46 protein-coding genes (2 of these 46 cut by a window edge) are annotated in these 57,671 nt (G+C 45.7%); 17 read left to right on the forward strand and 29 right to left on the reverse strand.

Annotation, left to right across the window (positions count from 1 at the left end; translation table 11 throughout):
• A protein-coding gene (locus tag FEF09_RS16090; RefSeq protein WP_146306075.1) for a phosphatidylinositol-specific phospholipase C crosses the window boundary here: on the forward strand, nt 1-521 show its 3' portion. Its footprint begins 457 nt before the window's first position; the window shows 521 of its 978 coding nt (coding positions 458-978); its start codon lies off the left edge, out of view; it ends in the stop codon at nt 519-521.
• 401 nt (nt 522-922) lie between these two features.
• Here the strand turns inward: FEF09_RS16090 and FEF09_RS16095 are convergent, their stop codons facing one another.
• Nucleotides 923-1,789, reverse strand: a complete 867-nt coding sequence (locus tag FEF09_RS16095) for a hypothetical protein (RefSeq protein WP_146306076.1) — start codon at nt 1,787-1,789, stop codon at nt 923-925.
• Between the two features lie 433 nt (nt 1,790-2,222).
• On the opposite strand from FEF09_RS16095, the gene FEF09_RS16100 reads away from it, so the two are divergent.
• The 5 genes from FEF09_RS16100 (at nt 2,223) to FEF09_RS16120 (ending at nt 5,833) form a co-directional block, all read left to right on the forward strand.
• Entirely contained in the window at nt 2,223-2,630 is a 408-nt protein-coding gene (locus FEF09_RS16100; RefSeq protein ID WP_089813985.1) for a hypothetical protein, read from the forward strand.
• 27 nt (nt 2,631-2,657) lie between these two features.
• Nucleotides 2,658-3,326, forward strand: coding sequence for a hypothetical protein (locus tag FEF09_RS16105; protein WP_146306077.1), 669 nt, complete (start codon nt 2,658-2,660; stop codon nt 3,324-3,326).
• Nucleotides 3,323-4,126, forward strand: a complete 804-nt coding sequence (locus FEF09_RS16110) for a sensor histidine kinase (protein ID WP_146306078.1) — start codon at nt 3,323-3,325, stop codon at nt 4,124-4,126. Before FEF09_RS16105 ends, FEF09_RS16110 begins: the two co-directional genes overlap by 4 nt.
• Before the next feature lie 136 nt (nt 4,127-4,262).
• On the forward strand, nt 4,263-4,922 hold the full coding sequence (locus tag FEF09_RS16115; protein WP_146306079.1) for a response regulator transcription factor: 660 nt from the start codon (nt 4,263-4,265) through the stop codon (nt 4,920-4,922).
• A gap of 68 nt (nt 4,923-4,990) precedes the next feature.
• Nucleotides 4,991-5,833, forward strand: a complete 843-nt coding sequence (locus FEF09_RS16120) for a DUF2911 domain-containing protein (RefSeq protein ID WP_146306080.1) — start codon at nt 4,991-4,993, stop codon at nt 5,831-5,833.
• A 188-nt stretch (nt 5,834-6,021) separates the two neighbouring features.
• On the opposite strand, the gene FEF09_RS16125 is transcribed toward FEF09_RS16120, so the two are convergent.
• From FEF09_RS16125 to FEF09_RS16145, 6 genes are all read right to left on the reverse strand, one after another.
• Nucleotides 6,022-7,728 carry a sodium:solute symporter gene (locus FEF09_RS16125; protein ID WP_146306081.1) on the reverse strand — a complete coding sequence of 569 codons (1,707 nt, stop codon included), beginning with the start codon at nt 7,726-7,728 and terminating at the stop codon, nt 6,022-6,024.
• A gap of 271 nt (nt 7,729-7,999) precedes the next feature.
• A complete protein-coding gene (locus tag FEF09_RS30765) occupies nt 8,000-8,164 on the reverse strand; it encodes a hypothetical protein (protein ID WP_186774371.1) in 165 nt (54 codons plus the stop codon).
• Between the two features lie 8 nt (nt 8,165-8,172).
• A complete protein-coding gene (locus tag FEF09_RS16130; protein ID WP_146306082.1) occupies nt 8,173-10,650 on the reverse strand; it encodes a PIG-L family deacetylase in 2,478 nt (825 codons plus the stop codon).
• Between the two features lie 79 nt (nt 10,651-10,729).
• Nucleotides 10,730-11,059, reverse strand: coding sequence for a DMT family protein (locus FEF09_RS16135; protein WP_146306083.1), 330 nt, complete (start codon nt 11,057-11,059; stop codon nt 10,730-10,732).
• A 365-nt stretch (nt 11,060-11,424) separates the two neighbouring features.
• Nucleotides 11,425-11,688 carry a hypothetical protein gene (locus FEF09_RS16140; protein ID WP_146306084.1) on the reverse strand — a complete coding sequence of 88 codons (264 nt, stop codon included), beginning with the start codon at nt 11,686-11,688 and terminating at the stop codon, nt 11,425-11,427.
• Between the two features lie 226 nt (nt 11,689-11,914).
• Entirely contained in the window at nt 11,915-12,229 is a 315-nt protein-coding gene (locus FEF09_RS16145; protein WP_012793080.1) for a carboxypeptidase-like regulatory domain-containing protein, read from the reverse strand.
• Between the two features lie 383 nt (nt 12,230-12,612).
• Here FEF09_RS16145 and FEF09_RS16150 point away from each other — a divergent pair, with 383 nt between their 5' ends.
• The 3 genes from FEF09_RS16150 (at nt 12,613) to FEF09_RS16160 (ending at nt 17,773) form a co-directional block, all read left to right on the forward strand.
• Entirely contained in the window at nt 12,613-13,155 is a 543-nt protein-coding gene (locus FEF09_RS16150) for an RNA polymerase sigma-70 factor (protein WP_146306085.1), read from the forward strand.
• Between the two features lie 146 nt (nt 13,156-13,301).
• Complete coding sequence (locus FEF09_RS16155; protein WP_146306086.1) at nt 13,302-14,315, forward strand: FecR family protein; 1,014 nt, start codon at nt 13,302-13,304, stop codon at nt 14,313-14,315.
• Nucleotides 14,316-14,329: 14 nt separating this feature from the next.
• Nucleotides 14,330-17,773 (forward strand): SusC/RagA family TonB-linked outer membrane protein, encoded by a 3,444-nt coding sequence (locus FEF09_RS16160; protein WP_146306087.1) that lies wholly within the window; start codon nt 14,330-14,332, stop codon nt 17,771-17,773.
• A 78-nt stretch (nt 17,774-17,851) separates the two neighbouring features.
• Here FEF09_RS16160 and FEF09_RS16165 read toward each other — a convergent pair whose 3' ends face one another.
• Together FEF09_RS16165 and pyrR are read right to left on the reverse strand one after the other, a co-directional pair.
• Entirely contained in the window at nt 17,852-18,793 is a 942-nt protein-coding gene (locus FEF09_RS16165) for an aspartate carbamoyltransferase catalytic subunit (protein ID WP_146306088.1), read from the reverse strand.
• An 85-nt stretch (nt 18,794-18,878) separates the two neighbouring features.
• Nucleotides 18,879-19,400, reverse strand: a complete 522-nt coding sequence (pyrR, locus tag FEF09_RS16170; protein ID WP_146306089.1) for a bifunctional pyr operon transcriptional regulator/uracil phosphoribosyltransferase PyrR — start codon at nt 19,398-19,400, stop codon at nt 18,879-18,881.
• Between the two features lie 131 nt (nt 19,401-19,531).
• On the opposite strand from pyrR, the gene FEF09_RS16175 reads away from it, so the two are divergent.
• Nucleotides 19,532-20,011 (forward strand): peroxiredoxin, encoded by a 480-nt coding sequence (locus tag FEF09_RS16175; protein ID WP_146306090.1) that lies wholly within the window; start codon nt 19,532-19,534, stop codon nt 20,009-20,011.
• A 229-nt stretch (nt 20,012-20,240) separates the two neighbouring features.
• Here FEF09_RS16175 and pruA read toward each other — a convergent pair whose 3' ends face one another.
• From pruA to prfB, 3 genes are all read right to left on the reverse strand, one after another.
• Nucleotides 20,241-21,875, reverse strand: coding sequence for an L-glutamate gamma-semialdehyde dehydrogenase (pruA, locus tag FEF09_RS16180; protein WP_146306091.1), 1,635 nt, complete (start codon nt 21,873-21,875; stop codon nt 20,241-20,243).
• An 11-nt stretch (nt 21,876-21,886) separates the two neighbouring features.
• Entirely contained in the window at nt 21,887-22,141 is a 255-nt protein-coding gene (locus FEF09_RS16185) for a hypothetical protein (RefSeq protein ID WP_146306092.1), read from the reverse strand.
• Between the two features lie 39 nt (nt 22,142-22,180).
• Nucleotides 22,181-23,270, reverse strand: a protein-coding gene (gene prfB, locus FEF09_RS16190) for a peptide chain release factor 2 (RefSeq protein ID WP_186774372.1) whose coding sequence is annotated in 2 segments (ribosomal slippage) — nt 22,181-23,209 and nt 23,211-23,270 — 1,089 coding nt in all. Because the reading frame shifts where the segments join, the coding sequence is not laid out codon by codon here.
• A gap of 89 nt (nt 23,271-23,359) precedes the next feature.
• On the opposite strand from prfB, the gene FEF09_RS16195 reads away from it, so the two are divergent.
• On the forward strand, nt 23,360-24,163 hold the full coding sequence (locus FEF09_RS16195; RefSeq protein ID WP_146306094.1) for a hypothetical protein: 804 nt from the start codon (nt 23,360-23,362) through the stop codon (nt 24,161-24,163).
• 157 nt (nt 24,164-24,320) lie between these two features.
• Nucleotides 24,321-25,973, forward strand: coding sequence for a glucose-6-phosphate isomerase (gene pgi, locus FEF09_RS16200; protein ID WP_146306095.1), 1,653 nt, complete (start codon nt 24,321-24,323; stop codon nt 25,971-25,973).
• A 539-nt stretch (nt 25,974-26,512) separates the two neighbouring features.
• On the opposite strand, the gene FEF09_RS16205 is transcribed toward pgi, so the two are convergent.
• The 5 genes from FEF09_RS16205 to FEF09_RS16225 form a co-directional block, all read right to left on the reverse strand.
• Entirely contained in the window at nt 26,513-26,938 is a 426-nt protein-coding gene (locus tag FEF09_RS16205) for a DUF3276 family protein (protein ID WP_012793091.1), read from the reverse strand.
• 159 nt (nt 26,939-27,097) lie between these two features.
• Nucleotides 27,098-28,894 (reverse strand): ABC transporter ATP-binding protein, encoded by a 1,797-nt coding sequence (locus FEF09_RS16210; protein ID WP_146306096.1) that lies wholly within the window; start codon nt 28,892-28,894, stop codon nt 27,098-27,100.
• An 80-nt stretch (nt 28,895-28,974) separates the two neighbouring features.
• Nucleotides 28,975-29,904 (reverse strand): phosphoribosylaminoimidazolesuccinocarboxamide synthase, encoded by a 930-nt coding sequence (locus FEF09_RS16215; RefSeq protein WP_146306097.1) that lies wholly within the window; start codon nt 29,902-29,904, stop codon nt 28,975-28,977.
• A 135-nt stretch (nt 29,905-30,039) separates the two neighbouring features.
• Nucleotides 30,040-31,410, reverse strand: coding sequence for an exonuclease domain-containing protein (locus tag FEF09_RS16220; protein ID WP_146306098.1), 1,371 nt, complete (start codon nt 31,408-31,410; stop codon nt 30,040-30,042).
• Nucleotides 31,411-31,578: 168 nt separating this feature from the next.
• Nucleotides 31,579-32,154, reverse strand: coding sequence for a DUF4142 domain-containing protein (locus tag FEF09_RS16225; RefSeq protein WP_146306099.1), 576 nt, complete (start codon nt 32,152-32,154; stop codon nt 31,579-31,581).
• A gap of 309 nt (nt 32,155-32,463) precedes the next feature.
• Here FEF09_RS16225 and FEF09_RS16230 point away from each other — a divergent pair, with 309 nt between their 5' ends.
• Both FEF09_RS16230 and FEF09_RS16235 read left to right on the forward strand, forming a co-directional pair.
• Nucleotides 32,464-33,036 (forward strand): TetR/AcrR family transcriptional regulator, encoded by a 573-nt coding sequence (locus FEF09_RS16230; protein ID WP_012793096.1) that lies wholly within the window; start codon nt 32,464-32,466, stop codon nt 33,034-33,036.
• Nucleotides 33,037-33,092: 56 nt separating this feature from the next.
• A complete protein-coding gene (locus FEF09_RS16235; protein ID WP_146306100.1) occupies nt 33,093-34,124 on the forward strand; it encodes an alkene reductase in 1,032 nt (343 codons plus the stop codon).
• A gap of 340 nt (nt 34,125-34,464) precedes the next feature.
• Here the strand turns inward: FEF09_RS16235 and uxaC are convergent, their stop codons facing one another.
• From uxaC to FEF09_RS16275, 8 genes are all read right to left on the reverse strand, one after another.
• On the reverse strand, nt 34,465-35,898 hold the full coding sequence (gene uxaC / locus FEF09_RS16240; protein WP_146306101.1) for a glucuronate isomerase: 1,434 nt from the start codon (nt 35,896-35,898) through the stop codon (nt 34,465-34,467).
• Between the two features lie 29 nt (nt 35,899-35,927).
• Nucleotides 35,928-37,592 (reverse strand): UxaA family hydrolase, encoded by a 1,665-nt coding sequence (locus tag FEF09_RS16245; RefSeq protein WP_146306102.1) that lies wholly within the window; start codon nt 37,590-37,592, stop codon nt 35,928-35,930.
• Nucleotides 37,593-37,604: 12 nt separating this feature from the next.
• Nucleotides 37,605-39,050, reverse strand: coding sequence for a tagaturonate reductase (locus FEF09_RS16250; protein WP_146306103.1), 1,446 nt, complete (start codon nt 39,048-39,050; stop codon nt 37,605-37,607).
• Between the two features lie 51 nt (nt 39,051-39,101).
• On the reverse strand, nt 39,102-40,994 hold the full coding sequence (locus FEF09_RS16255; protein WP_146306104.1) for a DUF4350 domain-containing protein: 1,893 nt from the start codon (nt 40,992-40,994) through the stop codon (nt 39,102-39,104).
• Between the two features lie 17 nt (nt 40,995-41,011).
• Entirely contained in the window at nt 41,012-43,207 is a 2,196-nt protein-coding gene (locus FEF09_RS16260) for a glycosyl hydrolase family 28 protein (protein WP_146306105.1), read from the reverse strand.
• Between the two features lie 20 nt (nt 43,208-43,227).
• Nucleotides 43,228-44,877: a RagB/SusD family nutrient uptake outer membrane protein gene (locus FEF09_RS16265; protein WP_146306106.1), complete on the reverse strand. Its 1,650-nt coding sequence runs from the start codon at nt 44,875-44,877 to the stop codon at nt 43,228-43,230.
• A 26-nt stretch (nt 44,878-44,903) separates the two neighbouring features.
• Nucleotides 44,904-47,864 carry a SusC/RagA family TonB-linked outer membrane protein gene (locus FEF09_RS16270; RefSeq protein WP_146306107.1) on the reverse strand — a complete coding sequence of 987 codons (2,961 nt, stop codon included), beginning with the start codon at nt 47,862-47,864 and terminating at the stop codon, nt 44,904-44,906.
• Between the two features lie 234 nt (nt 47,865-48,098).
• Nucleotides 48,099-49,727, reverse strand: coding sequence for a glycoside hydrolase 43 family protein (locus tag FEF09_RS16275; protein WP_261387533.1), 1,629 nt, complete (start codon nt 49,725-49,727; stop codon nt 48,099-48,101).
• 62 nt (nt 49,728-49,789) lie between these two features.
• Here FEF09_RS16275 and FEF09_RS16280 point away from each other — a divergent pair, with 62 nt between their 5' ends.
• Nucleotides 49,790-50,812, forward strand: coding sequence for a LacI family DNA-binding transcriptional regulator (locus FEF09_RS16280; protein ID WP_012793108.1), 1,023 nt, complete (start codon nt 49,790-49,792; stop codon nt 50,810-50,812).
• 2 nt (nt 50,813-50,814) lie between these two features.
• Here FEF09_RS16280 and gap read toward each other — a convergent pair whose 3' ends face one another.
• Entirely contained in the window at nt 50,815-51,828 is a 1,014-nt protein-coding gene (gene gap, locus FEF09_RS16285; RefSeq protein WP_222596995.1) for a type I glyceraldehyde-3-phosphate dehydrogenase, read from the reverse strand.
• Nucleotides 51,829-51,842: 14 nt separating this feature from the next.
• Entirely contained in the window at nt 51,843-52,847 is a 1,005-nt protein-coding gene (locus tag FEF09_RS16290) for a GlxA family transcriptional regulator (RefSeq protein ID WP_186774373.1), read from the reverse strand.
• Between the two features lie 132 nt (nt 52,848-52,979).
• On the opposite strand from FEF09_RS16290, the gene FEF09_RS16295 reads away from it, so the two are divergent.
• Nucleotides 52,980-53,810 carry a helix-turn-helix domain-containing protein gene (locus FEF09_RS16295; protein ID WP_186774374.1) on the forward strand — a complete coding sequence of 277 codons (831 nt, stop codon included), beginning with the start codon at nt 52,980-52,982 and terminating at the stop codon, nt 53,808-53,810.
• 42 nt (nt 53,811-53,852) lie between these two features.
• Nucleotides 53,853-54,857: an NADP-dependent oxidoreductase gene (locus FEF09_RS16300; RefSeq protein ID WP_146306111.1), complete on the forward strand. Its 1,005-nt coding sequence runs from the start codon at nt 53,853-53,855 to the stop codon at nt 54,855-54,857.
• A 141-nt stretch (nt 54,858-54,998) separates the two neighbouring features.
• Here FEF09_RS16300 and FEF09_RS16305 read toward each other — a convergent pair whose 3' ends face one another.
• Both FEF09_RS16305 and FEF09_RS16310 read right to left on the reverse strand, forming a co-directional pair.
• Nucleotides 54,999-56,120, reverse strand: a complete 1,122-nt coding sequence (locus tag FEF09_RS16305; protein WP_261387534.1) for a glycoside hydrolase family 76 protein — start codon at nt 56,118-56,120, stop codon at nt 54,999-55,001.
• A 40-nt stretch (nt 56,121-56,160) separates the two neighbouring features.
• Nucleotides 56,161-57,671, reverse strand: partial view of a RagB/SusD family nutrient uptake outer membrane protein gene (locus tag FEF09_RS16310; protein WP_146306113.1) — the 3' portion only. 289 nt of this gene lie beyond the right edge of the window; the window shows 1,511 of its 1,800 coding nt (coding positions 290-1,800); the start codon falls outside the window, past its right edge; the stop codon is at nt 56,161-56,163.

Raw genomic sequence — 57,671 nt, forward strand, 5'->3', positions numbered from 1 at the left:
AGGAGTATGATGCTACCGACAATACCCGTTCATTCGAGCAGACTTTCGACACTTATGTACAGAAGTATTCCAGCTATTGGTCTACCGGTGCTACTATCCCAACACTGGGACAGGTAAGAGGAAAGATCGTATTGGTAAGAAGATTCGGTGCTACTGCTACACCAAAAGGTATCGAAGCTACCAGCTGGGCTGACAACACCACTTTTACTATCAGCAACAGCAATGCAACCCTGAAAGTACAGGATCAGTATGTAGTGCCTGACAATAACGCAAAGTGGACAAACGCAACGAACCTGTTCACCGAGTCCAGCACACAGAGCAACAACACCCTGTATATCAACTTCACCAGCGGTTACAAATCACTGATCTTTGGTATTCCAAGCATCACAACTGTATCCAACGCGATCAATCCGAAGATCAATACCTATTTCACAACCAATACACATGGCAGATATGGTATTATCCCAATGGACTTCGTAAATGCTGACAGAGCGTCTCTGATCGTCAATACAAACTTCTAAGAAGAAAATAATAAGGCATAAAAAAAGGCAGCGCTGGAGGATAAACCTTCGGCGCTGCCTTTTTTATGCCTTATATGAGATCAAATTAATGGAATAGTCAGGACAAAAAGTAATACTACCATACCTGCAATCAGGGAGCCAGCAATATGCTGGAACCAGTCTGCAGGCAGCCAAACCTTATAATGGCATCCGCAATAAAAGGACGGATAAAACGGCGCCCGGATACAGGCTGCTCATCTCCCAAATCATCATATAGATATAGGAGCAGAAAGATCAGGACAAAAAAAACAGCTACTCAGGTCCTGAGTAGCTGTATAATGTAATGAATGTGTATGTGTGGGTTACCAAACGAAGACTGGGGCTTGTAGTACAAAATATAGGTTAAATAGTACTCTAACACCTTAATGATTGACCAGTGACGACTTTCGTCTTGTCACCGCCCAGTTGTTCAACCAACCGGGTACATAACCTGATGCTTTTCTGCGTACAGTGTCCCTGATATTGATATTAATCGTGCTACAGGGTGGCACTGACTTTCGTCCCGGCATCATGCCTGTCTGGGCGTCTTCCTCCCAAAGCAATTGCTTGTCGCGGTAGACCTTAAAATAAATATCCGGCCCCTTTTGCTGACGGGGCTCACCGACCAAAATTAACCTGCTGGTTAGTTCCCTTTTGCTGAACCGGAGCTGATACCGACCATTTTCATCGGTACGCGCGCAGCCCAGCAGGCGATGGTTTCCGGCATTGTACGCTTCGACTCTGAGTTGTGCTTGTCCCTCTCTGGATTTCAATCGCTTTACTGTTCCCGCGATAATCCAGGTACCATAATTGGCCCTAATCTGGCTCCAGCATTCTACTGGAATAATATAGGCATAAGCAGCGACGTATCGCTGTCCTGAACGGGCCCAGTTTGGTACAACCGTACCGAGGTGATAATGGGTTTCGACTCCCCTGATATCTACCTGTTCCGGCATGTGTTGCAAACAGATGTCCAGTTCAAGTGGTTCCGTAAATAGATGTAGTTGTTCCCAGGTCAGCTTAAAATTTCCTCTCTCATCCAGTCCTGTCTCTGCCAGTAAGCGATCACGCTTTGCTTCAACCATTGCTTTTGTAAGCTGACCGGGCCCACTTAAAATATCCGTTTTGGGGCGGTTTTTCGTGGGGTAACGGCCTTCTGGTAAGTATACACGTAATTGCGCATTTACCAGAGGCTCTGTACAATCATCAGAGATCAATGCAGAAATGTTTCCGATTAACAGATAACACATAGCTCAAAGCTTTAAAAATTAAAAGAAGGGGTTAACATACTTAACCTCATTCTGGCCGATATGGTATAGCCGCTTTTTTCTCTGCATGTCTAAACAAGGAGGAACAAACATGGGTAGAAAGGCCCATTGCTATTGCTCGTATGAGTCAAAGAACTTAAACCATAACTCACCCTGCAAAGATTATGAAGTTCTTACCGTGAGACAAGCGTTATCCTACTGTTTTATAAGAATGCGTAGTTCTACGCATTTTTCATCGGTAATTACGCGGGCTCGGGCGTACATAAACGGGCCTTTTTTATCTTAAAATATTGATTATCAAATTAATTATACATTTTTACAACACTACATGGTACAAAGATGTTATATACGTATTCGCTTTGTCAAGTGATTATTTGTAATAATTTTACCATCAACTTAAAACCACAGCACAACCATGGACATTCCTAAACATTTCCCCCCAGACACGGGCGACTTCATTTCCAGAAAGGAAGCCGACAGATTAAGGGACAATTACTTCAAAAAGAAACACAAGAAGCATGGTAATGAATTTATCCAGGCTTACTTCTTTGGTAAGGAGAAATTGCTCGAATTACTTAGCTGTCAGGAAGATATCGCCGGCTTACGTATTTATTACGGTGATGATAGCGATCAGGACGGAAAAGACGACAAAAAAATGGTGATCTATGCCGTAGATAAAGCAGGAAAAAACATCCTGTATAAGAAGAAACAAAACACATCAGAGGTAAATTCATTCATGGCAACAGCAGCGAAAAAAGCGAGCGATGATGATGATGGTGGTGCACTGGATAACGGTCTGCCTTGCCCTGCTGATTGTCCGTGAGAGGTTCATCAATTAAACCCAAACTAAGTGTACATTCATCTGATTTTGTTTTACATTATGTGGGGGATCGAATGCTTGCTTTTGATCCCCTTTATCATTCACTTCGGCAGGCTTGATAAAAGTAGTAAGTGGATATTTTATTTCCTGATATCAAGTATCGTTTTTGCAGGCGGCTCAAAATTAATTGCGCAGATATGGGGGAATAATCTATGGTTCTACAATACCATGTATTTTCTGGCGTTCGTAATCTTATCTCTTTATTTTCATGCTGTGATCAAGTACAAAGCCGTGCGAGCGATCATTCTCGGAATGATCTTCCCGGTACTTGCCTTTGTCATACTGGATTATGTGAAGCTCGAGGGTCCCAATATCTTCAACTCATATGCAACATCACTGGAGACCTTCATCCTGATGGTTTATTGCGCAATTTTCTTTTACCAGCTGCTGAGAGACGATGAACTGGTCAAACAATCTGTTTTTATTAACTCTTTGCCCGACTTCTGGTATAATTCAGGAATTTTCGTTTATCACTGTGGTTATTTTCTTTTTTCCCTTGCTTATAGCTTAATGAATTTTGGATACCAGGGTGTGAAAGGCTCTACAAGACTGACATTGGCCGTAACTTTTGTTGCCGGTATAATTCAGCTGGTCCTTTTGTATATTGGTCTCACAAAAGTTAAAAAAGTCCGTTCATGATTTTTTCAGACCTGCTTATTATCGGAACCGCAGTGATGTTGTTACTTAGTATTCTGGTGATCGTATTAGTAATCTTTCAACAGAAACAGGTAATTCAGCACAAGCTGGCCATCCGTGATAAAGACCTCCAGTTACAAAAAGAGAGGTTAATGGCTATTCTACAAGGTCAGGAACAAGAACGAAAACGCATAGCAGAAGATCTGCATGATGAAGTGGGGGCGCAGTTGTCCGTACTTAAACTCAATCTAAACCAACTGCAACCATTATTGAAAACCGGAAATGGAGAGACAGAGCAGTTAAAGGAAACCAAAGACTTTACTGATACGATCATTCAGCATCTCCGCTTCATCTCTCAAAGCCTCCATCCCCAGGCACTTGAAAATCTGGGCCTTTCCAAAGCACTTGACTCATTCTGCAACCTGATGAATAAAAACAAACAGGTGAGAATATCTTTCAAGGACGAAGGAAGCCCGCTCCACGTCGATATTGAAAAAGCATTAAATATCTATCGCGTTGTACAGGAACTCATCAACAACATTCTGAAGCACGCCCAGGCTACCCATATAGAAATAACCTATCGTTGTAGCACAAACGCTCTGGTAATCAATGTAGTGGATAATGGCAACGGCCTTTTGCTCCGCTCACTGGATAATTCCCGTCAGAAAACCGGCAGCCTGGGTCTCAAGAATATTGAAAGCCGCCTCAACGTTATAGGCGGCACCATACATTACCTTCCCGGCATAGATAGTGGCACTAACGCTGAAATAAGAGTGGAAAATTATCAAAGCGCTGAGGAATAAGACGAATTTTTCTAGCTTTGTCCTGCTGAGCAGTCGATAATTGATGTCCGGGGAACTAATTCCACAGTCATCGGTCGCACTATCCTGTATCAGACAAAGGGACAAATCTATCAAAATACTTAAACAGCCTCCCCCTATGGTGAACAACATTAAGGTGGCTATTGCCGATGATCATAAGATCTTCCGCAGCGGTGTTATTAATACCCTCACCCCATACGAGAATATTACTGTGGTGTTTGAAGCTGAAGATGGGGCCCACCTGCTGGAGATAATGGAAGAGCAACAGCCTGATGTTATCCTGATGGACCTGAAAATGCCTAATATGGACGGCATTGAAGCCACTAAAAAAGTGCGTGAAAAATACGCCAATGTCAAAGTGATCGTACTAACCATGTATGAAGACGATAACTTCATTGTACACCTCATCGAAAACGGCGCTAACGCCTATCTGCTGAAAAACGCAGAACCTGATGAGATATACGAAGCGATCTGCACGACCTACGAAAAAGGGTTCTATTTCAACGAAAATGTGAACCTGGCCCTGCTCAAAAAAGTCATGCACAAAAACAAACAGCACTTCAAACCCACTTTCAGAAATGAAGTACAACTCACCGACCGTGAGCTGGAAGTACTGCGCCTTATCTGTAATGAATACACGACACAGGAAATATCCAAAGAAATATTCCTGAGCCCACGTACAGTAGAAGGCCTGCGCCAGAAACTACTGGAAAAAACCGGCGCCAAAAATATAGTCGGCCTGGTCATGCATGCTTTCAGAAACGGAATAATTGAATGATAAGTGGGTTGATGGTCTGACAAAGATACTTGATCTTTGCACCTCACTAAACCACCAAACAAACACATATGAAACCTTTATTCCGTTACCTGTCAGCTGGTTGCTCCCTGCTGCTGTGTGCTCAGTTATCTTTCGCTCAGGGCGTTAAAATGCCGGCTCCGAGCCCCGGACAGACTATCCACCAGGATTTCGCATTATCTTTTATTGAAGTAAATTATTCCCGCCCGGCTATCAAAGGCAGGAAAGTAATGGGTGACCTCGTTCCTTTCGATAAGGTATGGAGAACCGGTGCTAACGGCGCTACTGTTATCACTTTCGGCGATGATGTTAAATTCGGTGGTACCGATGTAAAAGCTGGTAAATATGGCCTGCTGACCATTCCGGGTAAATCTGAGTGGACTGTGATCCTGACAAAGAGCCTCGATGTAACCAGCCCTGCTGCTTACAAACCAGAGAATGACGTGGTACGCGTGAAAGTAAAACCAACTGCACTGCCTTTCGCAGTAGAAAACTTCATGATCACTTTTGATGATATTCAGTCATCTTCTGCAAACATGCTGCTGATCTGGGAAAATACCATGGTATCCGTTCCACTGACCGCAGAAGTTGATAGCAAAGTAGTAGCACAGCTGGATGCTGCAATGAAAGGTGATAAAAAACCTTACTTTCAGGCCGCTTCTTACTATTATGAAACTAACCGTGACCTGAAACAGGCACTGGCATGGGCTGAAGAAGCAGTAAAGGAAAATCCGACCGCTTTCTGGATCGCTACCCTGAAAGCACGTATTCAGGCTAAAGCTGGTGACAAGAAAGCAGCTAAAGCAACTGCTGAGAAAGCTATCGAACTGGCAAAAGCTGCAAAAAATGATGACTATGTGGTGATCAATCAGAAGATTATCGCTTCTTTATAAGTTATTCTTTTTCTATCAGTCGAAGCGGGTGTTCACCATATAGTGAACACCCGCTTTGCTTTTACAGCCGCCGATTGCTACAGGCGCAGCTACTTTGTTACCCGCTGTATCCGCTCAGATAATTCCGTAAAACAAAAAAAGGGAAGCAGTCCTGACCGCTCCCCTTTCAAATTTTATTTTGTTTGCTGTTATGATCGTACTTCAACCGTACGCTTCTTCCCCCCTATTAACTGGAACAGCGTAGCAATAATAATCACCAGAAAACATCCGATCGCATTCAACCACAGGAATGACACAATATTGAGCAGATAGATCACAATCACCCCTATCTCCGACACAATAGCCGCCCAGAAAGTAGCACTGCCTCCAATCCTCTTACAATAAAATGCCACAAGGAAAATACCAAGGATCACACCGTAAAACAAAGATCCCAGTATATTCACCGCCTCTATCAGACTCCCCAGCTGACTCGCAAACTGTGCCACCACAATACAGAAGAGGCCCCAGAATACCGTCCACCAACGGGATACCGATAAATAATGCGCATCCGTCTCCTCTTTCTTAAACATCCTTTGATAAATATCTATCACCGTTGTAGAAGCCAGCGAGTTCAAGGCAGCTGCAATACTGCCCCATGCCGCAAGGAATATAATCGCAATCAGCAATCCCACCAGCCCTTTCGGCAGATTGTTCACCACAAAATGCAGGAAAATATAGTTCGTATCATTCGTATCCGCCGCCGGATCTGCCTTTTTAATCAAAGCGATCGCTTCCTCACGGGTTGCCTGTGAACGGACATCTGTCTCTTTCAAAGCAGCCTTCTTTGCTGCAATCGCCCGTTCATCACCGGTTTTAATGGCAGCAGCCATCTCTTTTACCTGCTGTTCCTTCATCGTCGCAAGCTGCTTGTATTTGTCTTCCACCGCTTTGAAAGCAACCCCCTCTTCCGAGTTGTATACTTTCTTTATCTGCGCCTGATTAAAAAACACAGGCGCCCGGAAATACAGATAAAACACAAATACCATCGCACCTATCAACAGTATCAGGAATTGCATAGGCACTTTCACCAGACCATTCATCAATAAGCCCAGACGGCTTTCCGTTACTGAACGGGCCGTCAGGTAACGTCCTACCTGCGACTGGTCTGTACCGAAATAAGATAAGGCCAGAAAGAAGCCCCCGATCAATCCACTCCAGATATTATACCGGTCCTTCCAATCAAAATCTGTCACAATCACATTCAGTTTGTCCATCTTTCCGGACACCTGTAATGCTTCTTTAAACCCGATATCCTCCGGTAATAAATGCACCACCATCCAGCCTGCCAGAAACATTGCTGCGAATATGATCACCAGCTGGAAAGTCTGTGTGTAACTTACTGCTCTCGTTCCTCCGGAAACAGTGTAAATGATGAGCAGTCCGCCCATGATAATATTGGTCAGATAAATATTCCAGCCCAGCAAAGAAGACAGTATAATAGAAGGCGCATAAATACTAATCCCTGTAGAAAGCGCACGCTGCACCAGAAACAATGCAGACGTAAGCGTACGGGTCTTCAGATCAAAACGCTGTTCAAGATATTCGTAGGCCGTAAATACTTTCAGCTTATGAAAGATGGGTACAAATGTGATACACAACACCACCATAGCCAAAGGCAGACCAAAATAATATTGCACGAAGCGCATCCCGTCAGTATACGCCTGACCGGGCGCAGAAAGGAAGGTCACGGCACTCGCCTGTGTACCGATAATAGATAATAATACAATATACCAGGGCATGGACTGGTTGTCAAGAAAATATCCCTGCATGTCGCGTTGTCCGCGACTCTTCCAGATGCCATATAAAACAATTCCAACCAGTGTGACTACCAGTACAATCCAATCTGCTACGCTCATGAAAATACTTTAGTAAAAAAATAAAAACCTCCAATCAGCAGCGCCAGCCATATAATGACCAGTGCATACCAGAGGGGCCAGGAAGGCAGTAATGGTGGGCGATCCTCTTTCATAACAGGTTGTTTTGATGTAAAATGATAAAAATTAAGAATCAGGAATGGATAACAATTGTCGTCAGTATGAGTGATGACATTAACATACCTGATATCAGCAATACAGCCTCAAAGGTCTGTCACGACCAGTCTGATTCTTAATTTTTAATACTTAATGCTTAATTTCTTTTCTTTAGCATATTTCCGCTGAGCAGTCCTAACCCGAGACCAATCAGGAGTCCGATATGTACTCTCTTGATCTCAAATCCGATGACCAGTCCGATCACAATACATAGTATTGCCGTAATAGTGAGCCTTGATCCGTTTTCCCGTTTTTTGCTCATTGGTCAGTTTATTTCTTCTTTGAAATAAGATTTACAAATAAACGATATGCACCGGGCACGCCAGCTGGCAATTCACGGAAGAAGGCAAGCGAAGTATATACATATCTGCCTTTGCCATAATCCGCTACGAGTGTAGAACCCTGCAGGTCTTCCTCTCCTTTATCATGCATTGCGAAAAGCTTCTGGTAAGAAGCATCTGCCATCTGTGTAAAGTAAAGACCTCGCTCCTGTATCCATCCGTCAAAATCATGGTCAGTTATCTTATTAGGATAGTGCATGATTTCGTTCTGTGGTTGCAGGATGCTGACAGCAGCTGTTTCATCGGTTACACGGTCACGCGTAAGCGTAAACGGATACGGACCAATATCTGTGGTCACCAGTGGAGAACTGACATTATACTGTACCAGATAGGTACCGCCATTTTTGACATATTCCATCAGGCGTGACTGCCAGTACTTGATACGTGGATTAATATTATATACTCTTACACCAGCAATGATCGCATCATATTGCTGCAGATCACCGTTCATGATTTCTTTTTCATCCAGTATGGTCACTTCATAACCCACCTGTCTGAGAGAAGCAGCAACCATATCACCGGCACCGGAGATATATCCCAGTTTACGGCCATTGCGCTGCAGGTCAACTGTTACCAGTCTTGCAGTTGCTTCAGGGAAAATATTGATGTCCGGAATGTGATCGTATGCGATAGTGCGGATGCTCTGTGTATAGACTTTTCCTTCACTACGGATTTCTACGCGCAAAGTATCTGTACGGTTAATACCGGCTACTTTCTGCGGCGCAATATGGAAGGTCACGGCTGTTTCATCTCCTTTGGAAGACAGTTCATAAGATTGCTCAGCTTCCTGACTGGTAAAGCCGGCAGGCAGTTGCAGTCTTACTGTTCCTTTATTAGGAAGGCCCATTGCACGCAGTTTTACCTGTACCGGCTGAGATTGGGTCTGGGTGAAGATGAATACGCTGTTATTCAGTGTAGCCACGACAGGTGGAGCAACCACCAGCGGCTCATATAATTCTCCTTTTACAGGATCCGTAAATTTGTATTGTACAGGTCTGGTAACCGTCAGCTGTTCTCCATTGATACGCAGCTTAATAACAGCTTCCAGTGCCGGTTTATTCTCCGGATAACCCACCATCATCGGATCTTTAATTGTATAGATCCCGATCGGGTGTGCATCCTTCAACCAGTAAGGCTGAGACTCCGCCAGTCCGGCAGGCAGGGTCATAGATTCATTAATGGTACGCAGACGGTTAAACTCCAGCGGCAGTTTATTGAACAGGGTATCCTTTCCACCGAAAGAGATCTGATCAACCGTAACATTTGCATTACTATTGCACAGCAGCTGTACGCTACCCTGCATCGGCTGTCCCGGCACAACTACCTGCGCATTGCTATAAGCTTCCATCCAGAGACCAGCGCAAGCCAGCAACAGGTCTTCTGTCTCTTTCAGCTTCTGGTTACGCCAGTACCCTTCCGGCAGTGCCTGTATCGCTTTACGGATTTCCAGCAGAGCTGGTACAGAAGCCGCAGGATCTTCAATATTGAAGTTTGCCTGTGCCTTATCAACCATCTCCCCTATTGGCTTACCACCAGCGATACGCGTCCATGTGGAATTTACGCCATCCAGCAGGCTATATACTGGTTTACCACCTTTTATAGGCGAGAAATATTCGTAGGCGCTACCTCTTGTTGCAGCTACACCAAAACCCTGACTCTTGTGCTGTGAACGGCTTTCCGCCGCAATCTCACCATAACCACGACCCAGCAGATAATTGTAAGTACCCACGTTCAGTTCGTAGAGCAGTCCGGCGGAATTATCAATCGCACCGCCCCAGTTAAAGGTATTCCAGAGAATACGGTGCGCTTTCCATGGCTTCAGCTGTTTCAGCTGCTCCGGATAACGTTTAGGATCTGCGGCAGCTTCGAAGGCTTCTTCAGCCAGCATGGCAGAAGCGGTATGATGACCATGGCCGGCACGGCTATCCGGTGGGAAACGACATACGATAACGTCTGGCTGGAATTTACGGATCATCCATACCACATCCCCCAGGATCTTGTCTTTATCCCAGATGGTAAATGTCTCTGCCGGGTTCTTGGAGAAACCGAAATCCAGTGCGCGGGTGAAGAACTGTTCTGCACCATCTATACGACGGGCAGCCAGCAGCTCCTGCGTACGGATCAGGCCAAGTAATTCGCCCTGCTCGTCCCCTACGAGGTTCTGACCACCATCTCCTCTGGTAAGAGAGAGATAGCCGGTACGGTATAACTTTTCTTTCGCCAGATATCCCAGCAGACGGGTATTCTCATCATCAGGATGAGCGGCGATATATAATACGCTACCAAGCGTATCCAATTTTTTGAGTTGCAGTTTTATATCTGCCGCATTGACCAACGGAGAGCGTTGAGCCCATGCGGTAGCGGCGACCAGTCCTGAAATCAGTGTTAAACAGAATCCTTTTACCATTTCTTTTGCTTATTAAACAGTGGCCAAAAATAGCGATTAAATATAGCCGTAAAAGAAAATGTGATAAAAGGAAAAAAGATCACTTCTTAAACATGAAATAGACGGCGCCAAGGATGAACAGAAAAGAGACAAGATAGTTCCAGCGAAGCGGTTCTTTCAGGATAAAGATGGCGAAAAGGCTGAACACTGTAAGGGTGATCACTTCCTGAATGGTTTTCAGCTGAAAACCGGAAAAACCTTCCTGTGCGCCAAAACGGTTGGCCGGCACCATGAAGCAATATTCGAAGAAGGCGATTCCCCAGCTGATGAGGATCACTTTCCAAAGCGGAACATTTTCGTATTTTAGATGGCCATACCAGGCAAAAGTCATAAATGTGTTGGAAATCAGAAGAAGAATAACTGTGCGCATGTCGTATTAAAGTCTGAAGAGCGTAAAGATATGATTTGGGGCATTAGGAATTAACTATCAGGTCCCCTTTTTCTCCGGTATTACGTCATGAACAATCCCTGTATGCTGTAGCGATAATATGGAATAGATCCCTATCAAGTCCACCTTTTCTCCAGCAATACCCCATGTACAATCCCTGTATGCTGTAGTGATAATATGGAGCAGATCCCCATCAAGTCCACCTTTTCTCCGGCAATACCTCATGCACAATCCCTGTATGCTGTAGTGATATTAGGGAGCATATGCCTATCAAGTCCACCTTTTCTCCGGCAATACCTCATGAACAATCCCTGTATGCTGTAGTGATAATATGGAGCAGATCCCCATCAAGTCCACCTTTTCTCCGGCAATACCTCATGTACAATCCCTGTATGCTGTAGTGACAAGACGGAGCTATCCCCTGCATAAGATGATACCAGATGTTTTGTCACACCACTAAATAAGTCAATGAAAATGAGCCCTGACGGAGTAAAGAGGCAATTGATTTCCAATGCCTGAGCGCCGGATACGTCCACCTTTTGCAACAGCTTAGGTTCATTAGATACCTCATACCGCTTATTTAAAGCAACGATATCTACGTATAGAAACATGAAAACAGGAGAAAAAAATTGGAAATTAATCACTTAGACAATCTACGTGCTATACTTTAAACAGCACACCTGAAGATGTTGGCGGATCTGATGATCTCTGATCCTTTGTGCATAAACTGAGACTTTTAGAAAAAAAATAAACCGGCCCAGAAGAGCCGGCCGGTTGTTACAGGTCTCAACTTTCCTATCATGCTTAGGAGTTGTAAGTTTAAACGCTAAAGCGGTTTTAATCCAGCTTTATTTCACCCAGGTCTGTTACTTTGCCGTCTTCGACTTTCACGTCTTTCAGGGTGGCGTCTTTATAAGGATCTTTAGCGTCGATAATCACGGTATAGGAGCCTGCCTTAGCAGACTGTACAGAAAAAGCGCCGTCGGTTACAGGAGCTTTCAACGTATCCATGCCTGAAATAGCCCAGACTTCCGTTGCTCCGTCTACCGGCGTCACTTTACCACTGATGGTTCCCCCGTCAAAGGAATTGAAGGCCATTGCTCCAATTACCATGGCGACAAGTGCCGATAGGCCAAACTTTGTCGTTTTCATACAAATTGGTTTTAGGTTTTTTACAATATCGAAATGGTTATAAAAAACTTTTTAAACCGCACTTGTTTAGCAGGCGCCTGCAAAGTGCCGCTTTTGTTCACTGTCTACATATACAATACAACCGGTTTGAAGCTTACCATTAGTCATTTGGAAAAAAAAGTTGTCTTTTTTTTAGCATTTTGGGTATTTCGGCGGAAAGTGGCTACTGTAGCGGACTTCATTTTTAAACTTTCTGAAATCTCTGGTTCTGAACGCCGTTGGTCCGTCAATTAGCTAATTAATTGATATAATAAACTAATTTTGCCTTGTTCTGTTTTTGATAGCCGACTTTAGTCCGTTGCAAATAGCAAATACAAAAAAGATTAGAAAAGATAAGTTACAGGATGCTGCCGCTCAACAATACAGATATAGTTAATGGGGTCCGGAACAGGGATAAACAGGTTTTTGAAGTTATATTCAATCAGTTTTCACCCGCCATGTACAGTATCGCCCTGCGATACCTGCGTGATCAGGACGAAGCACAGGATGTTGTACAGGATGTGTTCCTGAATCTATGGCGCACAGCTGACAACCTGGACGAGCGTGCCCCCGTGCAACATTATCTGGCCCGGGCCACCGTCAATACTTGTCTTAACCGGATCAAAAAGGCACAAAGACAGCAACAGTATGCGAAAGAACAGCAATTCACTTCCACAGAATCTACGGTTGAACATCTGCTGCTCGAGCATAAGGAATTGGAAGCCCAGTATCTATCTATCCTTGAGAAATTGCCAGATCAATGCCGTCGGGTATTTGAAATGAGCCGGTTCAAGGGTCTGTCTCCTACCGAAATTTCCCAGCAACTGAATATTTCCATCAACACGGTCTATACACACCTGACCACCGCACTGAAAAAGATCAGACTCGGTTTGTTAAACCAACAGTAAGCGGGAACTTTACCTTTATATTATCTGTTTACTACCTATATATATTATTATATAGCAAAGACGACAGAAACAGATGACCGCCCTTAAAAGGTTTTTTTAAAAAAGACTAATGGTAAGGGTATTTTTGATTGTATTAATGTTAAGAGATGAAACAGCAACCTGATATCGATGTCGTTATCCGCTACCTGGAGGAACCAGGGAATGAGGAGCACAAACGTTCACTGGATGAATGGTTGCAGCTGGATGCTGCCAATCTGGATATCTTCCTGGAAACGAAAGCTTTGTGGCAAGGAGATGTATTGCCCACTGCTGCCTCCTACGATGTCGCTCATCAATGGCAGTTACTGGATACACAGCTGACCGCTGCTGCTATCCCTACCGTAACAGCTACCCTCCCTCCCGTACAACCGGTACAGACAGCTCCGGCTCCTGCCAAAGGAAAAGTGAGCTTCCTGTCTAACCGTACATGGTGGGCAGCCGCAGCTGCAGCTATCGTGATAGCAGCCGCCGTGATCATCTACCGCCAACCAATATATATAGCGCAACAAACCGCTCAGAATACAGACAGTCTTTTACTACCGGACGGCACCCGTTTATATCTGAATGCCCACACCAGTGTAAAATACCCCCGCAACTTCCAGAAAAACAGCAGGGACGTATTTGTACAGCAAGGTGAGGTCTTCGTAGATGTTAAACACATGCCGGAAAAACCTTTCTCCGTCCACCTGAAAAATGTTGACATTGAAGTACTGGGTACCTCTTTCGATGTAAAAGAGACCAAACAGGGTGTCAAAGTCTTCGTTCAAAGCGGAAAAGTGAAAGCGGTATATAAAAATGGTAAAAAATCTGTTATCCTTACGCCCGGCGAAGAAGCAGAAATGCTGCTGGCAGGAACGACTATCAGTACCCGCCATCACCGGAACAATAATCCAATCGCCTGGAAAACAGGACAGCTCACCTTCGTGGATGCGCCGCTCTCTGAAGTAGCTGGTGTACTGGAAGATTACTATAAAGTAAAGATTGTTGTTGCAGAAGGACTGACAGACAAAAAACTGTTGGCTACTTTCCATAAAGAATCTCTTTCAGAGGTTCTGGACATTCTATCCAAAACATTACAGGTAAAGGCCGTACAAAAAGATAGCCTTGTAGAAATTTATTAGTCGCCCGGAGGAAAATGCAGTTTAAGATACAGGCATTCCGTAAGGCGACTTACTATAGACGCTGGTGTATACTACTTTTTTTAGTATGCGCAGGGGTCTCATTATCCTATTTATCCCATGCCAACCCTCCTACCCTACAGCTGACCGGATTTCAGGATGGTGATTCCATCAAGGTTACACTCAAAGTAACCAGAGTCAGTCTCCGGCAAGTGATCAGACTCATAGAAAAACAAACCGGACTCACCTTCGCAGTCTCCTCTACCGTTCTCGATAATGCCCGATCCGTCTCCCTACAGGTACAACAACAACCACTGACAAGCGTATTGCGTCGCATATTCGCCGGTACTAACTACGTTTTTGAGATCCGTAACAAACAGATTATTGTCTATCCGGACACAGAAGTGCCCGTGGCAACTGGTGTCACACACCGCCCCACCAGCCCTGAACCGGAAAAATATGTCATCACAGGACTCATCACCGATGGAGAACGCCCACTCGCCGGGGTGTCCATCCGGGAGAGAGATACCCATAACGGCGCCAGTACCAACGAAAACGGTCGCTTTCGTATGCCCGTAGCCAACGGACAAGCAGTACTCCAGTTCTCCCTCATCGGCTATGAAACCCGGGAAATTACCCTGCGGGATCGTAAGACACTGGAAATTATCCTGCAAAGTGATACCAAAACCTTAAATGACCTCGTTATCATCGGTTATGGTCTGCATACAAAAGCCAATATCACCGGCGCCATCACGAAAGTAGAAGGCCGCCGCCTCAAAAGCCGTCCCGTAACCAACGTCATGGCCGCGTTACAAGGTACAGCCCCCGGTCTGCTCGTAACGCGCAATAACGGTCAGCCGGGTAAAGAAGGCTTTAACCTGCAGATCCGCGGTCTTTCCTCGGGCAACTACAGTGAGCCGCTCGTACTCGTGGACGGCGCGCCCGGATCCATTACCCTGCTCAATCCCAACGATATTGAATCCATTTCCGTACTCAAAGACGCCGCAGCGGCTTCTATTTATGGTCCTCTCGCAGCTGGTGGTGTCGTACTCGTGACCACCAAAAGAGGTAAACCGGGTAAAGTTGCCGTCGAATACAGCAGCCTGTTTGGTTTTGAAAGACCGATCTCCCTGCCCAAAAGAATGCATTCCTGGCAGGCGGCTCCCCTCGCCAATGAAGCAGCGGCAAATGCCGGTCTGCCACCCGTATGGACAGATCAGGATATCAGTCTGATGAAGAATCCGGCAGTCAATTTCTTGCCCAGATTCGACGGTACGCAGAACTTCAACTATTACGATGATTTCGATCCACTGAACAGCGTCACCCGTAATAACAGTACAACAGCAACTTATAATATCAATGCGAGAGGCGGGAATGCGGATCATCAATATCTGCTCTCCTTCGGACAATTCTCCCGTCAGGGTTTATTTAATACCGGCTCTGATAAGACCTCCCGCACCAACATACAGGCAAATCTCAACAACCGCTTCAGTGATGTACTCAGTCTGGAAACAAGTCTGCAGTATGCACAAAGTAATACGCTCTCTCCGGGATGGCGCGTGGATGGCAATTACGGTCTGCTGAATTATCTGTACCAGTCGCCCGCCAATGTACCGGTATACGTGCCCGGCACGCGTAATTACACGACAGGCTACAATGGATATGCGCTCTTAAAAGATGCCGGTAAACGTGATGAACAAAGTACCTATGCAGATGCCGTATTCACACTGAAAGCAGAAAATTTATATAAAGGCCTTACGCTGAAAGCGGTGTATAGTCCGCAGTTGACAACGACACACGACGGACTCGGAAAACGCACTGTTGACTTCTATAACGGAGACGGATACGTGAACAGTGTCAATGATCCGAATACATTGAAGAGAGGTTATCTGATGGAAGTGCAACACAGTCTGCAGCTGCTCGCAGACTATGATCTCTCCGCCGGCAAATCCAATACCGTACACATTCTCGGCGGATATGCCTATGAAAGTCATTATCAGCATCAACGTGTAAGAACAGGCGAACATTTAAGTGAAAACGAAATGTCGCAACTCTCCTTTAATGATCCTGCGCAGACAACACAGCTCCATTTCAAAGGCGCGGGTTCTTTGGCTTCTGTCTTTACGCGTATCAATTATAATTTTAAGGATCGCTATTTACTGGAAGCAAATCTTGTTGCTTCACAGTTAAGCTACAACAGCACACAGCAGAAAGAAATGCAACGGGAGCATCTGTTTCCCTCCTTCTCTGCCGGCTGGCGGATGAACAATGAAAAGTGGTTCGCAGCTGCCTTCCCATTCTTTGATGAATTTAAGCTGCGTGCTTCATGGGGCATGCTGGGCAACTTCAACTGGCGCAGCGGACTGAATGACTTCAACTACCGTGACCAGTTACTGCGTCCTGCCGCTTATCCGCTGATGTCTTTTGAACCCAATGACCGCTACATACCCGGCAATAATAACTGGGAAACTATTTCTACGACCAATGCCGGACTGGATCTGACGCTTTTCAAAGGCAGACTGAATATCAATGCAGACTATTTTGTGAAGCACAATGGCCGTATGCAGATTGCGGAACAGACCTTCCCGGAAGTGAACTGGCTGGCGCCGCGCTTCTTTAATGCCGTATTGCGTTCATGGGGATGGGAACTGAATCTCGGCTGGAGAGATAACCGGGGCCCTTTCAGTTATTGGGTGAATGCGAATGTTTTTGATGACCAGAATAAAATCTTACGCGCCAATGGTCCTACGGCTTGGCTAAATGGTAACAACCGGGGATTAACCGGATTACCTTACAATGCCATTATCGGCTATCAGGCGGCAGGCTATTTCCAGAATAATCAGGACGTTGCCGGTCATGCTTATCAGGGGAATGTTACCGCTCCCGGCGATATCAGATACGTAGACGTCAATAAAGATGGCAACATTGATGGTGGCAGTCATACAAAAGACGACCATGGCGACCTCATATATCTGGGTAGCTCCCAGCCACGCTACTCCTTTGGCTTTGATGCCGGCTTTTCCTCCAGGGGATTTGACTTTTCCATTTTCTTTCAGGGCATCGGCGCCAGAAAAATGCTGATACCCGGTAAATATGCCATGCCTTTTGTAGATGGCTGGCAGCAACCGTGGCTGATCCATTCTGATCACTGGACACCTGCCAATCAAAATGCAGACTTTCCAAGGCTATATGCAGGCGATAATCAGAATCTGACACCAAGTTCCTTCTGGGTCATGAACGCGGCCTATATCCGCCTGAAAAACCTGCAGGTGGGCTATACCTTCCATTTCAACAGAAGTCACCCGCTGATTAACAGCCTCCGTTTTTATTTCTCCGGACAAGATCTTTGGGAAGTAAACCGGATGCGTATCCGGTATTTCGATCCGGAGCAGGCAACCAATATGGGTTATCAGTATCCTTTCTTCCGCTCCTTCACGCTGGGGCTGAATGCTAACTTCTAAGCCATTCCTCTTTTTCGGGGCATAAAAAAGGGTGAAAAGCCATCAGCCTTCCACCCTATTTATTTTTTAGTTGTGTAATTACTCTACTACTTTTCCCGGCTTTTTGCCTGACAGCAGATACAATACTGCCATACGTACGGCTACCCCGTTTTCTACCTGATTCAGGATGATGGAATGACCGGAGTCAGCCACATCTGAGTCAAGCTCCACACCACGATTGATCGGGCCCGGGTGCATGACGATGATTTCTTTCTGCAGACTATCCAACAGTTTCCTGTTCACGCCGTAAGCGAGGGAGTATTCCCGGAGGGAGGAGAACAGGGGTGTATTCTGTCTTTCCAGCTGTATGCGCAGTACGTTTGCCACATCACACCATTGCAGTGTTTCGCGGATATCGTAGCTGACATTCACCCCGAGCGCTGCTTCCATGTGCTTTGGTATCAGGGTCGGCGGACCAACCACTGTTACTTCTGCTCCTAACTGCCGCAGGCAGTAAATATTGGAAAGTGCTACCCTTGAGTGCATGATGTCGCCGCAGATAGCGATCTTCTTTCCTGCCACACTACCAAGGCGTTCCCTGATAGAGAATGCGTCGAGCAGGGCCTGTGTGGGATGCTCGTTGATACCATCTCCCGCGTTCACGATGGGTACATCAATATGCCTGGAAAGGAAGTGAGGCGCACCGCTGGCGGAGTGTCTCATGACAACCATATCCACTTTCATGGAAAGGATATTGTTCACCGTATCAATGAGCGTTTCGCCTTTGGAAACCGAAGAGCCGGATGCGGAGAAATTCACCACATCAGCGCCCAGCCGCTTTTCAGCGAGCTCAAATGAAATACGTGTACGGGTTGAATTTTCGAAGAATAAATTAACGATGGTGGTATCCCTGAGCGAAGGAACTTTTTTGATCGGTCTTTGTAAAACCTCTTTGAACTGATCAGCTGTTTGGAAAATAAGTTCAATATCCTGGCGCTGCAGACCGCGAATTCCGAGAAGATGATTTACTGATAATGACATTTAAGATGCAAATATAAATGACCTGACTACAAATCCCAAAATCAAAATCAGGATGCGCACAATCTGACGCATCCATCTGTATCGGTTATTCGAGGATGACCTCATCTCTACCATCTCTTTCAGACCAGCGCACCTTCACCTTTTCGGAGATGATAGCGTCTACTGTACGACCTGTATAGTCTGCCTGAATAGGCAACTGACGGGTAAAACGACGGTCGATCAGTACCAGCAGTTCCACTACAGAAGGACGTCCGAAATCAAGCATGGCGTCCAATGCGGAACGGGTAGTACGACCGGTATATAATACGTCGTCCACCAGGATCACTTTTTTATTTTCCAGCGAAAAATCGATCGTTGTCTCATTGGGTACATGCAAAGAGGTATTGAAATCATCCCTGTAAAAGGTGATGTCCAGTTTCCCGTAATTGATATGTACTCCGGGTAATAATTTTTTCAGGGTGTGATAGATCCGATCTGACAGATAGATCCCTCTCGGCTGCAAGCCTATCAGCACACTCTGGGAAAAATCCAGATGATTTTCAATCAACTGGTGACAAAGTCTGTCTACGGTTATGGCCACTTGCGTACCATTCAATATGGTCTTCAAAGTTTGCGGATTTAAAGGGCCAAAAATAATGATTAATAGCGGGTAACAAAAGTTTCGTTGGTATTTTCTGTTTCGTACATTTATCCTGACGTATTTAAATGAAAACAAGATCCATACTTATAATCCTATTTATGATTCTTTTCGGCAAAGCACAGGGCCAGCTGAAAGCAGGCGATAAAGTGCCTTCTTTCCAGCTGCAGGACCAGCATGGTCAGACCTTTGATATTAACACCGTACTTGGCAAACAGCCACTGATCATCTACTTCTATCCTAAAGACGAAACCAGCGGCTGTACTAAAGAAGCCTGCTCTTTCAGGGATTCCTATGAAGATTTTACCAGTCTTGGCGCAAAAGTAATCGGCATCAGCGGAGACGATGTAGCTTCTCATAAAAGCTTTGCAGAGCATCACCGGCTTCCTTTCACCTTATTGGCTGACAAAGGCAACAAAGTGAGGAAGCAGTTTGGGGTACCCAAAACGATGTTTATTCCGGGCAGAGTGACGTATGTCGTAGATCAGCAGGGTGTGATCACCTATGTGTTCAATAACCTGACAGACGGGCCTAAACATGTGTCAGAAGCCCTGGCTGCCTTGAAGAAGGTACAGCATTAAGGATGGAGACAAGGGCTTGCTGATAAGGACCATTCAGGACGCCATGCGTCTTATATTTGAAAATATCAGAACAAGTACCGGGGAGTTGCAAATAGCTTTTAAAATACAAAAGGGCGCTTCAGTAACTGAAGCGCCCTTTTATTATTTCCGGCAATAAAAAATCAATCATTATATCATTCTCACCTTCATTTCAAACATTGAATGCCTGATTGGTTATTGCTGCCTGATACTATTTGTCTTCCTTCAGGAACGGATATCTGTAATCCGTTGGTGGCACCAATGTTTCTTTCACTGTTCTTGCACTTAACCAACGATACAGGTTCAATGCAGAACCAGCTTTATCATTGGTACCGGATGCACGTGCACCACCAAATGGCTGCTGGCCGACAACGGCGCCGGTTGGCTTATCGTTGATGTAGAAGTTACCTGCGGCATTCACCAGCTTTTTAGTCGCCAGATCAACTGCATAACGATCCTGTGCAATGATAGAACCTGTCAGTGCATATGGAGAAGTTGTATCAACGATCTCCATGATCTCTTCGAATTTATCTGCTTCGTATACGTAGATAGTCAGCACTGGTCCGAAGATCTCTTCGCACATGGTTACATAGCGGGGATCAGTAACTTCGATCACGGTTGGTTCGATGAAATAACCTTCAGATTTATTGTAATTACCACCGGCAATGATCTTCGCCTTAGGGTCTTTCTTTGCATTCTCGATGTAGTTAGCGATCTTATCAAAAGAACGCTCGTCTATCACGGCATTGATAAAGTTGCTGAAATCTTCTGTCGTACCCATTTTCATGGTTTTCAGTTCAGCAACCAGTTTCGCTTTCACGGCTTCTGCAATGTTAGATGGCAGATAAGCACGGGAAGCAGCGGAACATTTCTGGCCCTGATATTCAAAAGCACCACGTGCCAGCGCGATCGCTGTAATATCAACATCCGCTGATTTGTGTGCCAGTACGAAGTCTTTACCACCGGTTTCACCTACTATACGCGGATATGTTTTGTATTTGTGGATGTTGGTACCGATGGTCTTCCACATGTGCTGGAATACGCCGGTTGAACCGGTGAAATGGATACCGGCGAAGTCAGGATGACTAAAGCAGATATCGCCCAGTACCGGACCATCTGTATACACGAGGTTGATCACGCCATCAGGCAGACCAGCTTCTTTCAGGATCTGCATGATCACATGCGCAGCCAATACCTGTGTATAGGCAGGTTTCCATACTACGACGTTACCGCACATAGCAGCAGAAGTAGGCAGGTTACCGGCAATAGCGGTAAAGTTAAATGGTGTGATGGCTACAACGAAACCTTCCAGAGGACGGTATTCCAGACGGTTGTGGATACCCTGCGGACTGTAAGGTTGTTGTTTGTATATATCAGTAAGGTAGTGAACGTTGAAACGGAGGAAGTCGATGAATTCGCAGGCGCTGTCGATTTCTGCCTGATATGCGTTTTTACTCTGACCCAGCATAGTGGCTGCATTCAGGTGATAACGATATTTGGTGGCGATCAGCTCTGCTGCTTTCATAAATACGCCGGCGCGCTGTTCCCATGGTGTATCTGCCCATTTGGTGCGGGCAGCCAGTGCAGCAGCGATGGCATCTTTTACGTGACTGGCATCTCCTTCGTGGAAATGACCCAGTTTATGCTTTATTTCATGAGGAGGACGGATGTCAATTGTCTTACCTGTACGCACCTCTTTATCACCGATATACATCGGAATATCAAACTCCTGGGCTTTGAAAGCAGCCAGTTGTTTTTTCAGAGCTTCCCTTTCGGGGGAACCTGGTGCATAGCTGTACACTGGTTCATTGGCAGGTGCAGCAAATTGAAAATAAGCATTATGCATTCTCAGATGTTTTAGTTTTCGATCTTGTTGTTTCCACTACACCCTGTAAGTATAGTTGCTAATGTTGTAACGTTATAACGCGGCAGCAATGGTATGTCTTTTCTCTGGCAATTGGCGTTACCGGCACTTCTCTCTCTGTCAGCTGAAAGTCTGCTGTTGTGAGTGTCTCCGTGCAGTCGCCGTGCTGCAATGGCCGCAATAAATCCCCTGTACACATAAGCCTGTGCATGTGGTATAATATGCAAAAGTGCTGATAAGTTGAGCATTGTCAACTTATCAGCACATGGCATATGGGCAAAGTTACGTTATTCTTCTCCTTTGGACATCATCAGGTAAGCCTTGATGAAACCCTCCAGTTCGCCGTCCATAACAGGCTGTACGTTTCCTACTTCATAATCCGTACGGTGATCTTTGATCATTTTGTAAGGATGGAATACATAGGAACGGATCTGTGAGCCCCACTCGATCTTACGCTTGTTAGCATTGGCGGCATTCTTCAGTTCCTCACGTTTGCGCAGTTCTTCCTCATACAGTCGTGATTTCAACATGGTAAGGGCCTTTTCACGGTTCTCACCCTGTGTCCGCGCCTGCTGACATTCGATAATAATGCCGGAAGGAATGTGCTTTAAACGCACGGCGGTTTCCACCTTGTTTACGTTCTGACCACCTTTACCACCCGAACGGTAGAATTCCCATTCGAGGTCGGCAGGGTTGACAGCGATTTCAATGGTATCATCCACCAGTGGATATACAAATATGGAAGCGAAGGAAGTATGTCTGCGGGCGTTGGCATCAAACGGAGAGATACGTACCAGACGGTGTACCCCGCTTTCTGCTTTCAGCAACCCATAGGCGAAGCTGCCATCCATTTCCAGGGAAGCCGACTTAATACCAGCGCCATCCCCGTATTGCACATCAATTTCGGATACTTTCCAACCCTGTTTTTCCCCGTACATACGGTACATACGCAACAGCATCTCCGCCCAATCCTGACTTTCGGTACCACCGGCACCTGAGTTGATGGTGAGCACTGCCGGCATTTCGTCTTCCGGTTCGTTCAGTGTTGATTTAAATTCCAATTCGTCAAGAGCTATTGTGGCAGACTGGTAGGCCTGCGTAACTTCCTCTTCGGAGGCTTCACCCTCTTTCTGGAAGTCAAGCAGCACTGCGCTGTCCTCTATAGACGTTTGTACCGCCTCATACAGGTCAACCCAGAACTTATTCACTTTAATCTCTTTCAAAATCGACGTAGCCCTGGCGTTGTCGTCCCAGAAGCCGGGGGCTAACGTTAATTGTTTGTCATTTTCGATTTTAGCTATGCGGTCCTGGACGTCAAAGAAAACCTCCCAGGACATGGAGACGGTCCCTCATAGCTTTGAGTTGTTCTGCTGTCATAATGGGCGCAAATGTAAGGAAAAAGGGGAACAATATTTGCGGGACTTTTAGCATATTAATTCCCAGTCAATTAAAAACTTTTTCTATCTATGACAACCTCCCATAAGACCCTTTACTATAAGAACCGTGCGATATTTAATACAATAGGGTACATCATGGTGATCGTTGTTAATCTGCTGGCCAACCTCAATGTTATTAACAACAGGAGTACCGCCGACGTTTCAGACAAATACGATAACCTCTTTGTACCTGCTGGTCTTACATTCGCGATCTGGGGGCTGATCTATCTCACTTTACTGGGCTTCATTGTTTATCAGTTATGGCTGGCATTTTCCAATGGTCATACCGAAGAACTCGCGCGCTTTATGGAACGCCTGCGTGGCTGGTGGCTGATCAGCTGTATGACCAATTCCTGCTGGCTTTTTGCGTGGCATTATGAGCTGCTGCCATTGTCCGTACTACTCATGTTAGGATTACTGGTATGCCTGCTGGCCATCCACCTGAATTTCAACATCTCCCTCCCCCGCTCTGCCGGTAAGATCGAAAAACTATTCGTACACCTTCCTTTCAGTCTTTATCTGGGCTGGATCTGTGTGGCCACTATTGCAAATATTGCCGCTTTTATGGTCTATCTTGGCTGGAATGGCATGAGTGTGCCGGGTACTATTTTTCTCATTGTGTTATGTACCATCGGATCAACGTTGCTGATTATACGCAGACATAACATTATCGTAGGACTGGTGGCACTATGGGCCCTTTATGGTATCATTGTAAAAAGACAGACAGCTGGTGGCGCAGCCGAAATACCGGTTATCTGTTCTTGTATCGGAGCTATGCTCATCATCACCATCAGCAGTGTATGGCGGCTGATCACCAACCGCAGATTGTCATAACAGATGTCGTTATCCGCTTTTCCCTTGTATATTTTACCGGAGATATAGCCTGCACTGCCTGAACAGGTTATCTTTAATATTGGTCCTCCTTTCCGGCCTTTTGGTCCTGTGACTATCTAACTATTTTATTACTTTTGATACCATAAAATGCGTTTTTATGTTCCCAACGACTAATCCTACTGCTACACAAGCCTGGCAACAGCTGCAGCAGCATGCTTCCAAGATGAAGGAAACGCACCTCCGCACACTGTTTGCGAAGGATGCGGACAGATTCAACAAGTTTACTCTTTCTTTTGAAGACATATTGTTCGACTATTCAAAGAACATCCTCACAGAAGAAACGCTTCAATATTTACTGCAACTGGCAAAAGAAACCGGTGTTGAAGAAGGTATCAAAGCCATGTTCAGTGCAGAAAAAATCAATGCGACAGAAAACAGAGCCGTACTGCATACTGCACTCCGTAACTTCTCCGGCAATCCGGTACTACTGGACGGAAAAGACGTGATGCCTGAAGTACAGGCCGTACTGAATAAAATGGAAAGCTTCACAAAGCGTATCCATAGCGGCGAGTGGAAAGGGTATACCGGCAAGCCTATACGTTATATCGTAAACATCGGTATCGGTGGTTCTGACCTTGGTCCGGTAATGGTGACAGAAGCCCTGAAACCTTACTGGAAAGAAGGTATTCAGCCTTACTTCGTATCCAACGTAGACGGTACACACATCGCTGAAACACTTAAAAAAGTAACACCGGAAGAAACCCTCTTCCTGATCGCTTCCAAAACTTTCACCACACAGGAAACGATGACCAACGCATTAACTGCACGTCAGTGGTTCCTCGATGCGGCAAAAGATGAAGCCTTTGTTGCAAAACACTTCGCAGCACTGTCTACCAACGAAAAAGCAGTAACCGCATTTGGTATCGATCCGGCTAACATGTTCGAATTCTGGGACTGGGTTGGCGGCCGTTATTCTTTATGGTCCGCAATCGGTCTGAGCATCTCCCTGACCGTTGGTTTTGAACATTTCAAAGCTTTACTGGAAGGCGCTCATGCAGTAGATAATCATTTCCGTACAACTCCGCTGGAGAAGAATATTCCTGCTATCATGGCCCTGATCGGCCTGTGGTATGGTAACTTCTTCGATACTGCTACAGAGGCTATTCTGGCATACGACCAGTATATGCACCGTTTTGCCGCTTACTTCCAGCAGGGTAATATGGAAAGTAATGGTAAATACGTAGACCGTAGCGGTAAACCTGTTTCTTATGAAACCGGTCCTATCGTATGGGGTGAACCTGGTACCAACGGACAGCACGCTTTCTATCAGCTGATCCATCAGGGTACCCGTATCATTCCGGCTGACTTCATCGCGCCTGCGATCAGTCACAATCCGATCGGTGATCACCATGTGAAACTGTTGTCTAACTTCTTCGCACAGACGGAAGCACTGATGAATGGTAAAACCGAAGAAGAAGTGCGCGCAGAACTGGTAAAATCCGGCCTGAAAGAAGAAGAAATTCAAAAATTACTGCCTTATAAAGTATTCACCGGTAACAGACCCACCAACTCTTTCCTCGTAAAAGAAATCACACCGAGATCCCTCGGTTCACTGGTTGCACTATACGAACATAAGATCTTTGTACAGGGTGTTATCTGGAATATCTACAGCTTTGATCAGTGGGGCGTGGAATTAGGTAAACAACTGGCTAACAAGATCCTTCCTGAACTGGAAAGCGCAGATGCTGTAACCAGCCATGACGCCTCTACGAATGGTCTGATCAATGCCTGGAAGCAGATGAAAAAATAAGCATTGACTGTATAATTGAATAATGAGAAAGGGCTCCATAAGGAGTCCTTTTTCGTTTATAGCTGTCTTTTTCTACATATATAACTATTCTTGGAATTACCCCGTTCTGTCCTCTGCAACCCCTTTTCCACCGGCATCATATCTGACCGGTATCACCATCACAGTAACGCCTGAACAACAAGGTATTATGGCTTAAATGTCACTTTCTTTTGCCATAACAACGTGATTATATCGGTATTATACCCTCATCTGTCCGTTTATGAGCGAAGTAATGCCGGCGTAATGGCGGCTTTATGACGTTGTATATGGGAGACTAAAGACCTAACAGACTAATGATCAGACATTTAACGGCACTTTGATCGGAAGGTGTGTTATAACATTCTCACATTCAATTATTTATCCGTGTAATCGGGTGCGATAGCAATACATTATCTGGTAGTAAATGAGCAGAAGAAATACCTTGATACAGGGGCATAAAAAAACCTCCGGAGAAACCGGAGGTTTTATATATCATCAAATAAAAATGATCTAAAGTAATATTACCATTTGTCTACGTCCTCAGTATGAGAAGAAGCAGATGCGGCAACAGGCGCTGCAACTACAGCAGCTTCTACTACTGATTCAACAGCAGCTTCTGCACCTTCGCCATCCTCATCATCACGTACGTAGTCATGGTTGTAGGCATCAAAATCGAAGTCGGGCATCAACTCAGTCTTCACATAGTTGATGGTCTCTGTCAATGCATTCAGGAACTTGTTGAAGTCTTCCTTGTACAGAAACACTTTGTGCCTGTCATAACCATTGTCATTAAAGCGTTTTTTGCTTTCAGTAATGGTCAGAAAATAATCATTTCCACGAGTGGTCTTTACATCAAAGAAGTAAGTTCTTCTTTTGCCCGCTTTCAATCGTTTAGAAAAGATACTGTCATTATTTCTTTCCTGCTGATTGGTATTTTCGTACGCCACAGTTGATAGATTTAAGTTGTTAACGAATCAAATCCTTTTTCCAATAAGAAACAAATATACTATTAGTTTACAAATATCAAAATAATTTTAAATGATTTTGAAAAATGATAGAATATAGCTTTACCTACTGATTCACAGGTATATATAAGAATATGATTACTATTCTATTACGGATTCTTCTTCGCCAGACTGCTGGCGGGCGTATAACTCAGCGTAGTAGCCGTTTAATGCCAATAATTCATTATGTGTCCCTGTTTCAACAATTTTACCTTCTTCAAGCACAATAATCTTATCAAACTCAAATAACGCAAAAATGCGATGGGTAATGATTATAGCGGTTTTATCTTTCAGATAAGCGTAGAGGTTACCAATGATCTCTTTCTCCGTACGGGCATCGACGGCAGACAGACAGTCATCAAACACTAACAGGTTCGGATCCTTGATCAGACCACGCGCAATGGAGATACGTTGTTTTTGTCCGCCGCTCAGCGTCACCCCTCTCTCCCCTACCAATGTATCAAAGCCTTCAGTAAAATTGAGGATATCTTTTTCTACGGAAGCCTGACGGGCAGCCTTTCTCACCGTTTCCGGATTCGCCTCCGGCGTACCAAACCGAATATTATTCTGGATGGTATCGGAGAAAAGGAAGACATCCTGTGGTACATAACTAATCTGGCTACGCAGACTTTCCAGTTTCACCTGACGGATATTCTGCTGATCCAGCAACACCTCTCCCTCCTGCGGATCATACATGCGTATGAGCAACTGTGCAAGGGTAGATTTACCGGAACCGGTACGACCGATGACCGCCACTTTCTCACCAGCCTTTACCGTGAGATTGAAGTTTTTAATGGCCTGAATACCTGTATGCGGATACGTAAATGACACATTTTTAAAAACAACCTCTCCTTTAATATCCATATTAACGGCACCCGGGTTATCCGTAATGGTCGGTTTTATATCGAGGAACTCGTTAAGACGCTGTTGGCTGGCGGCTGCACGTTGTATCATCGATGCCACCATCCCGATCGAAAAGAAGGGGAACATCAGCATATTCACATAGATCACAAATTCCGCCAGATTACCTACAGTTATATTCCCGTGGATCACCTGAATACCACCAATGAAGATCGTAATTACGACACTCAGTCCGATCATCAGTGCCATACTCGGCTGGAACAGGGCATCGGTCTTTGCAAGGCTGACAGAGCTGATCTTATAATCTTCACTGGCCTGCTCGAAATGTTTAATGCTGTCTTCTTCCTGTACATAGGACTTGATCACCCTGATACCAGAGTAAGATTCCTGTGCGATGGAAGTAATATTGGAGAGCTGCGACTGTATACGCTCACTTTTACGGTGAATGATATGATTCACGTAATAGATGATCAGCGCCAGTACAGGCAGCGGAGATAAAGTATATAATGTCAGCAGCGGATTTACATCTATCATCAGGTATACCACGATCACGATCATAAAGAGGGTGCGGGTAGCGTACATGATCGCCGGACCAACATACATACGTACTCTTGATACGTCTTCCGTAATACGGCTCATTAAGTCGCCGGTACGGTGCATTTTAAAAAAGTTAAGATCCAGCTGCTGGTAATGCTGGTAAATTTCGTTCTTGAGGTCATATTCAATATGACGGCTCATCACAATGAGCGATTGTCTTTGGAGATAAAGGAAGAATCCGGAGAGGAGGGCAAACAGCAGGATGCTGACGCCGTAGAATGCCAATACACTGGTGAATTGTCCGCGGAAAGCAGCTTTCAGTCCTGTATCGCTGAGCAGGTTATAATTATTGAGGTTTTGTGCCAGCAGATCAAAGATCTGCCTTACCATGATGGGCTGGAACACGCTGAATACAATGGATACAGCAGTACAGGTCAAACCGGTGAGGAATCTCCATTTGTACTTTACAAAATACTTGTTGAGCGTGGCCAGGTGTTTCATGTTGGTCTATAGTCAGATGTCCGTTTCTGAAAAGCAGGGAGGGCATATCTGAAATATGCCCTCCTGCTTTATCATTTTGCTTATAATGTCTTCAGCGTCTCGATGATCTTCTGTTCAGCATCTGCTTTGGAAACATCTTCCTTTACAAATTGCTGACCAGTGATATTTTCAAACAGCTCGATATAACGTTCACTTACTGTCTTCACAAATTCGTCGGTCATTTCAGGCACCTGCTGTCCGTCTTTACCCTGGAAGCCATTTGCCATCAGCCATTCACGTACGAATTCTTTACTCAGTTGTTTCTGCGGTTCACCGTTTTTCTGTTTTTCCTCATAACCTTCTGCATAGAAGTAACGGGAAGAATCCGGTGTATGGATCTCATCGATCACGTAGATGGTATCGCCGATTTTACCAAATTCGTATTTGGTATCTACGAGGATCAGACCGCGTGCTGCAGCCAGTTCTTTACCACGTGCAAACAAGGCCAGTGTGTATTTTTCCAGCTGTTCGTAGTCTTCTTCGGTAACGAGTCCTTTAGCGATGATATCTTCACGGGAGATGTCTTCATCGTGGCCTTCATGCGCTTTGGTCGTTGGTGTGATGATCGGAGCAGGGAAGAAATCGTTCTCTTTCAGTCCTTCCGGCATGGTTACACCACACAGTTCACGTTTGCCACTTTTGTAAGTTCTCCACGCGTGACCGGTAAGGTTACCGCGTACCACCATTTCCACAGGGAAAGTTTCGCATTTCAAGCCAATTGTTACGTTTGGCAGGGGAACTTTTTTCACCCAGTTTGGAACGATGTCCTTTGTTGCCTCCAGCATGATGGCAGCAACCTGGTTCAATACCTGTCCTTTGTAAGGAATCGGGCGGGGTAATACAACATCAAAAGCAGAGATACGATCGCTCGCTGCCATCACCATCAGTTTGTCACCAATCGTGTATACATCCCTTACCTTTCCCTTATAAAAAGCCGTCTGACCGGGAAGCTGAAAATTTGACTCTAACATGAATAAAAACTTACCTATTAAAAATGATTAAATGAAAGCCTTCATTTACAGGTCATTGACAAGGATATCAATAACCGGTTTTGCATTCAGGTCCGCAAAAATACTTTAGCTTGAGGGAATTACCACAGTTTATCTCTAAGAAAACTTCAGCAGTTCCTGATCATGCGCGCCGGCATGCTGGTGAATGAGATTCAGAATATATTCATTTTCAGGATACTGTGTCAGCCATTCCTTGCACTGTGGCCCTTCTGTGATGGCGGTATCCCGTGGAATATACCCCATTCCGTAAAAGCGTCCTTTCTCCATCAGGATGCAACTTTGCTCCTGCGCATCCCTTCCGCTGCCCATAATGGCAAATGTCGGTTGTTGCTGCTGCATATGGATAATAGCGGCTTTTACCCGGAGGTTGTATGTTTCCGGTAACTCTTTTTTATCACAGGCCCCACGGCAGGTATGATCGGGAATCGGAGAACAGGCGCCCTGTCCTTTTTGTAAAAAGCACAAGCGCGGACAAAGATCAAATTCCCTGATCAGGCCCCGGAGCATCTGGTGGCCTTGTACCAGTAAAGGAAAAGAATGCAGGGGAGCGGAATATTTACGGCGTTTCTCAATTGCGAGCCGCAGATAGCCTTCCTGATCCTCAAAACAATAAAAGCCGTATTTGAATTCGATATATTTCTGCGAATAGTTATAGACCGGCCACAGTCGCTTGATCTCTACACTCTCCAATATATGCGCCATCAGCTCTGTACCCGTCACTTCGTGTGAAATGCTGTAGATATTACGCAGGAACTCCTGTCTCTTCCTGCCGGCACTGTTACCGGTAAAGTGACTATTGACACGCTTCCGGATATTTTTGGCCTTCCCGACATAGACTACTTTTCCTTTCTGATCATGGAAATAGTAGACACCAGGACTACCCGGCAATGCCGTTACCTGCTCAGGTGGCAGATTGGGTGGGAGGAATTGTTCTTTGGAATGGGCGGACAATGCATGTGCGATTGCCTTACCTGTATCCTGTTGTAATAACAGGCCAAACAGTTTTACGGTAGCAGCAGCATCTCCCGCCGCACGGTGGCGTTGCGTAACGGAGATCTCCAGTGATCTGCAAAGATTACCCAGACTGTAAGAAGGCAGTCCCGGAATGATCTTACGCCCGAGCCTTACCGTACACAGTTTTTTACTGCGTAACTGAAAACCTGCCTGTGCAAGATGATATTGAATAAAGGAATAATCGAAATTAACGTTGTGTGCTACGAAGATCTTATCGTGTAATAGGGAAAAAATATCACCGGCTACTTCATCAAATGCCGGAGCACCTGCAACCATTTCGTCCGTAATACCTGTAAGGGATTGAATATATCGGGGAATGGGCACACCCGGATTAATCAGCGTGTCGTATTGCTGTATAATGTTCCGGCCGTCATAAATGTAAATGGCTATTTCCGTGATGCCGTTTGCACTGGCATGGCCACCTGTAGTTTCTATATCAACTATTGCGTACATAACTCTCCACTCGTCCGGACAAATATAACTACAAGTTCCAATCTGGAGAATTATTTATATAAAGAAGAGTTGTTAGCTTCCGGATCGACATTCCCGAACTCAACAATCACAACAAATCATCCGAAAACTAACAACTACTTATTTTAACAATCAACGCTAAGCGTTGTTCTATTTCTTCTTCATGGCAGCCTGAATAGCCTTGGCTGTATCCTGATGCGCCTTGAGTGTAGGCAATGTATTACCTGCCCATGTTTTCAGATCCGGATCCGTCAGATTCTGTGATGCTTTATCAAACATATCTACATCTTTATCATGATCATTTACCATCATGTCAATGAAGTGTTTGTCAAACTCTTTACCGGAGAGTTTACTCATATCTCTCAGGTGCTCTGAGTAATCTGATCCTACACTGTCAGGCAGGGTAATGTTCTTAGTCGTCGCCAATCCTTTCAGTTCATCACCAGCTTTTGAGTGATCAGCTACCAGTAATGCGCCGAAATCTTTTATCCGCTGAGTCGTACCTTTTTCCTGTGCCAGTTTACCAGCCTGTACTTCCAGCATGCCGCCGTCAGCAGCTTTTACTGCAAAGTCAGATGATTCTTTATCAACAGGAGCGGTTTCTTTATTTACAGCCTGTGCACTATCAACTGAGTCTTCGTGCTTAGCTTCTGTATTTCCTGAATTACAAGCCTGAAACATCCAGGCGGCCAGCATAGTTGCGGCAATAAAAGTGAGCTTTTTCATGTCTTCCTTTTTTGGTTTAACAAATAGATGTACCAGCTAACGTGTCATCCAGTTCAGTGATACATTTGGCAAAAAGGGTACCATGCCGGCTCGTCTGAGTACGCTCCTCTACAGTCAGGACAGCTGAAATATAATACAGTCCTGCATTTCATCAATACGACCTGTACTATAATGATTATCAGCCCCTACCGCAGACATATAAGGTTATTTTGTAGACCGTTTTCCCCGTTTTAAGGGAAAATAAGCATTCCGGAACGCTCATTCTAAAAATATTTTGGAACATTCATTCTATTATTCTATATTTGCATCATGGCACGGAATAAAGCATTTGATCCTGAGGAAAAGCTGGAAAAAGCAAGGGATCTCTTCTGGGAGAAGGGATACAATGCGACTTCTATGCAGGACCTCTGTGAGGAAATGAAACTGAACCGGGCCAGTATATATGATACTTACGGTGACAAATACGCCCTCTTTCAACAGTGTCTGCAGAACTACGCGAAGGAGAAACTATTTGATTACAAACAGTGCTGTGAGAAGGTATCACCACTTTCAGCGATAGACAGTATCATACGAAGAGCGGTCCACAACAGGAAAGAAGGGAAATCCTGCCTCATGGTAAAGACATCCTTTGAACTGGCTTCAATGGATGAAGGCATAAGACACATTGTACAGGAACAGGCAAGACAAAGCATCAGCGTATTACAGGAACTTTTGGAGAAAGCACAAAAGATGAACGAAATACCAGCAGAAAAGGATCCGGCTACATTAGCACAGTTCCTATACGCAAGCTTCAGTTCGATCTGGTTGATGGACGTACTATTCGGTGATAAAGCAATGTTGGACAGCATGGCAGACCATATATTGTATAGCATCAGGCATTGATATTTTTTTGCATTTTTTTGGAACAATCATTCTGGAATTAATTAACTGAAGAACCCATGTATCCAACATTATTATCATCCGCTACCATAGGCAATTATGCCATTTCAAACAAGGTGGTTATGGCGCCCACCGCTAGTAAAAGTCGCGTACCGGCGGGTATACCCAACGACGTGACCGTCAACTACTACAGCCAAAGGGCCAAAGCCGGCCTGATCATCGCGGAAGGAACCGGTCCTGCAGAAAACGGTATGGGCCAGGCGCACATGCCGGGAATCTATAGCAAGGATCAGATTTCAGGATGGAAGAAAGTAACAAAAGCTGTACATGAAAACGGCGGCCGGATCTTCCTGCAGATCAAACACACAGGGCGTATATCACACCCTGCCAACATGCCGGCTAAGGCAGACGTAATAGCTCCTTCGGCTATTCCCGCCAAAGGAGAGATATGGACAGAGAAACTGGGATGGCAGCCACATGCCACTCCAAGAGCAATGACTACATCAGAGGTGGGAAAAATGGTCCAGCAGTACGTAAAGGCAGCAACACAGGCAATTGAAGCAGGTTTCGACGGAGTGGAAATACACGCAGCGCACGGATATTTAATGGACCAGTTCCTGCACCCTGATACCAATCAGCGGACAGACAAATACGGCGGCAGCATTCCAAACAGGGTGCGCTTCATTCTCGAAGCCGTTGCAGCTGTCAGTCACGCAATAGGCAGGCACCGTACAGGCATCCTCCTGTCTCCTTACAGTCAGGTCAATGACCTGCAGCATCACAATCAGATAGACGCTACTTACGAATATCTGACAGATGCACTGGATACTTATGGATTGTCTTACATACACCTGCTGACCGAAACGGCAACGCCTGCCACACTCATTGCCGGCATACGTTCCCGCTTCAACGGAACACTGATTTTAAACGGCGATTATGATGCTTTAAGTGCAGAACAAACAGTGCAGAATGGCCTCGCAGATCTGATCGCATTTGAGAATCCATGTGTTTCTTCTCCTCTCTCCGGTAAGTTTGCAACAACTTCCAGTGAGCCGCTCAAAAAGCCCAATTACGCTTGTGCGAATTGTTAATTATAAATCTGAGAGTTGTTTAGTTGTATACACTTCCGTAGCGGAAGTCCTGTTGCGGAAGTGCTTTCTACAGGCAAAAACATAAGGAACTTTAGTGTAGGATATATATTTAGCTCGTTTAAGATAAAAAGACGCTACGTAGAAAGAGGAAGATTGTGACATGGAGAATGCAATTCTCTGCTAGTCCCGGAAGTATAAAATAGGCCATCTGTTGCCGCATGATTTTTAAGACGCAAACAGATAGGATTTCCAATAAAACAGCTTTAGCGAATACCAACAGATAAAGCCTATTTTATACTGACCTGAGGATTATAATGACTGCCGCTATATGCGGCTTTTTTTACCGGCTTACACCAGCTTCCACAGCCAGCTCTTTCCAGTTAAAATACTGCTGCGCATTGTAGTAACAGATATCCTTTATTACTTTACCGATCCATGCTACATCATTCGGTAACTCTCCGTTCTCCACCTCCTGTCCAAACAATTCACATACGATCCTGCGGAAATACTCATGACGGGGATAAGATAAAAAGCTGCGGGAGTCTGTCAACATTCCTACAAAACGACTCAATAGTCCCATATTTGACAATGCATTGATCTGTTTGATCATACCATCTTTCTGGTCAAGGAACCACCACGCAGAACCAAACTGCACTTTACCGGCTACAGATCCATCATTGAAATTGCCAATCATCGTAGCCAGCAATTCATTATCCGCCGGATTCAGATTATACAATATTGTCTTTGCCAATTTATCCTGACTATCCAGTCTGTCCAGAAACTTTGCCAGCGCTCTCGCCTGAGAGAAATCACCGATCGAATCCCATCCGGTATCTGGCCCCAATACACGCATCATACGCGAGTTGTTATTTCTCAAAGCACCGAGGTGATACTGTTGTACCCAACCTTTCTCCCAGTCCCATTCCGCCAGTTGTAACAACAATGCAGACTTGATCTGACGGGCTTCCTGCAGGCTCAGTCGCTGTCCGCTTCTTACTTTGAGGAATATGGCATTGATATCTTTTTCCAGAAAATCTTCCGCATAGATCTCTTCAATACCATGATCAGAAACTGAACAACCCTGCGATGCAAAAAAGTCATGTCTGTTCTTCAATGCTTCCAGCAGATCTGCATAGGTATCAATCGTAATACCTGCTGCCTCTTCCAGTCTTGTCAGATACGCATTATATTTCTCCGGATCATCCACATTCATCGCCTGATCCGGACGGAAGGCAGGCAGAATAGGTATTTCAAAACCATCCTGTCTTAACTGCTGATGGTGTTCCAGTGAATCAACCGGATCATCAGTCGTACATACCAGTGCGACATTCATTTTACGCAACAGATTGCGGGTACTGAAAGCAGGTGTTTCCAGTTGTGCACCGGCATTGTAATAGATATCTGCGGCAGTCTCCGGACTTAGAATATCATGTATATCAAAATAGCGCTGTAACTCCAGATGTGTCCAGTGATACAGCGGATTACGCAACGTGTATGGCACCGTAGCCGCCCATTTCTCAAACTTCTCCCAATCTGTTCTATTACCGGTGCAATAGCTTTCATGCACCCCATTCGTACGCATGGCTCTCCATTTATAATGATCCCCATACAGCCATGCCTGTGTCAGCGTACCAAAGGTAGTATCCGCTGCAATCTGGGCTGGTGGAAGATGACAATGATAATCGATCACGGGCATCTCTTTTGCATAATCGTGATACAAACGTTTTGCAGTATTGTTAGTCAGGAGAAAATGTTCATCCAGGAACTTCTTCATTGTAGACAGTTTAATTAATGGTTAGTAGATTACAGTGATACCCCTCTCTTCCATGGAATAAAATCATCCTGTCCGTTGATGACGGATCTGGCTTGTGTAATTCCACTGGCAACATCGATGACATAATTCAGAATACGTTCGCCCGCCTCAGGGATAGACTCTTCACCATCGATGATGGTCCCTGTATTGATATCGATAATATCCGGCATACGCTGATAGAGTTTTGTATTACTGGACAGCTTTATAACAGGCGTCACAGGATTACCGGTAGGTGTACCCAGACCGGTGGTAAACAGTACGATAGTGGCCCCCGCCCCTACTTCTGCGGTAGTCGATTCTACATCATTACCCGGTGTACAAAGCAGGTTCAACCCCGGCAGACTTACCTTCTGCGGATAATCCAGTACGGCGGCTACCGGAGAGGTGCCCCCTTTTTTTGCTGCACCGGCTGATTTGATCGCATCGGTAATAAGACCGTCTTTGATATTACCCGGAGAAGGATTCATATCAAAACCGGAACCCGCTTCTTCTGCACGACGTTGATACGTGCGCATCAGTTCTATAAAACGTAAGGCATCTGCGGTATCCACACAGCGATCACTCATTTCCTGTTCGACACCGCAAAGCTCCGGGAATTCAGATAAAATAACTGAACCACCCAAAGCTACCAGCAGATCAGAAGTATAACCAATAGCAGGGTTAGCAGAAATACCCGAAAATCCGTCAGATCCACCACATTCCAATCCAATACATAGCTTAGATAAAGGAGCAGGTGTACGGGTAATTTTATTCGCTTCAATCAATCCCGCCATTGTCTGCTTTACCGCCGCAGTGATCAGAGCCTGCTCAGTCCCTGTCTGTTGCTGATCGAGTATAAATAAAGGTTTGCTGAACTGCGGCGCGCGTTTACGGATCTCTTCTTCCAGCATAGTGATCTGTGCATTCTGGCAACCCAGACTCAAGACCGTTGCTCCTGCTACATTCGCATGCGTGATATAACCTGCCAGTAGTCCACAAAGGGTCTGTGCATCCTGACGAATGCCACCACAACCACCTTCATGTGTCAGGAACTTGATCCCATCTACATTCTCAAACAGGCGTTGTTGTCCGCTCTGTGCATTGTCTTCTGTATAGACCGTTTCCAGTATAGCGGTGGCATCAGCACCTTGCTGGTATTGCTGTGCCAGTTGCCGGGCAAAGGCGGCATATTTTTTCGGACGGCCATAACCCAGTTCTTCTACCAGTGTCTCCCTTAACACCTCTACATTCCTGTTCTCACAAAATACCATCGGGATCACCAGCCAATAGTTACCGGTACCGACACTACCATCCGCTCTGTGATAGCCCATAAAGGTGCGATCCTTCCATTTGGATATATCTGGTATATGCCATGCTGTTTTACGCGTAGCTGCCAGCTGAAAATCGCTGGCGGCATGCTTTACATTTCCTACCGCTATCTTCGCACCTGCCGGCAGGGTCTCTTTGGCCCGGCCCACCAGTACACCATACATGGTGATGGCGTCTCCCGGATGCAAAAGCGTTTCTGTAAACTTGTGTTTTGCAGGTACGTCTTCGGTCAATGTATACACCTGACCATTTTCCTGCACACTTTCTCCTTTTTTCAGATCCGTTAGTGCCACCACTACATTATCCTGCGGATGAACTTTCAGGACTTTCCTTTTCAATCCCGTCATATGCTGTTTTATTTAAGCGATCGTTGTTTCTTCTGATACCCGTCTGATAAGTGACGAAGCTCCCTCTGTGAGCAAAGCTCCTGTCATAATAGTGACTGCATGTGCAAAACCGGGTAGCTGCGTCAGATCAACACCCCACAGGGCTGTATCTTTCAATACGGTCTGCACGAGTACCGCTGGTTCCAGTCTTTGCCATTTTTCTTTAAAATAACCTGCATAATCATCTGTCACTTCTCCATCGCGCATAAACAGCAGATAGGCCGCAAAGCCTAATGCCATCAGGGCAGGCACTTCCTCCATCCGCTGATAATGCCGTACGATCACGGGTATCACCCGCATCTTCATTTTGGAGGTATACTGCATGGTAATACTCAGCCAGCGATGTTCAATAAACGGATTTCTGAAGCGATCCAGCACGCTGCCTGCAAAGCGCAAAGCCGCATCTTCGCGGATAGCGACGTCTGTGATAGCGGGCACTATTTCATGTTGCGCAAGTGCTGCAATACAACTTTCCATAGCAGGATCTTCCATCGCATCTTTCACCGTATCAAATCCGGCGAGTACGGCCAGTCCGCAGCTAAGCGTATGTGTACCATTCAGGAGGCGCAGTTTCAGTTCGCGGAAGATATTTATGTCCGGCGCCAGTACCACCCCGCTATCTGCAGGTGCAAATGCCAGTACCTTTCTGACACGTTCATCAGCTGTTTCTATCGCCCATAAAGCATAAGGCTCTGACATGATCGTCAGTTTATCCTGATAGCCCAGTTTCTCTTCTAACACAGCCTGCGCCGCTGCCGGAAGTGCTCCCGGAACGATACGATCCACCAGTGAATTACAGATATAATTCGCAGCAGATAACCAATGCACAAAAGCAATGTCCAGCTGATGCCGGTTTGCCAGCTCCAGCAGAATATTTTTTAGTTTAGTGCCGTTATCCGGTATGAGTTCTGTTGGAATGATCACCATTCCTTTATTGATATCTCCTTTAAAATGCTGATAGCGATGTAAGAGAAATGCCAGCAGTTTACCCGGAAAAGAAGCCGGCGTAGCTGCATGTATATTATCATCTGTCAGCGTGATACCTACTTCTGTGGTATTGGAAATAATAATCTCCATCTCCGGATCAGTGGCACATTGCAGGATCTGTTCCCATTCACCTGTAGCAGACAATACCCTGCTGATTGCATCATTGACAACATATTCTTCCACACGTCTGCCCTGCAAGATGCCCTGAATACAATGTGTATACAGATAATCCTGCTCATTGTAAGCATCCGTATTGCCCTTATCTGTCGATTTCACCACAACGATACGACCATTGAAAATGCCCGCCTTATTGGCCTTATCAATGAAATAATCAGGCAGGCCACGCAGTAATACACCCGTACCAAATTGCAGTACTTTTTCGGGCAATACCGCACGTGCTTTGCCTGTCAGAAACTGTTTGTTCAATTGCATATTTCTTATTTAATGCGTCAATGCACCACTTCCATCGACCGTGTTTACTAATTATTTGCGGGGTACCTGTCTGAATAACCATTCGGTCAGATCAGTCGCCGCCTGATAGTTTTCAAAAGAAGCCGGTAAACGGCGTCCATCCAGATATTCGTTATAGAACCATGGATCGCCTACGGCAAATACGGCCCCTTTACCTACTTTGGCGGTTGCCATAATCACATCTCCTTTGTCGGTATACAGTGCTTTGGCCGGCGATTGCAAAGCAAGTGTAGAGATCTCCTTGATGTAAATCTTCTTTGTATGTGCGAATACGCTGTTGCCGGCAGGCAGGAACAGTGCACCTTGTTCAAATTGCTTTCCTTCTACATGATTGCGGCTATCTTCTTTGAAATGAATACCGAATTTGTCGGTCAGCGTATTGAAGGTGTTGATCTCTGAGTTACCGGCGTCGTTTTGCAGTATCACAAGTACGCCGCCCTGCTTCACCCAGTTTGTCAATTGCGTGGCATGTGCCCCGGTCATGTAGTTAGGCTTCGCTGTTTCCTTTTCAGTATCAGGATCTACAATAATCAGGATATTAGACTTCGCCAGATTAGCCGCAGTGGGTGCTTCAGATAAAGTGCTGGTCTTTGCACCTCTGTTATGGAAAATATGTCCCCACAGAGAAAAGCCGCCATTATCCATTTCATTCCATACGTAGTGCCATGACTCCGGCTGACCTGTAATCCCTTTTCTGAATTCGTTATTAAAAAAGTTATCGATGGTCACTGTCAGTCCTTTACCCGTCTGCTGAATAGCTGCCTGCTCCATCTCATTTGAGGCCAGCATATAGGCCCCTACTCCCTTGGGATCATTCGTCACTACTTTCTCACTCAGATAGTATTCATAACTGCCATCCCTGTAAGGATCGCCCCCCAGCCCCGCTACACTCACAGTGCCTTCCAGGTTAACGCCTCCTTCCGGTGCTGTACGCACAAATTGTCTGGTAATACCTTTATAGCCTTTCTCTGCAACCGTCCGGTAGGAAGCAGGGAGATAACCCAGTCTGACACCTTTGGCCAGCGCATATACAAACATGCAGGAGCCGGAAGCTTCCAGATAGTTGCCTTTGGCGCCTGCTTTATCCAGCACCTGATACCAGCAACCGCTGGCGGGGTCCTGATACTTTTTCACAGCTACTGCCATCCGGTTCAGTATCTTCAGCAGACTATCCCTGCCCGGATGTCCCGCAGGATAATATTCCAGTGCATCTACCAGAGCCATACCATACCAGCCCATTGCACGGCCCCAGAAATTAGGAGAACGGCCGGTTGTCTTATCTGCCCAGCGTTGCTCACGGGATTCATCATAACCATGATACAGGAGACCTGTTTTATTATCACGGGAATGTTCTTCCATCAGTACAAACTGACGGGTGATGTCTTTAAATGCGGTCTCATCGTGATACATCGCAGCGTATTCTGCGTAGAAAGGTTCAGCCATGTACAATCCGTCCAGCCACATCTGAAACGGATACCGTTTCTTATGCCAGAAGCCGCCTTCTTTTGTACGGGGCATTTTATCCAGCTGCGCTTTCAGCTTATCTGCTGCCAGTTTATATTTCTCTTCGTTTGTTACTTTGTATAACAATAAGAGTGAGCGGCCATTTTTTATATTATCTATGTTGTAATCTTCAGCCTTATAAGTGCGGATAGTACCGTCTTTCTCAATGTAATGATCAAGCCCTGTCTGTATGAATTTAAAATATTTGCCGTCGCCGGTGTTCTTCCACAATCCGGTAAACCCTTCCAGTACCACACCCTGATCATAGGTCCAGTGTGCATGTCGTCCTGCCAGTTGCAAAGAATCTCCCCATATCCGTATCATGGTTTCCGCCATCTTTGCCGATTGTGCAAAAGCGGTCACCGGCAGGAGGACCAAAAGGGTATTCAGTAGTTTCTTCATGCCGTATACTTTGTGAATTATCTTTTACTAATGTCCAGTTTCACCTGTTTGCTGTCCTGTACATTGAGTTTACCATTATCTTCTGTGATCAGCGTCACGTTGCTCATACTGATATTGTTGCCAACGATACAGTCGCCTGCTTTCCTTGCCTTGATGGTGATATCTTTCAGGTGGATATCACTGATCGGCATTTCCGGCAATCCCCGTATAAAAATGGCTTTCTCTGCACCGTGACAAACCACATTGCTGATATGAAAATCTCTGAACTGAGGAGTAGCTTCTGTTACAGGAAACAGTTCTACTTTCACCGCTTCCCGTTTCTCTCCGGATAATGGCACAGGATCTTTGGCCATATAATACATATCAAAGAGGATCGCTTCTGCCGGTATGTCTTTCATGTTGATGTTGTTTACATAGATCTTTTCTACTACACCACCACGACCACGCGTTGTTTTAAAACGCAGTCCGATATCGGTACCGAGGAAAGAGCAATTGGAAACGTAGAGATTTCTGGCACCACCAGACATTTCACTACCGACTACAAAACCGCCATGTGCGTGGTATACCGTACAATTATTCACGATCACATCTTCTGTTGCGACCCCACGCCTGCGGCCCTGTTCATCACGACCGGATTTGATACAGATACCATCATCTCCCACATCAAACGTACAGCCTTCAATACGTGCGTAACGGCAGGATTCGAGGTCTACCCCGTCACCATTTTGTGCATACCATGGATTTTTAGCGTATACATCTCTAAGCGTAATATGTTCGGTCAGCAGAGGATGCAGACACCATGCAGGTGAGTTCTGGAAGGTCACACCTTCCAGCAATACATATTTGCAGGAAGTAATGCTGAGCATATTCGGACGAAGGAAGTCCTTGATGTCGTTATAGTCAGCCGCTGTTTTACCAGCTTCCATTACACCTGCCAGTTTTGTATGTGATCCTTTCTGAGATTTCGCGGAAGGATACCAGGTCTTTTTATCTTCACCTTCTATACCACCGGATGCCAGTAATTTCTTCCACTGTGACTCTGTCAGTTTATCTTTTTTGACAATGCGCCACGCATCTCCCCCACCGTCTATAATCCCTTTACCGGTAATAGCAATATTCTCTGCCCCTACAGCAGATATAGGCGCCTGACAACGCATGGCTTTCAATCCTTCATAAGTGGTTTCTACCAAAGGGTACTGGTCAAAATCGGTGGTGAACTGCAACAAGGCATTTGGCGCGAGATAGAGGTTCACATTACTTTTCAGTACAAGTGGTCCTGTCAGCCAGAGTCCCGCAGGAATCATCACCACTCCGCCACCATTTTCGCTGGCTTTGGTAATAGCGGCATTGATACTTTTGCTGTTCAGAGTTACCCCGTCTGCTTTCGCACCAAATGCGACAATGCTAAATGTATCTCTTTTAAAATGCGGTTCATAGATCTCCGGCAGGTCAAAACGGTATTTGCCTTCAAACTCTGTCTGTTGCAGATATTTCTCCAGACCGATATGTTTATCCCGGATCTCTCTGGCTACCAGTCCGGCGACCAGTGTAGCGCCATAAGTATTAAAGTGGGTATTATCCGTAACGCCATTCGGCAGGGTTGTATAATGCCCTGCCGGAGTGGTCTTAAACAATTTTTCAGAACCTTGTACACCCTGTTGTACCAGCAGAGCTTCACTGCTTTTATGCAGATCGATCAGAGGTACTTTCAGACTGGCGGCGATCTCGCGTACTACGCCGGGATATTCGCCATGCTGGTCAACAAAAGCGCCTTTCTCATCAAATTTCCGGCGCATTACCGGTGTGACGAGGATAGGATTAGCACCTTTTGCCCGGGCCTCTTTTACGAAACGGATCAGATTATCCTTATAAGCGCCCTTAGGAGCCGCAAAACGGGTCGAATCATCCTTTTTGGAGTCATTATGCCCAAATTGTATAATCACCCAGTCTCCGGCCTTTAATTGCACAAGAACGCTATCCCAACGGTGCTCATTAATAAAACTTTTGGTACTGCGGCCATTCACGGCATAGTTTTTTACCGTCACGCCTTTCTGCAGAAACAGGGGGAACAATTGTCCCCATCCTCTTTCGGGATTATCAACCAGTGGTTTATCTGCCATGGTAGAATCTCCGATCATAAACACGCGCGGCGGATCGTCTGTCGGTATCCAACTGATCAAAGGAAAAAGCAGCGCCAATAGATACAACTTCATGAGCTTTCGGTTTAATGGTATTACTGATAGTTTGGATTCTGTGTAAATTCAGCTTTGTTGGTCACAGCATCAATCTGATCCTGCGGGATCGGACGCACATTGTGGAATTCCTGAAAGTTCTTTGCTGCATCCGGATTATGTGCAATAATCTGTGCGGACAATTTACCGGTACGTTTCAGGTCAAACCAGCGTAACTGTTCACCTGCCAGTTCGCGGGCTCTTTCATCCAGTATAAATTCCACGGTCATATTCGCAGCAGATACTTCCATATCGGCTTCATGACCCGGAATAGCAGCACGCTTACGCAACACGTTGATATAATCTGCTGCCTTTCCGGTATTACCCAGCTTAATCTGTGCTTCTGCAGCGATCAGGTACATTTCGGCCAGTCTGATGATATATGCATCTTTCGCACTTTGTTCTTCATTCATGGAAGCGCGGCTGGGGTCATCAAATTTCTGCAGGGAAACATAACGTGTACGGTCTTTACCACCCTGATTGGCATAATAACAGATATTCCTGTCATACACACGATATTTCTTACCAGCGGTATCTGCATTAGAGACTACATATTTGGTACAGATAACAGCTGTATCACCCAGTTTCATACCTGCGGGTGCTGTCTTGGTATTATTACACAACCATACGCTTTTGAAAGTCGCGTCATAACGGGCATCTGCTTTCTCATTAAACAGATCCAGCAGATAGAGCGTAGGCATATATCTGTTGAAAGGACGGCCATTCAGCACATCACGCTGCATACCCGGCAGATCGTCATATTTCATACCAAACATCAGGTGACCATTATTGGCACCGCGGGAGTGCCCATTGGGATATAAGGTAGCGTCGATTCTATCATCAAACACCAGGTTCTTCATATAGTTAACGGCCCATACGATCTCTTTGTTTTGCAGGTTATCCATCTTCCATAAATCTGCATATTTCGGCACGAGTGAGAATCCGTACTTAGTGATCACGGAATCAGCCAGCGCAGCTGCACGATCATTCATTCCACGGGTCAGATACATACGGGCGAGGAAGGCTTGTGCAACCGGTTTAGTAGCACGGCCGTAGTCGCTGGTACTCACGGGCAGGTTCTTTACAGCAATATCCAGATCACGGAAGATCTGTGCATAGAAAGTGTCTACGGGCGTACGGTTGGCCGTTGTTTCCACACCTGCTGTTTCAGTGACAGTAAAGTGTACACCACCCCACATCTCTACAATATGCCAATAATAAAATGCACGGAGGAAATGGAGTTCGGCATCACGCATGGCACGTTTTTCATCTGTAAAACCGGCATTACCGATTCTGCCTATACCTGTATTACAAAGATTGATAGCGGAATACAGCTGTCTCCACAATACACTCATCACACCATTACTCGCCTGCAGATTGATATACTGTGTCAGGTCGGGATATTTATCACCAGTACCGCTGGTCCAGAGGTCTGTACCCATTTCAGATATACTGTATCCCTCTTCTTTTCCATACCACCAGCGGTTGTAGGAATAGGCGGCGCTGACCAGTGTTTCAAATCCATCAGGTGTACTGAACACCTGATCTACGGTGAGACCGGAAGGATTATATTCTTCCAGTTGTTTGTTACAGGCAGCCAGCAGACCGGCCCCTGTGATGAATATGATAAAAAGATTGATATAGCGTTTCATGACTTGTAAGGTTAATTTGAATGAAATCAGAATTCTACGTTCAGACCAGCTACGTACATTTTCGTCAGCGGATTACTCAGGTCACCTCCTCTCTCCGGATCATAGTCTTTCACTTTACTGAAGGTGAACAGGTTCTTACCCGTTACATAGACACGCAGATTAGTCAGGTGTAAATTCTTCAAAGCGGAACCCGGTAATGTATAACCCAGCGAGATATTACGGATCTTCACAAAAGAGCCGTCTTTATATCCCAGCGTTCTGATGAAAGGTGTACCGTCTTTAGATACACTGGCATTCGGACGCGGATAAGCGTTGGTCTCATGCTCAGGCGTCCAGTAGTCAAGTGGCGCACTATTCTCAAGTCCCTGCGGATCATACTTCGCCGCATATTCTGAATTGATCCATTGACCAATGCGTGCGAATACATACACATTCAGGTCAAAATTCATAAAGCGGATATCGTTATTCAGACCACCACTCCAGGTAGGCACCTGTCTGCCGAGTATCACACGGTCCTGTGAATTCAGTACCCCATTCCCATCCTGATCACGTACTTTGATATCACCCGGTTTATATCCGAAAGAGGTAGCAGCGTCTGCTTCTTTCGTCTGCCAGATACCCACTTTTTCGTAGTCATAGAACACGCGCACCGGATAACCGATAAACCATCCGTTAGCAACATCATTGGTATTTGCATCCGCCAGTGCAACGATCTCTTCTTTGTTTTTAGAGAAGACGATATTGGAATTCCAGCTGAAGTTTTTACTTCTGACATTCACGGTATTGATACCGATTTCTATACCTCTGTTTCTTGTCTTACCGATGTTCTGTATAACAGTGCTCACACCGGAAGAAGAGGGCAGCGTTCTTTGCAGTAACAGGTCTTTGGTTTTTGTATCATACAGGTCGATTGTAGCTCCGATCCTGCCGTCAAAGAAACTCATGTCCAATCCGATATCAGTAGTGGCAGACAGCTCCCATTTCAGATTCCTGTTACCGATCTGACTACCGATACCATAAGCCAGTGCTGAGTTGGTATCATCATAAGAGAAAGGGATCTTGCTCAGGTAACTGGCCGTTGCATATGGCGGTACGGCATCATTACCCGCAATACCATAGCTGGCACGTATTTTCAGGTCGCTGAATACACGCTGACCTTTCATAAATGCTTCATCAGATACACGCCATGCACCTGCTATGGAAGGGAAGAAGGCCCATTTATTACCCGGCGCCAGTTTGGAACTACCATCTGAGCGACCGGTAAGTGACAGCAGATATTTTCCTTTATAGTTATAGTTGATACGACCGGTGAATGAGATCAGTTTATTGGCCATATAACTGGAACGGATGGCAATACCACTTACGTTGTTTTGCAGGGCGTAATATAACTGAGCGGGCAGCAGCTGTCCTTCACCCTGTAAGAAACTGGAATCGCGCTGATCAGATAACAAGCTGGCTACACCTGTCAGCCCGAAAGTATGATCTCCCAGTTTCTGAGTATAGTTCAGTACGTTTTCCCAGCTGATATACCGTTTGCTGCCACTGTTATACTGAGATCTGGAGGCGGATGCGGTAGAACGTTCGATCGTATTTTTGGAAGCAAAGATCCCTGTGCGCGCATTATCCAAAGTCACACCGAGGTTGGAACGGAAAGACAGCCCTTTTAGTGGTGTCAGTTCTACATAGGCATTTACGAAGGTACGCGTAACACGGCCATTGTTCTGATAGGCATCCGGTTGCTCATCTGCCAGCGGATTGATCATAGAACCCATATTCGGGAACAGGATCAGTTTACCCTCTTCATCATAAGGCAGATTAAGAGGTACGATCTTATTAGCCTGATTCAGTGGATCACGGCGATTGTCCTGATTATAGTAAGTCACCTGACTCTGCATACCTACTTTCAGATAATCATTGATGGTCTGGTCGAGGTTCAATCTGGCAGAATAACGTTTCAGATGATCCAGTTTGAAGATGCCTTTTTCATCAAAATAGTCCAGTGAGAGATAGACTTTTGTTTTCTCAGAGCCACCAGATACACCTACCTGATAATCCTGTTGCAGACCATCATGGATCAGGAGATCAGCATAGTCTGTCCAGAGATTATTCTGGATAGAGGCTACTTCCGCCGCATTAAAGATCAGGGGATCATCGGCCTCACTTTTCCAGCGACCGGTAGTACGGTTGGCTTCACGTTTTTGTGCGACATATTGCGGACCGGTAGACATAGCGGGATAACCTGCTACCTGTGAGATACCAGCGTAAGTATTCACAAAAACACGCGGTTTGCCGGAAGCACCTTTTTTTGTGGTGATGATAATAACGCCGTTCGCACCTCTTGATCCGTATACAGCAGTAGAGGAAGCATCTTTCAGTACTTCCATCGACTGAATATCGTTGGGGTTAATATCCTGTATATTTTCATATTGCACACCGTCTACGATGTACAACGGACCATTATCCGCACGGATAGACCTGTTACCGCGCACGGTAACATTGATCTTTGCACCGGCAGCACCATTACTTTTGGTGATATCAACACCTGGCAGTTTACCTTGTACGGATTCCATTACGTTGGTGGAAGGTACTTTTCTGAGTTCCTCCCCTTTCACAGATGTAACGGCGCCTGTGAGGTCACGTTTCTTTACTTCACCGTAACCTACTACCACGACTTCGTCCAGTTGTTTATTATCTTTCTCCAGTTTCACTACGATGTTGCTGTTACCATTAATGTTTTGCGTCAATGCCTGATAGCCGAGGTAAGTGATCACCAGTACACCGGTCTGGCTATCGGGAACGGTAAGGGAAAAAGCGCCAGTGGCGTCGGTCTGTGTGCCTGTTGTGGATCCTTTCAGTTGCACATTGACCATAACAAGCGGTTCTCCGGTTTCTGCGTCGGATACCCGCCCTTTGATTGTCTGGCGTTGTGCAAATGTCATACTGACACTTACCAGCAAAAGCCAGCAGATGAATAGTAGTTTTTTCATAACGTAACGTGTTGTATCTGTCTTCTAAAATTGGGTAATTGTTAGTCCGCAATGGAAATAGCGATATTGCTACAGTGGCAATATTTTGTGGCACTGTTCCTCTTCAGTTCATCCTTTGGGTCTCCCCGAAACAATTCTACGCCGATATTCATTAATTCGGAAAGGAATAGAGGTATTTATTTACGCAAACGTTTGCGGAAAAGGCATCACAATCAAAGTGTCAGGTAAGTTTTTTTAATCTATCCGCAGCCAATCATAATCTGCAAATCCGCTATCATTGATCTGCGTATTCCGCGTACAGAAGATCCCTACTTTTGCGCCTACCCATCTTCCCGGCTGTGCTGTAAACGGCTTACCGGCATCTATAAACTTAGTACCATCCGTACTATAACTAAACTGACATACCGCACCCTTATCCACCTTTACCCGGAACCAACAGGTATTTCCCGCTATTATCGTCAACACCTCCTGTTCTTCTGTTGCCCCTTTATCTGCTTTCAGACAGGACGCATAGAGCAATTGCAGCTTGTTTTCTTTCTTTATCAGTGAAATACCTGCATAATCAACGCCCATAATGATCAATCCGGTGCGTTCTCCTTCCAGTGCAGGGTTTGGTGTAAACGTACATTTGGTGGTAACGGTAAAACTATCCGCCGGAAACTTCTGTAATAACAGGTTTGGCACCTGCCAGTAGTTACGGGAAGAGTCAGGCACTTTCGCAGAAAATAAGCGCAATACACCTTTCGCCGGATACATCATCATCCATGTAGATACCGGATTCGCCTGCCATTGCCATTGTACACCCAGAATTGCACTATTGAATTCATCAGACTCCGGGGGTGTTACTACTGGCATACCTGTCAGCGGTTTACGGTAAGTCATCACGGGTTCCCCTTTCCCGTCACCATCCGCATCGGTACCAATCACCGGCCAGTTATTCACCCAATGCATAGGTTGCAGGTGTACTACGCGACCGTAAGCTCCTTTATCCTGAAAATGCAGAAACCAGCTGCTACCGGAAGGTATATCCACCCACGCACCCTGATGCGGACCGTTCACCGTACTCTTTCCCTGATCCATGACGATCTTCTCTTCATAGGGACCATAGATATTCTTTGACCGTAATACCAGTTGCCAACCGGTGCTCACACCACCTGCTGGTGCAAAAATGTAATAATAACCATTGCGTTTGTACAGTTTAGGGCCTTCCAATGTGGGATGTGCACAATGTCCGTCGAAAACCAATACCCCTTCATCTGTGACAGCCGTACCGGCTTCATTCATACGGTTGAGTGTCAGGATACTTTTGATACCCGCCCGGCTGCCTGCCCATGCATGTACGAGATAGACTTTGCCGTCATCATCCCACAGCGGACAAGGATCTATCAAACCTTTACCTGCTTTTACCATAACGGGATCAGACCACGGACCTGTCGCATTTTTTGCTCTGATCATGTATATACCGAAATCAGGATCAGGGTAATAGATATAAAATTCCCCTTTATGATAACGGATAGAAGGCGCCCATACGCCATTACCATGCTGTACCTTATTAAAATGCTCAAAAGGCGCCTGCCGCAGCAGGGCATGTCCGGCCAACTGCCAGTTCACGAGGTCTTTCGACTGTAAAATGGGCAATCCCGGCGCCGCATTAAAACTGGATGCCGTCATGTAAAACTCATTACCCGCCCGGCAGACGTCCGGATCGGAATAATCGGCATTCAATACAGGATTTTTATAGGAACCGTTTCCGAGGTCAGCTACCCATGAAAGGGAGCGCTGCTGACCATAAAACAAGGTTGGGAGGCACAAACCAGCCAAAATAAATAGCAGCTTTTTCTTCATCTGCAAAGCGTTTTTCATACGTGTAAGAATGACACTAATATAGTATAAAATAAATTATAAGTATATTTACTCACTACGTTATGAAATTTGAAGCAGCCACTATAAAAGATATAGCCATTGCGCTGGGGTTATCCACCTCCACTGTGTCCCGTGCATTACGGGACAGTCACGAGATCAGTATCGCTACCAAACAGCTGGTACTGGAATATGCCACGAGGATTAATTATCATCCTAATCCCATTGCGCTCAGTCTCAAGGAAAAACGAAGCCGCTCCATCGGGGTGATCGTTGCTGAAATCGCCAACAGCTTTTTCTCGCAGGCCATCAATGGGATTGAGTCCGTTGCAAAGGATAAGGGGTATAATGTGATGATCTCCCAGACGCATGAGTCCTTTGATAAGGAAGTGATGACCCTGCAATATCTTGCCTCCCGTTCTATCGACGGACTACTGATCTCCGTATCCAGTGGGACCGAGAATCTGGATCACCTGAAAGCCTTGCATGAAAGAGGATTTCCGATCGTCTTTTTTGACCGTATTGTGGAGGAGATCCAGACGCATAAGGTGATGGTTGATAATTTCAGGGGAGCATATGACGCTACTTTACACCTGATCAACAAAGGGTACAAACACATTGCCGTTATTGCAGGACCAGAAAGCCTGTCTATTAGCCGGGAACGTATTGCCGGTTATCGCGAAGCACTGGCCCAGACAAAAGTGAAACCCGGCAAGGCCCTGATCAAATACAGCCGTTATGCCGGTCTGCATCTGCAGGAAGTAGAACAGGCCGTGAGTCAGTTGCTGAAACTGCGCCCACGACCTGATGCTATATTCACGGCGTCAGATAAGCTGACCACCAATTGTATGCGGGTATTAAAGAGTAAGGGCATACGCATCCCACAGGACATTGCCTTGGTGGGATTCTCTAACTCTGATCTGATAGAATTGCTGCATCCACCGCTGACTGTTGTACGGCAGCCAGCCTTTGAAATGGGACAGATTGCTACGAACCTGCTACTGCAACTGATAGAAAGTAAAAAGCCCGTGAAGGAGTTTGAAAGAAAAATTCTGAATACAAGTCTTATTGTGCAGGCTTCTTCCTGATATTATGCCTGCGCTGCTGTCAGCCGTTGTGCCATCTGTACGGTCAGTTCTGCGATCCTGTTGGAGATACCCACCTCGTTATCATACCAGGCGACTACCTTTACCAGATTACCAATGGTACGTGTCAGACTTGCATCAACAATAGAAGAATGGGTATTACCCAGAATATCGGCTGATACCAGAGGCTCTTCTGTATATTCCAATACACCTTTCAGATCAGTGTCTGCATGTTTTTTGAACAGTGCGTTGATCTCTGCTGCGGATGCCGGTTTTACCAGATTCAGTGACATATCTGCTATAGAACCGTCAATCACCGGTACACGATAAGAGAATCCATCCATTTTGCCTTTCAGTGCAGGCAGTACATCACCGATAGCTTTTGCGGCGCCTGTTGTTGTCGGAATAATTGACTGTGTCGCTGCACGCGCTCTTCTGTAATCTTTATGAGGCCCGTCCTGTAATAGCTGGTCCATAGTAAATGCATGCACGGTACTCATATAACCGGAAGCAATACCATATTCCTTATCCAGCAGATATAATACCGGTGCGATACAGTTCGTCGTACAGGAAGCCGTAGACAGGATCTCATCTTCATCTGTGATCAGGTCATCATTCACACCTGCTACAATCGTTTTCACATTACCTGTTGCCGGTGCTGTGATCAATACTCTGCCTGCGCCTGCAGTAATATGCTGCTGTGCAAGGTCTTTCTGTGTAAAACGGCCGGTAGACTCAATAACAACGTCTATACCCAGCTCTCCCCATGGCAGTTTCTCTGGTGCTCTCTCATTCAGTAGAAGAATCTTTTTCCCGTTTACAACAAGATGTTTGTCATCGTGCGTAACGGTACCCGGAAACTTACCATGTGAAGTATCATATTTCAGCAGGTGCGCGAGCAACCCGATCTCAGTAAGGTCATTAATAGCCACTACCTCTACTCCCTTCTTGTCCTGTAAAGCTCTGAGTGTCATTCTGCCGATACGTCCGAATCCATTAATAGCTACTTTCATCGTAATATATTTTTAGGTGATCAATGAACAGTTTGTAATGATGTTCTGAAAGTTCTGCGATAGTCGCTGGGCGATACCATCATATGCCGCATAAACGTACGCCGCATAGATACAATCCCTCCCAGTCCGCATCTTTCTGCAATCTGCTCCATACTCAGGTCGCTGTCTTCCAGATATTTTCGCGCCATTTCAATACGCAGCTTCTCCACAAACTTTCCGGGTGTCATCCCTGTTTCTTTCAGGAATATCCGGTTGAAGTTGCGTAAGCTCATATTGCTGTGTACCGCCAGTTCTTCTACACTCAGGTCATCCTGCAGATGCTGCATCATCCACGGTTGCAGTTTACCGGCAATGGAGTTTTCCATTGAATGCACCTGCAACAGTGTGCTGAACTGCGATTGATACCCTGTTCTTTTCAGAAACAATACCAGCTTACGGGCAGCAGCAAGCGCCACATCTCTCCCATAATCTTCCTCTACCAGCGCCAACGCCAGATCAATACCTGATGCAACACCACCGGAGGTGTACACGTTCCCATCTCTTGTATAGAAGGGATTTGTATCTACCTTGATATCCGGATAACGACGCTGGAAGTCCTGACTGAATTCCCAGTGCGTAGTTGCCTGTTTGCCATGTAGTATACCCGCTTCTGCCAATGCATAAGTGCCTACACAAACCGAACCTACCCGACGCAACTTAGGATAAGCATCCCGCAGCCAGTTGCAGAAACGTCGCCCAGTCTCCTGATTCCGGATAGAAAATCCAGCTACGATCAAGGTATCTATCGGCCCTTCTACCTCATCAACTCTCACCGGACAAATAATCTCCACACCACTCTTTGTGGCGAGTTTCTTTGTACTGAGCGGAGAGGCTGTGATGATCTCATATCCGACATCTTCTTTCCCGGCTGTTTCAGAAAGCATTTTATCGGCAGCTGCGAAGACGTCCAGCGGTCCTGCAATGTCCAGCATATAGGTACCGGGCATAGGCACAATAACGATCCGTTTTTTATGTTTTGGAGACATATAATTGCTTGAACAGGATAAAGGTAACATTGTTTGGGGATGGCACAAATGCCATAAATGATACAATTTGTGCCAAATGAGCATGAACCTTTTTTGTCCGGGATAGCACTCCTTTTTCCTTACCTTCGCCTCATGCAAGCTTCCAACGCATATATCACCGGTCACCTCTCCGTTCCTCCCGAATGGCAGAACATCTTCGACCCTTTCTACTTCATCCACAACCACAGCTCCTCCCCCGTCACAAAAATCCTCTCCCCTACATTCCAGACCATCCTCGTCTTCAACTTCTCCTCACCCGGTTTGTTCTTTGTCGAAGAAAATATGCCGGTCACCATCGACAAAAGCATGGTCATCGGCCCCATTAAACTTGCTCACCAATACACTATCCCTGCCCATGGTGAAATGCTCGTCGCCAACTTCAAACGTGACGCATTCTACCGCTTCTTCGGCAAACACCTTCAATCCTACACCGACTTCCTCCTCCACCCTGACGAGATCCTCGGTGAACACTGTTTCGCCGCTTTCTGGGAAACACTTAAAGCATTCAATAGCATGCAGGAACGTGTAGACGCTATTCTTGATTTCTCCGCTGTCTATCTCCGCGAAAGGGATAAAGGCTCAGAAGAGATCATCACCGCCGGTGAAACTGACGGCGCCATCAACCCTATCAAAGACATAGCGGACAAACAAGGGCAAAGCGAAAGAAATATCCAGTTAAAACATAAAAAGTACCTCGGCTACAACGCGAAAGAAATGAACCGTTACCAACGTTTCCAAAAGGCACTGACACGATTACAGGTACAGGCAGAAAACGGTAATATTGACTGGTTTGAGCTGATCCATGAAGGCGGATACTATGATCAAAGCCATCTGATTCACGATTTTAACCACTTTTTAGGCCTTTCTCCGGCACAATTCCTGAAATTACAGTCAACGGTATGCATTGCTGGCGGACGATCATAATTGGCCCCTAAATTGCCTACATTTGTTTCAGTAAGATAGCACATGAAAGCAATAGTCCTGAAACAGCTCGGTAGTGTCGATAATTTCGCGTTGGCAGATACAGAGCTCCCACATATCAACGACAACGAAGTACTCATCAAGATCTCGTCTACCGCCTTTAATCCCATAGATTACCAGATGCGGTCAGGCGCCAACGAAAGCAAACGTATACACTCCCCCATATTAGGCAGGGAATTCTCCGGCGTCATTACCGCCAAAGGAAGATCTGTCAGGAATTTTGAAATCGGCGATGACGTTTTCTGCGCTTCTGGCAGTATGGGCACCAACGGTACCTATGCAGAATATATCGGTGTGCCGCAGCAGATCCTCGCCAGAAAGCCGGTAAATATCAGCTTTGACGAAGCAGCCGCCATGCCGGTCAGCGCATTGACCGCCTTACAGTGCTGTAACCGCCTGAAGATCTCCACAGAAGAATCCGTTTTTATCAGCGGTGGCGCCGGTGGCGTAGGGTTGGTACTCATCAAACTCCTCCTTTCACAAGGAATCAATAAGATAGTCACCACAGCAGGTAATGAAGAAAGCAGACAGCAATTGATCAATGCCGGACTATCCGCCAGACAGATCATCGATTATAAAGCAGATAATGTCATCCCGGCTATTATTCAGGCGAATAACAGCCAGTTGTTCGATTACAGCATCGACCTCGTGGGGCGTAAAATGTCTGAATTGTGCAGCAATCTCGTAAGACTGAACGGCACCTATGTAGATGTGACCAACTTTGCCACTGATGAAGCCCGGGAAAATCTCTTTAATATCGGCGCTGTAGTCATGAATATTTCCAATTATGCCTACAGCCTGAAAGGTAATTTCTCCTATTACGGCGAACTCCTCGAGCGCGTAAGGACATTGGTAGAAAAAGGCATTATCACCCCCTCTCCCGTCAATGTATTAGGTAAGTTCAGTGTAGATACTGTCAGAAAAGCACATACCATGCTGGAGAACAACGAAACCCGCGGACATAAGCTGATCATGCGCATCAGCGAGTAAAAGCGTTTCAAAGTATACTTGCAGATGGCGGCTGGCAATTCCGGACAAAAAGGCTGATTAATCAGCAATTGAAAAAGGGCGCACCAACGCCGTGGAGCGGACGTGTGATGCACCCTGAAATAGAGACATATAGGATATGGATTACTTCTCCGGCGGACAAACCTGCATGAACTCAACAGCACTGCTGGCTTCGTAGGACTGTACGATCCCTGTCGGACAAGGTTTCTTATAGTTCCTGTGCATGATCCCCCTCGCAGCATCTCTGTTACCCCATGCCATATTAATATTCTTCCTGATCCATGGCAGATATTGCGGTTGATTTGCGTCTTTTACCAATGTCAGCAGATAATGCGCGAGGATCGCTTTTAACACGCCCTGCTCATTCCAGTCTCCCTCTGCCGGCAGAATGCCATCAGCGTCAGACATTTTCTGCTGTGTATAATCAGCGCCTTTTTTCGCATTATCGAGATAAGATTGCTGACCCGTCGCCTTATACAACATTACCGCAGCACCAATGAAAGTACCTTGATTGTAGGTATAATCAGACCAGCCCTTATTACCTCTGATATTGTTGTCAGCTGCACGACCGGTTGTACTGTCAGTAAGATTCGCTAGTGACCAGCTATACAGATCCTTCGCCTTATCAAGATAGGCTGCTTCCTTAGTGATATTATACAATGTCATTGCTGCAATCACTGTCGGGAAATTGATACAGGAATTTTTACCTGTATGCTTGAAATCCCACCACATACCACCATTCTCCTTGTCATAAGACTCCTGATATACATACCGGAATCCCTCAATAGAACGGTTCAGGTATTCCTGATTGCCGGTGATCTGATGCGCACGTGCCAGTGAAATAATCCACCACATCATGTCATCATAGATAAACCATACCACTTTGTTACTCCAGTTATACTTATCATAACGGTTGTAACCTCCCTGATACAGGTCATCAATCAGCTTGCGATGCGCAGCATCTCCTGTACGCTTATAAGTATCCATGATCAGATCCCAGTACACCGCCTGTGTCCAGATGGCGCCGATATCCTTCTTTTCTGTATTGGAATAATACAGTTTGTCCGTCGTACTATAGAAGTACTGATTGAACGTGTTAAACGCAGCCGTAGCATCTTTCGATGTAAAAGATACCGGCGGCAATACTGGTGGCTCTTCGTTAACCGGCCCCCGTGGGTTGCTCTTGCTGCAGGAAATGCTTGCCAGCAAAACCGCAGCTGTCAGCAGACAGGTGAGACGCTTCATAATAGTCGTATATGTTAGCATGATAGAAAACTTTATGTAATTACCAGCCCGGATTCTGTACTAACTCCTTGTCATTGTTCACATCGTTGGAAGGCAGCGGGAAGAAATAATGACGTTTGTTAAATACGCGTGTTTCAAATACCACTACTTTCAGGAAATCCGGCAGATCGCTGCTGATGTTCAATCCGTACATAGGTCCGTTCTGCGTCTGCTCGCCTATCTTCCAGCGACGCACATCAAAGAAACGGTTGTTCTCAAACGCCATCTCTACCCTGCGCTCCTTACGGATTGCCTCACGTAAAGCCTCCTGTCCTACAGGCGCCGGCAGTGATTCGGAACCATATTGTGGTATACCTGCTCTTTCACGGATCAGGTTCAGGTATCTCAGTGCTTCTCCGCTACCCGGTTCTGCCTCATTAAGACACTCTGCATAACTCAGATAGATCTCTGCAAGACGTAACAATATAACAGAACGGTTGTCTACATCCCATTTACCGGTACCCATCGCTTTACGTACAATGTAACCGGTCGGAGAATAGTCACCACCACCTGTCTGTTTACCGGAGTTACCCGTATTGTACAGACGTGTAGTGATCTCGCCGAAAGAAGTATTCAACCATGTACTGCCGTCAAAAGTAATATTTACATAAAAACGTGGTTCTCTGTTTGCCCACTGATTATACACCTCGATCGGATGTGTGTCATTAGGAGTCTGATACTGGCTGTATCCGGTCTTTACATAACCCGATAACGGATCATCAATGTTTCTGCCATTCTTCGTGAAGAAAGCATCCACCATATTCTGCGTAGCACCTAAACCACCACTACCCTTTACATCACGGGAGCTGGCTCCATTGTGATAGGGTGTCAGTTCATATTGTCTCGGACCAATAGAACTACCCGGTCTGGCGAAGATCACTTCCTTGTTCCAGTCCTTCAGAATCACATTACGGCAGGACAGATATGGATCATAATTACCGCTGGCATCATTCTCCCTGTACAAGTCATAAGTACCCGGTACAAAGGTGCTCAGGAAGCTCTGATAAGCATCCGCAGCTACTTTCCATTTATTCGCATCATAGGTTTGGCTGATCAGGTGTTTACCATCTTTGTTGATCATATCCGCAAGGTCGGTATTACCATTATACAGCGGACTTGCCGCATACATCAGTGCATTTGCACGGAAAGCCATTGCAGCTCCTTTGGTAATACGGCCATAATCTTCTGTTCTGCCCTGTACGGTTGGCAGATCAGCAGCCGCTTTTTCCAGTTCGCTGGAAATAAACGCCACACACTCGTCAAAAGAGCTGCGTGGCAACTGGATATTCATATCTACAGAAGGCACCTGATCGCCCAATATTACTACCGGTCCATAGATACGGATCAGGTAGAAATAATACATCGCTCTCAATGCTCTCGCTTCTGCTTTATATCTTTTAATCAGATCGGGTGACAGGTCAGTGATCTTATCCGCATTCTCCATAAATACACTCGCACCACGGATACCGCGATAGAAGTTACGCCAGTAATCACCTACAAAACCGGAATTCG

This window comes from Chitinophaga pinensis, assembly GCF_007896845.1.
In the GTDB taxonomy this organism is placed as follows: Bacteria; Bacteroidota; Bacteroidia; order Chitinophagales; family Chitinophagaceae; genus Chitinophaga; species Chitinophaga pinensis_C.

Excerpts from the sequence above, each read along its gene's own strand:
- FEF09_RS16145 (WP_012793080.1), bottom strand. The coding sequence starts at position 12,229 with ATGAAAACGACAAAGTTTGGCCTATCGGCACTTGTCGCCATGGTAATT.
- FEF09_RS16165 (WP_146306088.1), bottom strand. The coding sequence starts at position 18,793 with ATGTCATTATCAGTAAATCATCTTCTCGGAATTCGCGGTCTGCAGCGC.
- FEF09_RS16155 (WP_146306086.1), top strand. The coding sequence starts at position 13,302 with ATGAAACAGCAACCTGATATCGATGTCGTTATCCGCTACCTGGAGGAA.
- FEF09_RS16095 (WP_146306076.1), bottom strand. The coding sequence starts at position 1,789 with ATGTGTTATCTGTTAATCGGAAACATTTCTGCATTGATCTCTGATGAT.
- FEF09_RS16265 (WP_146306106.1), bottom strand. The coding sequence starts at position 44,877 with ATGAAACGCTATATCAATCTTTTTATCATATTCATCACAGGGGCCGGT.
- FEF09_RS30765 (WP_186774371.1), bottom strand. The coding sequence starts at position 8,164 with ATGAGCAAAAAACGGGAAAACGGATCAAGGCTCACTATTACGGCAATA.
- FEF09_RS16110 (WP_146306078.1), top strand. The coding sequence starts at position 3,323 with ATGATTTTTTCAGACCTGCTTATTATCGGAACCGCAGTGATGTTGTTA.
- pruA (WP_146306091.1), bottom strand. The coding sequence starts at position 21,875 with ATGCATAATGCTTATTTTCAATTTGCTGCACCTGCCAATGAACCAGTG.
- pgi (WP_146306095.1), top strand. The coding sequence starts at position 24,321 with ATGTTCCCAACGACTAATCCTACTGCTACACAAGCCTGGCAACAGCTG.
- FEF09_RS16255 (WP_146306104.1), bottom strand. The coding sequence starts at position 40,994 with ATGAAGAAACTACTGAATACCCTTTTGGTCCTCCTGCCGGTGACCGCT.
- FEF09_RS16100 (WP_089813985.1), top strand. The coding sequence starts at position 2,223 with ATGGACATTCCTAAACATTTCCCCCCAGACACGGGCGACTTCATTTCC.
- FEF09_RS16115 (WP_146306079.1), top strand. The coding sequence starts at position 4,263 with ATGGTGAACAACATTAAGGTGGCTATTGCCGATGATCATAAGATCTTC.
- FEF09_RS16275 (WP_261387533.1), bottom strand. The coding sequence starts at position 49,727 with ATGAAAAACGCTTTGCAGATGAAGAAAAAGCTGCTATTTATTTTGGCT.
- FEF09_RS16235 (WP_146306100.1), top strand. The coding sequence starts at position 33,093 with ATGTATCCAACATTATTATCATCCGCTACCATAGGCAATTATGCCATT.
- FEF09_RS16130 (WP_146306082.1), bottom strand. The coding sequence starts at position 10,650 with ATGGTAAAAGGATTCTGTTTAACACTGATTTCAGGACTGGTCGCCGCT.
- FEF09_RS16160 (WP_146306087.1), top strand. The coding sequence starts at position 14,330 with ATGCAGTTTAAGATACAGGCATTCCGTAAGGCGACTTACTATAGACGC.
- FEF09_RS16300 (WP_146306111.1), top strand. The coding sequence starts at position 53,853 with ATGAAAGCAATAGTCCTGAAACAGCTCGGTAGTGTCGATAATTTCGCG.
- FEF09_RS16225 (WP_146306099.1), bottom strand. The coding sequence starts at position 32,154 with ATGAAAAAGCTCACTTTTATTGCCGCAACTATGCTGGCCGCCTGGATG.
- FEF09_RS16150 (WP_146306085.1), top strand. The coding sequence starts at position 12,613 with ATGCTGCCGCTCAACAATACAGATATAGTTAATGGGGTCCGGAACAGG.
- uxaC (WP_146306101.1), bottom strand. The coding sequence starts at position 35,898 with ATGAAGAAGTTCCTGGATGAACATTTTCTCCTGACTAACAATACTGCA.
- FEF09_RS16175 (WP_146306090.1), top strand. The coding sequence starts at position 19,532 with ATGATTCTTTTCGGCAAAGCACAGGGCCAGCTGAAAGCAGGCGATAAA.
- FEF09_RS16230 (WP_012793096.1), top strand. The coding sequence starts at position 32,464 with ATGGCACGGAATAAAGCATTTGATCCTGAGGAAAAGCTGGAAAAAGCA.
- FEF09_RS16280 (WP_012793108.1), top strand. The coding sequence starts at position 49,790 with ATGAAATTTGAAGCAGCCACTATAAAAGATATAGCCATTGCGCTGGGG.
- FEF09_RS16185 (WP_146306092.1), bottom strand. The coding sequence starts at position 22,141 with ATGCTCAACTTATCAGCACTTTTGCATATTATACCACATGCACAGGCT.
- FEF09_RS16250 (WP_146306103.1), bottom strand. The coding sequence starts at position 39,050 with ATGCAATTGAACAAACAGTTTCTGACAGGCAAAGCACGTGCGGTATTG.
- FEF09_RS16140 (WP_146306084.1), bottom strand. The coding sequence starts at position 11,688 with ATGTTTCTATACGTAGATATCGTTGCTTTAAATAAGCGGTATGAGGTA.
- FEF09_RS16135 (WP_146306083.1), bottom strand. The coding sequence starts at position 11,059 with ATGCGCACAGTTATTCTTCTTCTGATTTCCAACACATTTATGACTTTT.
- FEF09_RS16270 (WP_146306107.1), bottom strand. The coding sequence starts at position 47,864 with ATGAAAAAACTACTATTCATCTGCTGGCTTTTGCTGGTAAGTGTCAGT.
- FEF09_RS16290 (WP_186774373.1), bottom strand. The coding sequence starts at position 52,847 with ATGTCTCCAAAACATAAAAAACGGATCGTTATTGTGCCTATGCCCGGT.
- FEF09_RS16220 (WP_146306098.1), bottom strand. The coding sequence starts at position 31,410 with ATGTACGCAATAGTTGATATAGAAACTACAGGTGGCCATGCCAGTGCA.
- FEF09_RS16195 (WP_146306094.1), top strand. The coding sequence starts at position 23,360 with ATGACAACCTCCCATAAGACCCTTTACTATAAGAACCGTGCGATATTT.
- FEF09_RS16295 (WP_186774374.1), top strand. The coding sequence starts at position 52,980 with ATGCAAGCTTCCAACGCATATATCACCGGTCACCTCTCCGTTCCTCCC.
- FEF09_RS16210 (WP_146306096.1), bottom strand. The coding sequence starts at position 28,894 with ATGAAACACCTGGCCACGCTCAACAAGTATTTTGTAAAGTACAAATGG.
- FEF09_RS16260 (WP_146306105.1), bottom strand. The coding sequence starts at position 43,207 with ATGAAGTTGTATCTATTGGCGCTGCTTTTTCCTTTGATCAGTTGGATA.
- FEF09_RS16215 (WP_146306097.1), bottom strand. The coding sequence starts at position 29,904 with ATGTTAGAGTCAAATTTTCAGCTTCCCGGTCAGACGGCTTTTTATAAG.
- FEF09_RS16120 (WP_146306080.1), top strand. The coding sequence starts at position 4,991 with ATGAAACCTTTATTCCGTTACCTGTCAGCTGGTTGCTCCCTGCTGCTG.
- FEF09_RS16245 (WP_146306102.1), bottom strand. The coding sequence starts at position 37,592 with ATGACGGGATTGAAAAGGAAAGTCCTGAAAGTTCATCCGCAGGATAAT.
- FEF09_RS16125 (WP_146306081.1), bottom strand. The coding sequence starts at position 7,728 with ATGAGCGTAGCAGATTGGATTGTACTGGTAGTCACACTGGTTGGAATT.
- FEF09_RS16305 (WP_261387534.1), bottom strand. The coding sequence starts at position 56,120 with ATGAAGCGTCTCACCTGTCTGCTGACAGCTGCGGTTTTGCTGGCAAGC.